The 56,804-nt window shown below is 69.3% G+C and carries 54 protein-coding genes, 1 tRNA gene and 1 pseudogene (1 of these 56 running past the window's edge); 28 read left to right on the forward strand and 28 right to left on the reverse strand.

Annotated elements, in window-relative coordinates:
- Positions 1 to 60: 60 nt before the first annotated feature.
- The 5 genes from D474_RS0119860 to D474_RS0119880 form a co-directional block, all read right to left on the reverse strand.
- Positions 61 to 987 (reverse strand): hypothetical protein, encoded by a 927-nt coding sequence (locus D474_RS0119860; protein WP_017615254.1) that lies wholly within the window; start codon positions 985 to 987, stop codon positions 61 to 63.
- A gap of 13 nt (positions 988 to 1,000) precedes the next feature.
- Positions 1,001 to 2,326: a type VII secretion integral membrane protein EccD gene (gene eccD / locus D474_RS0119865; protein ID WP_017615255.1), complete on the reverse strand. Its 1,326-nt coding sequence runs from the start codon at positions 2,324 to 2,326 to the stop codon at positions 1,001 to 1,003.
- 66 nt (positions 2,327 to 2,392) lie between these two features.
- Positions 2,393 to 3,334 carry a TNT domain-containing protein gene (locus D474_RS0119870; protein WP_017615256.1) on the reverse strand — a complete coding sequence of 314 codons (942 nt, stop codon included), beginning with the start codon at positions 3,332 to 3,334 and terminating at the stop codon, positions 2,393 to 2,395.
- Positions 3,335 to 3,384: 50 nt separating this feature from the next.
- Entirely contained in the window at positions 3,385 to 3,687 is a 303-nt protein-coding gene (locus D474_RS0119875) for a pore-forming ESAT-6 family protein (protein ID WP_017615257.1), read from the reverse strand.
- 70 nt (positions 3,688 to 3,757) lie between these two features.
- Positions 3,758 to 4,087 (reverse strand): hypothetical protein, encoded by a 330-nt coding sequence (locus D474_RS0119880; protein WP_017615258.1) that lies wholly within the window; start codon positions 4,085 to 4,087, stop codon positions 3,758 to 3,760.
- A 456-nt stretch (positions 4,088 to 4,543) separates the two neighbouring features.
- On the opposite strand from D474_RS0119880, the gene D474_RS0119885 reads away from it, so the two are divergent.
- From D474_RS0119885 to D474_RS0119910, 7 genes are all read left to right on the forward strand, one after another.
- Complete coding sequence (locus tag D474_RS0119885) at positions 4,544 to 8,545, forward strand: type VII secretion protein EccC (RefSeq protein WP_017615259.1); 4,002 nt, start codon at positions 4,544 to 4,546, stop codon at positions 8,543 to 8,545.
- Between the two features lie 108 nt (positions 8,546 to 8,653).
- Positions 8,654 to 9,028 carry a DUF6507 family protein gene (locus tag D474_RS30555; protein WP_017615260.1) on the forward strand — a complete coding sequence of 125 codons (375 nt, stop codon included), beginning with the start codon at positions 8,654 to 8,656 and terminating at the stop codon, positions 9,026 to 9,028.
- Between the two features lie 9 nt (positions 9,029 to 9,037).
- On the forward strand, positions 9,038 to 9,928 hold the full coding sequence (locus tag D474_RS0119895) for a hypothetical protein (protein WP_026118648.1): 891 nt from the start codon (positions 9,038 to 9,040) through the stop codon (positions 9,926 to 9,928).
- Between the two features lie 985 nt (positions 9,929 to 10,913).
- Positions 10,914 to 11,786, forward strand: a complete 873-nt coding sequence (locus D474_RS31905) for a hypothetical protein (RefSeq protein ID WP_152476945.1) — start codon at positions 10,914 to 10,916, stop codon at positions 11,784 to 11,786.
- Positions 11,783 to 12,238, forward strand: a complete 456-nt coding sequence (locus D474_RS33550) for a hypothetical protein (protein WP_239647125.1) — start codon at positions 11,783 to 11,785, stop codon at positions 12,236 to 12,238. The genes D474_RS31905 and D474_RS33550 overlap by 4 nt, the downstream gene beginning before the upstream one ends.
- Before the next feature lie 28 nt (positions 12,239 to 12,266).
- The gene (locus D474_RS0119905) at positions 12,267 to 13,622 is read left to right on the forward strand and encodes a DUF6177 family protein (RefSeq protein ID WP_017615262.1); all 1,356 of its coding nucleotides are present in this window, start codon (positions 12,267 to 12,269) and stop codon (positions 13,620 to 13,622) included.
- A gap of 126 nt (positions 13,623 to 13,748) precedes the next feature.
- Positions 13,749 to 14,204 (forward strand): hypothetical protein, encoded by a 456-nt coding sequence (locus D474_RS0119910; RefSeq protein ID WP_017615263.1) that lies wholly within the window; start codon positions 13,749 to 13,751, stop codon positions 14,202 to 14,204.
- Positions 14,205 to 14,233: 29 nt separating this feature from the next.
- Here the strand turns inward: D474_RS0119910 and D474_RS0119915 are convergent, their stop codons facing one another.
- Positions 14,234 to 14,818: a hypothetical protein gene (locus D474_RS0119915; protein ID WP_017615264.1), complete on the reverse strand. Its 585-nt coding sequence runs from the start codon at positions 14,816 to 14,818 to the stop codon at positions 14,234 to 14,236.
- The gene (gene cutA, locus D474_RS0119920; protein ID WP_017615265.1) at positions 14,815 to 15,174 is read right to left on the reverse strand and encodes a divalent-cation tolerance protein CutA; all 360 of its coding nucleotides are present in this window, start codon (positions 15,172 to 15,174) and stop codon (positions 14,815 to 14,817) included. The genes D474_RS0119915 and cutA overlap by 4 nt, the downstream gene beginning before the upstream one ends.
- A 66-nt stretch (positions 15,175 to 15,240) precedes the next feature.
- On the opposite strand from cutA, the gene pyrE reads away from it, so the two are divergent.
- Positions 15,241 to 15,774, forward strand: a complete 534-nt coding sequence (pyrE, locus tag D474_RS0119925; RefSeq protein WP_017615266.1) for an orotate phosphoribosyltransferase — start codon at positions 15,241 to 15,243, stop codon at positions 15,772 to 15,774.
- A gap of 42 nt (positions 15,775 to 15,816) precedes the next feature.
- Here pyrE and D474_RS0119930 read toward each other — a convergent pair whose 3' ends face one another.
- The gene (locus tag D474_RS0119930; protein WP_017615267.1) at positions 15,817 to 16,200 is read right to left on the reverse strand and encodes a RodZ domain-containing protein; all 384 of its coding nucleotides are present in this window, start codon (positions 16,198 to 16,200) and stop codon (positions 15,817 to 15,819) included.
- Between the two features lie 291 nt (positions 16,201 to 16,491).
- Here D474_RS0119930 and fbaA point away from each other — a divergent pair, with 291 nt between their 5' ends.
- The 7 genes and pseudogenes from fbaA to D474_RS0119965 all read left to right on the forward strand — a co-directional run bounded on the left by fbaA (position 16,492) and on the right by D474_RS0119965 (position 24,914).
- A complete protein-coding gene (gene fbaA / locus D474_RS0119935; protein ID WP_017615268.1) occupies positions 16,492 to 17,514 on the forward strand; it encodes a class II fructose-bisphosphate aldolase in 1,023 nt (340 codons plus the stop codon).
- A gap of 96 nt (positions 17,515 to 17,610) precedes the next feature.
- Positions 17,611 to 18,025: pseudogene (locus tag D474_RS29430) on the forward strand (DUF3151 domain-containing protein).
- 191 nt (positions 18,026 to 18,216) lie between these two features.
- Positions 18,217 to 19,500 (forward strand): adenylosuccinate synthase, encoded by a 1,284-nt coding sequence (locus tag D474_RS0119945; RefSeq protein ID WP_017615270.1) that lies wholly within the window; start codon positions 18,217 to 18,219, stop codon positions 19,498 to 19,500.
- A 52-nt stretch (positions 19,501 to 19,552) separates the two neighbouring features.
- Positions 19,553 to 20,812 carry a phosphoribosylamine--glycine ligase gene (purD, locus tag D474_RS0119950; protein WP_017615271.1) on the forward strand — a complete coding sequence of 420 codons (1,260 nt, stop codon included), beginning with the start codon at positions 19,553 to 19,555 and terminating at the stop codon, positions 20,810 to 20,812.
- A 10-nt stretch (positions 20,813 to 20,822) separates the two neighbouring features.
- Positions 20,823 to 21,728: a phosphoribosylaminoimidazolesuccinocarboxamide synthase gene (locus D474_RS0119955; protein WP_017615272.1), complete on the forward strand. Its 906-nt coding sequence runs from the start codon at positions 20,823 to 20,825 to the stop codon at positions 21,726 to 21,728.
- Positions 21,729 to 22,103: 375 nt separating this feature from the next.
- A complete protein-coding gene (gene murA / locus D474_RS0119960; protein ID WP_026118649.1) occupies positions 22,104 to 23,399 on the forward strand; it encodes a UDP-N-acetylglucosamine 1-carboxyvinyltransferase in 1,296 nt (431 codons plus the stop codon).
- Positions 23,400 to 23,648: 249 nt separating this feature from the next.
- Entirely contained in the window at positions 23,649 to 24,914 is a 1,266-nt protein-coding gene (locus D474_RS0119965; protein WP_017615274.1) for a hypothetical protein, read from the forward strand.
- Between the two features lie 85 nt (positions 24,915 to 24,999).
- Here the strand turns inward: D474_RS0119965 and hisC are convergent, their stop codons facing one another.
- Positions 25,000 to 26,079 (reverse strand): histidinol-phosphate transaminase, encoded by a 1,080-nt coding sequence (gene hisC / locus D474_RS0119970; protein WP_026118650.1) that lies wholly within the window; start codon positions 26,077 to 26,079, stop codon positions 25,000 to 25,002.
- Between the two features lie 203 nt (positions 26,080 to 26,282).
- Here hisC and D474_RS0119975 point away from each other — a divergent pair, with 203 nt between their 5' ends.
- Entirely contained in the window at positions 26,283 to 26,942 is a 660-nt protein-coding gene (locus tag D474_RS0119975; protein ID WP_017615276.1) for a hypothetical protein, read from the forward strand.
- Between the two features lie 21 nt (positions 26,943 to 26,963).
- On the opposite strand, the gene D474_RS0119980 is transcribed toward D474_RS0119975, so the two are convergent.
- The gene (locus tag D474_RS0119980) at positions 26,964 to 27,962 is read right to left on the reverse strand and encodes a MauE/DoxX family redox-associated membrane protein (RefSeq protein WP_017615277.1); all 999 of its coding nucleotides are present in this window, start codon (positions 27,960 to 27,962) and stop codon (positions 26,964 to 26,966) included.
- The gene (locus D474_RS0119985; RefSeq protein WP_040704026.1) at positions 27,959 to 28,930 is read right to left on the reverse strand and encodes a hypothetical protein; all 972 of its coding nucleotides are present in this window, start codon (positions 28,928 to 28,930) and stop codon (positions 27,959 to 27,961) included. Before D474_RS0119985 ends, D474_RS0119980 begins: the two co-directional genes overlap by 4 nt.
- A 230-nt stretch (positions 28,931 to 29,160) precedes the next feature.
- Between D474_RS0119985 and D474_RS0119990 the strand changes: the two genes are divergently transcribed.
- Both D474_RS0119990 and D474_RS0119995 read left to right on the forward strand, forming a co-directional pair.
- Positions 29,161 to 29,688 carry a SigE family RNA polymerase sigma factor gene (locus tag D474_RS0119990; RefSeq protein WP_017615279.1) on the forward strand — a complete coding sequence of 176 codons (528 nt, stop codon included), beginning with the start codon at positions 29,161 to 29,163 and terminating at the stop codon, positions 29,686 to 29,688.
- Between the two features lie 327 nt (positions 29,689 to 30,015).
- A tRNA-Ser gene (locus tag D474_RS0119995) sits at positions 30,016 to 30,102 on the forward strand.
- Between the two features lie 723 nt (positions 30,103 to 30,825).
- On the opposite strand, the gene D474_RS0120000 is transcribed toward D474_RS0119995, so the two are convergent.
- Complete coding sequence (locus D474_RS0120000; RefSeq protein WP_083931884.1) at positions 30,826 to 32,136, reverse strand: tyrosine-type recombinase/integrase; 1,311 nt, start codon at positions 32,134 to 32,136, stop codon at positions 30,826 to 30,828.
- Between the two features lie 374 nt (positions 32,137 to 32,510).
- On the opposite strand from D474_RS0120000, the gene D474_RS0120005 reads away from it, so the two are divergent.
- Positions 32,511 to 33,851 carry a tyrosine-type recombinase/integrase gene (locus D474_RS0120005; protein WP_017615281.1) on the forward strand — a complete coding sequence of 447 codons (1,341 nt, stop codon included), beginning with the start codon at positions 32,511 to 32,513 and terminating at the stop codon, positions 33,849 to 33,851.
- Between the two features lie 182 nt (positions 33,852 to 34,033).
- On the opposite strand, the gene D474_RS0120010 is transcribed toward D474_RS0120005, so the two are convergent.
- Genes D474_RS0120010 through D474_RS0120020 form a run of 3 tightly spaced genes read right to left on the reverse strand, consistent with a single transcriptional unit; the run spans position 34,034 to position 36,043 of the window.
- On the reverse strand, positions 34,034 to 34,792 hold the full coding sequence (locus tag D474_RS0120010; protein ID WP_017615282.1) for an SDR family NAD(P)-dependent oxidoreductase: 759 nt from the start codon (positions 34,790 to 34,792) through the stop codon (positions 34,034 to 34,036).
- Complete coding sequence (locus D474_RS0120015; protein WP_026118651.1) at positions 34,789 to 35,778, reverse strand: 3-oxoacyl-ACP synthase III family protein; 990 nt, start codon at positions 35,776 to 35,778, stop codon at positions 34,789 to 34,791. Before D474_RS0120015 ends, D474_RS0120010 begins: the two co-directional genes overlap by 4 nt.
- A gap of 10 nt (positions 35,779 to 35,788) precedes the next feature.
- On the reverse strand, positions 35,789 to 36,043 hold the full coding sequence (locus tag D474_RS0120020) for a hypothetical protein (protein WP_017615284.1): 255 nt from the start codon (positions 36,041 to 36,043) through the stop codon (positions 35,789 to 35,791).
- Positions 36,044 to 36,211: 168 nt separating this feature from the next.
- On the opposite strand from D474_RS0120020, the gene D474_RS0120025 reads away from it, so the two are divergent.
- The 6 genes from D474_RS0120025 (at position 36,212) to D474_RS33935 (ending at position 42,351) form a co-directional block, all read left to right on the forward strand.
- Positions 36,212 to 37,117, forward strand: coding sequence for a class I SAM-dependent methyltransferase (locus tag D474_RS0120025; protein WP_017615285.1), 906 nt, complete (start codon positions 36,212 to 36,214; stop codon positions 37,115 to 37,117).
- Positions 37,118 to 37,127: 10 nt separating this feature from the next.
- Positions 37,128 to 38,702, forward strand: a complete 1,575-nt coding sequence (locus tag D474_RS0120030) for a flavin-containing monooxygenase (RefSeq protein ID WP_017615286.1) — start codon at positions 37,128 to 37,130, stop codon at positions 38,700 to 38,702.
- 16 nt (positions 38,703 to 38,718) lie between these two features.
- Positions 38,719 to 40,197, forward strand: coding sequence for an FAD-binding protein (locus D474_RS0120035; protein WP_017615287.1), 1,479 nt, complete (start codon positions 38,719 to 38,721; stop codon positions 40,195 to 40,197).
- 110 nt (positions 40,198 to 40,307) lie between these two features.
- Positions 40,308 to 40,802, forward strand: a complete 495-nt coding sequence (locus D474_RS0120040) for an SRPBCC family protein (RefSeq protein ID WP_017615288.1) — start codon at positions 40,308 to 40,310, stop codon at positions 40,800 to 40,802.
- On the forward strand, positions 40,799 to 41,680 hold the full coding sequence (locus tag D474_RS0120045; RefSeq protein WP_017615289.1) for an alpha/beta fold hydrolase: 882 nt from the start codon (positions 40,799 to 40,801) through the stop codon (positions 41,678 to 41,680). The genes D474_RS0120040 and D474_RS0120045 overlap by 4 nt, the downstream gene beginning before the upstream one ends.
- A gap of 11 nt (positions 41,681 to 41,691) precedes the next feature.
- Positions 41,692 to 42,351 (forward strand): 4'-phosphopantetheinyl transferase family protein, encoded by a 660-nt coding sequence (locus D474_RS33935; protein WP_275040806.1) that lies wholly within the window; start codon positions 41,692 to 41,694, stop codon positions 42,349 to 42,351.
- Here D474_RS33935 and D474_RS0120055 read toward each other — a convergent pair.
- On the reverse strand, positions 42,341 to 43,339 hold the full coding sequence (locus tag D474_RS0120055; RefSeq protein WP_026118652.1) for an AraC family transcriptional regulator: 999 nt from the start codon (positions 43,337 to 43,339) through the stop codon (positions 42,341 to 42,343). The genes D474_RS33935 and D474_RS0120055 overlap by 11 nt on opposite strands.
- Positions 43,340 to 43,435: 96 nt before the next feature.
- Between D474_RS0120055 and D474_RS0120060 the strand changes: the two genes are divergently transcribed.
- Positions 43,436 to 43,900, forward strand: a complete 465-nt coding sequence (locus D474_RS0120060) for an anthrone oxygenase family protein (RefSeq protein WP_239647126.1) — start codon at positions 43,436 to 43,438, stop codon at positions 43,898 to 43,900.
- Positions 43,901 to 44,163: 263 nt separating this feature from the next.
- Here the strand turns inward: D474_RS0120060 and D474_RS0120065 are convergent, their stop codons facing one another.
- The 12 genes from D474_RS0120065 to D474_RS0120120 all read right to left on the reverse strand — a co-directional run bounded on the left by D474_RS0120065 (position 44,164) and on the right by D474_RS0120120 (position 55,098).
- Entirely contained in the window at positions 44,164 to 45,075 is a 912-nt protein-coding gene (locus D474_RS0120065; protein WP_239647127.1) for an alpha/beta hydrolase, read from the reverse strand.
- 8 nt (positions 45,076 to 45,083) lie between these two features.
- Positions 45,084 to 45,833, reverse strand: coding sequence for an indole-3-glycerol-phosphate synthase (locus D474_RS0120070; RefSeq protein ID WP_239647128.1), 750 nt, complete (start codon positions 45,831 to 45,833; stop codon positions 45,084 to 45,086).
- A complete protein-coding gene (locus D474_RS33565; protein WP_017615295.1) occupies positions 45,800 to 46,528 on the reverse strand; it encodes a phosphoribosylanthranilate isomerase in 729 nt (242 codons plus the stop codon). Before D474_RS33565 ends, D474_RS0120070 begins: the two co-directional genes overlap by 34 nt.
- Positions 46,525 to 47,670 carry an acyl-CoA dehydrogenase family protein gene (locus D474_RS0120080; RefSeq protein ID WP_017615296.1) on the reverse strand — a complete coding sequence of 382 codons (1,146 nt, stop codon included), beginning with the start codon at positions 47,668 to 47,670 and terminating at the stop codon, positions 46,525 to 46,527. Before D474_RS0120080 ends, D474_RS33565 begins: the two co-directional genes overlap by 4 nt.
- 10 nt (positions 47,671 to 47,680) lie before the next feature.
- A complete protein-coding gene (locus D474_RS0120085) occupies positions 47,681 to 48,055 on the reverse strand; it encodes an ectoine synthase (RefSeq protein ID WP_017615297.1) in 375 nt (124 codons plus the stop codon).
- Between the two features lie 53 nt (positions 48,056 to 48,108).
- Positions 48,109 to 48,900 (reverse strand): tryptophan synthase subunit alpha, encoded by a 792-nt coding sequence (trpA, locus tag D474_RS0120090; RefSeq protein WP_017615298.1) that lies wholly within the window; start codon positions 48,898 to 48,900, stop codon positions 48,109 to 48,111.
- Complete coding sequence (locus D474_RS0120095; RefSeq protein WP_017615299.1) at positions 48,893 to 49,945, reverse strand: anthranilate phosphoribosyltransferase; 1,053 nt, start codon at positions 49,943 to 49,945, stop codon at positions 48,893 to 48,895. Before D474_RS0120095 ends, trpA begins: the two co-directional genes overlap by 8 nt.
- Before the next feature lie 4 nt (positions 49,946 to 49,949).
- Positions 49,950 to 50,222 (reverse strand): acyl carrier protein, encoded by a 273-nt coding sequence (locus D474_RS0120100; RefSeq protein ID WP_017615300.1) that lies wholly within the window; start codon positions 50,220 to 50,222, stop codon positions 49,950 to 49,952.
- Between the two features lie 21 nt (positions 50,223 to 50,243).
- Positions 50,244 to 51,542 (reverse strand): AMP-binding protein, encoded by a 1,299-nt coding sequence (locus D474_RS29435; protein WP_017615301.1) that lies wholly within the window; start codon positions 51,540 to 51,542, stop codon positions 50,244 to 50,246.
- Between the two features lie 196 nt (positions 51,543 to 51,738).
- Entirely contained in the window at positions 51,739 to 52,623 is an 885-nt protein-coding gene (locus D474_RS29440) for a MaoC/PaaZ C-terminal domain-containing protein (protein WP_017615303.1), read from the reverse strand.
- Positions 52,620 to 53,849, reverse strand: coding sequence for a beta-ketoacyl-[acyl-carrier-protein] synthase family protein (locus D474_RS0120115; protein ID WP_017615304.1), 1,230 nt, complete (start codon positions 53,847 to 53,849; stop codon positions 52,620 to 52,622). The genes D474_RS29440 and D474_RS0120115 overlap by 4 nt, the downstream gene beginning before the upstream one ends.
- 31 nt (positions 53,850 to 53,880) lie before the next feature.
- Complete coding sequence (locus D474_RS0120120) at positions 53,881 to 55,098, reverse strand: aminotransferase class I/II-fold pyridoxal phosphate-dependent enzyme (RefSeq protein WP_040704030.1); 1,218 nt, start codon at positions 55,096 to 55,098, stop codon at positions 53,881 to 53,883.
- A gap of 272 nt (positions 55,099 to 55,370) precedes the next feature.
- On the opposite strand from D474_RS0120120, the gene D474_RS0120125 reads away from it, so the two are divergent.
- Positions 55,371 to 56,201, forward strand: coding sequence for an NmrA family NAD(P)-binding protein (locus D474_RS0120125; RefSeq protein ID WP_017615306.1), 831 nt, complete (start codon positions 55,371 to 55,373; stop codon positions 56,199 to 56,201).
- Positions 56,202 to 56,254: 53 nt separating this feature from the next.
- Positions 56,255 to 56,804, forward strand: the 5' portion of a protein-coding gene (locus D474_RS0120130; protein ID WP_017615307.1) for an anthrone oxygenase family protein. The gene runs 20 nt beyond the window's last position; only the first 550 of its 570 coding nucleotides appear in the window; the start codon lies at positions 56,255 to 56,257; its stop codon lies beyond the right edge, outside the window.

The raw sequence follows: 56,804 nt of genomic DNA on the forward strand, positions 1-56,804 counted from the left end.
CCACCGCCGGTCTTCCCGTGCCACAACCCTGCCGGGCCGCGCCGACGGGGTGCCTCGTCCTCAGAGGCCATGTTCCTGCCTCCCCTCCCCGTCCTGGCGGGGTCGTCCGTCGATCGCGCGCGCCAGCGCCTGCGCTGCGGCTTCCAGGACGGTGTCCTGAGTCGCTTCCCGGATCCGCCGGGCGCGCACGGCCGACCCCTGGGCCACGTGTCGGTCGTGTGCCAGCCTCAGAACCCCAGCACCGCTCTCGGCGATGAGCCGCTCGGTCCGGGCGGCGTCGAAGCCCGGGTCCTCTCCCTGTTCCTCCTCGGACAGCAGCACGACCGTCCGGGCCAACTCCTCGTCGCGGCCGCCGGCGACGGACAGTCCGGTGCCGTCGACCCCGTCCAGGAAACGGCCCACGGCAAGTGCGCCCACACGGGTGGAGCGGGCGACGAGCACACGCGCATGGGCGTCCGTGCAAGCAGCGGCCACGAACGGTGCCTCCTGCGGCCCCTCCACGAGCGTCACCCCGAAGAAACGGGACAACGGCAGGAGGCCGCGCAGGTGCGCCTCCTCGTCCCCGGGGTCGGTCCCCACGGTCCACAGGCGGTTCCCGACCCTGCCGACGCTCTTCTCCACTGCCTCGAAGGAAGTGGTGTCGAGCCCTGTACCGAGGCTTCCGGGCGCGTCCGTGCCCAGTCGGCGCGCCAGCGTCGGTTCGTGGGGCGACGCGCCCACCGCCAGCACGCGGTCCCACCGGTAGTGGGCCAGCGCCCGGGCCATGAGCGCGGCCGCCCCGGCGCTCTCGGTCCCGTCGAGGTGCTCGACGACGATGCGGCGCCCGGTCGCGGAGGACCGCTGCAGTCCCCGCGCCACGGTGATGGCCTCGGCGACCTCGTCGACCGGGCGGAAGGGCCTGAGCAGGGCACGCCCGGCCCTGCGCCCCCAACTGTCCCCGGAGACGGGGCGGGGGTCGGACGGTGTCGACGTGGGTGTCGCGGTCATCGTCGCTCCCCGGTCAGAAGGTGTCGATCAGTCGCTGGTAGGTGTCGAAGGCGCCCACGGCCAGGGGCACCAACACGATCACGGCCACGACCTCCACACGGCCCGCGATGTTGCGCAGACGGGCGCGCACGTGCTCGGGGGGTTCGGCCGAGAGCACGACGAAGGGGATCGAGGCGACGGCGGCGGCGATCCCGAGGGCCGGCCAGACACCCCAGGTCTCGGCCTCGGCCCAGCTGAACAGGAACGCCGCAAGGACGACGAGGCTCGCAGCGATGAGTGTGGCCTTCTGTGCGATCAGCGGGAACAGGCGTGAGCGACCGGCCACGACCACGGCGAGCACCGCTGAGAGCCCTGCCGTCCACAGGCTGTAGTTCGCGGCCAGGACGACGCCGGCCACGCACGAGGCCACGGCGACGGCGAACGTGGCGATGACCAGGCTGCGATGGGCGCCCGCCACGGAGTCGAGGACGTCGGTGCGGGCGACCTCGTCCCCCTCGGTCCGCTCGTCGTCCAGCACCGACAGGCCGGAGAAGATCAGGGCCAGGCGCAGGAGCACGCTGAGCAGGATCACGCAGGCCACCGACATGATGACGGCGACCTGTTCCTGGGGCAGCCCGAAGGCGGCCCCGGCCACCCAGACGGCGGTGAGCGCGGCCCCCACACCGCCGCCGGTCAGGCCCCCGCGGCCGAGCCCCGAGGTCAGGCCGAGCAGCAGGACGAGGCCGGAGGCGAGCGCGGCCAGAGCACCCCACCGCACCCACTCGGGCCATCCGAAGTGGTCGCAGGCCACCCACAGGGACAGGCCCCCGACCGCGGTCCCGCTCATCGCCAGGGCGGTACCGAGTGCCTCGCGCCAGAGCACGCCGACGGCGGCGCCGGCCGCCACGAGGACCCCCGCGAGTACCGCCGTCCACACCAGGGCCGAGACCCCGCCGAGGTGCCCCTGGGCGAGGTGGCCGATGGCCAGGAACAGCGCGATCAGGGAGACCGTGGCGGTCCAACGCGCGGCGAGCGGGGTCCACCGGGCCCAGTGCTCGTCCAGCGCCCGCGAGACCGCTTCGGGGACCTCGTGCACGACGGGCGCCGGCACCGGTTCCTCGGCACGGACCAGCCGGAGCACGGCGCCGTCGGTGATCTGGCGGTCCTCCAGGCTGACCTCGCCGTCGAGGACGGCCCCCGAGGCGGTGACCAGGTGCCGGAGCCTGGCCGGGTCCGCCGGCTTGTCACCGAGGAGGTCGAGCACCTCGGGCATGAGAGCACCGACGGGTTCGTCGGCGGGCAGGACGGCGTCGACCCTGCGTTCCTCGCCGACGAGCGTCACCCGGCTCCAAGCGGTCATGGTCGATTGCTCCTGCTGTTGCTGTGTCGTGGTCGTGCTGGGCCGTCGGGTTCCCGGCGGCGGGGATCACTGGGGTACGTCGTTGACCGCGACGCGCTCGACGTAGCCGTAGGCCACGAGCCAGCGGAGCGTGGGGGCGGGCGGCACGTCCGGGAAGCCTGCGGTATCGAGCGTGAAGCGGACCCCGCCGCCGGGGTTGTCGCCCTCCGCCGGGGCGATGGCTGCGGTCACCTGGAAGGGGTGCACGACCCGGTACCGGTGGTAGAGCTCCTCGTCGCCTGCGCCGGTGCGCACGTGTTCGGGCAGCCCGCGTTCCTCGTAGGGGGCGCCGTCGGGGTACAAGTGGCGCCCGGCCTCGGGACCGAAGGCGTCGATGTGGTCACCGGGTTCGAGTTCGTGCAGGTAGGAGTCGCCGCTGCGCTCCTCGAGGCCCTCGTGTACCTCTTCCACGAGCTCTTCGGTGCCCTCGACAGCCTCCTCTTCCTCTTCCGGGGTGAGCGCGGCGGGGTCGGCCTCGGTCGTGGCGAGCTCCTGGAAGAGCCAGCGTGCGGCCTCGTCCTCGGTGCCGAACTCCTCGTTGGGCCGGCCCTGGTCGAAGTCCATGACGGAGGCCTCGAGGTGGCCCTCGGGGTCCTGGGTGATGAGGTAGTAGCTGCTGATGCTGCCGGGCTCGGGCCTCGGGTCGCCGGGCAGGACGTACAGGTGCTCCTCGACCCCGGCCGCCTCCAGCTCGTCGCCGAGCATGTCCAGGGTGACCTCTTCGCCGACCCAGTCACCGGGCACGGGCGGGACCGCGTTCTCCGCGGGGCCCGACTCGGCCTGCTCCTGTTCGAGCTGCTGGTCGCTGAGGGTGGTGGTGATGAAGGACCAACCCACGCTTCCGGCGCACCCGACCGCGGCGAGGCAGGCACTGAGGGCGACCTTGCCGATGTTCTCGTCGAGGCGTCGGCGGGGGGGCCNTCGGACCGCGACGGACTCCAACAACTGGTTGTCGTAGTCGCGGCCCACCGGCGCTCCTCGTCTCGGTCTCGTACTGGGGTGGTCGTCCTAGGGGGTGGTCAGATGCTGCTGACGGCAGTGTTGGCCCGGGTGAGGGTGTCCTGGGCCGTGGAGTCGTTCTTCTCCATGGTCTCGCGCAGCAGACGGATGATTGCACGGACCTCGTTGCCGCAGGTGTTCCACTTCTGCTCGACCTCGCGGTAGGCCTCGTCGACCCCGTCGGCCTCGAAGTCGGCCATGGCGCTGTTGACGTCCACATCACGCTCGCCGATGATCTCCTCCAACCGGGAGGCGATCCGTTCGATGTTGCTCTGCACCTCGGACGAGGCACCGTCGTCGTAGGCCTTCTGTCCCGAGCTCATCGCATCTCCTCACTGCACAGGGGCCGGGGGTGTGCCGTCGGCGCGCCGGGGCTGGGCGCGACGGCGGGGGTCACTTGAACTTCGCGGCGTCGAAGTTGGCCTTGCCCATGTCGTTGTTGGCGTCGTCGGCCATGGTCTCGTCACCGGTGCGGAACGCCGTGTCCATCTCCTGCTGGCCCTCGTTGATGCGGCCCAGCCCCGACTTGAGGTCGGCCGCGATCATCTCGGAGTTGGCCTTGAACGAAGCGAAGGCGGCCTTGCCCTCGCCGTCGAACTTGCCCTCCAGGGGTTCGGCCGCGGAGATGAGGTCCTTGATCAGGCCCTCCAGTTCTTCACCGGACGAGCTGGTGTTCTTCTGGAGGACCGGCACGGTCTCTTCGTTGAAGCTCCACCGAGACATGGTTCACCTGCTCAGTTAGGGGGCGGCAGAAGCGGTCTCCGACGACGGTGTGCGGAGAACGGGGTCGTGAGGGGCCTCCGCACCGTTCGTCGACCACAAATCATGTCAGGCGGCGCAGACAGACCGTCGGGCGCCCCGACCTCGCCTCCGGCACCCCGGTCCCTCCCCAGGACCCGGGTTCACCTGTGTGGATCCGGACGAACACGAGCCCTCACCGGCACCTTCTCGGATCACGACCCCCGGAGTGCACCCCCGAAATTTTAATCGAAATGACATAAATGGCCGCGAACAGTGAAGAACTCGGCGGCCATCCTCGCGAACCGGACACGCGCGTCCACCATCCCACCCCTGATCGCCCGTACGCCCGGGCCTCCCACGGTGAGGCCGCGGGCCCGTTTCGGTAGGCTTCCTCCGCGCCTGCCCGGCCCGCCTCCCCCGACCCCGAGAGGAACGCCGATGACGCTGAGGGTCGTGCACCGGCCGACACGCATCGTCTACCCGGCCCCGGCACAGCAGCCGCGCGAGGTGGAGGCGCCACCGACCCTGCCCGACGGCAAGTCGCAGCCCAACCCGCTGATGACCATGCTGCCCATGATCGGGATGATGGCCTCCCTGTCGATCATGATGGTCATGCGCAACCCGGCCTTCATGGCCATCGGCGCCGTCCTCATGTGCGTGGCCCTCGTCGGTGCCGTGGTCATGCTCTTCTCCCGGAGGGGCCAGGTCGGCCGCCAGCGCCGCAACCAGCGCGAGCTGTACCTGGAGTACCTGGAGGAGCTGCGCGAGGAACTCAGCGAATGGGAGAACGGCACCCGGTCCCACGCACGCCTCCTCGATCCCCCGCCCGAGTCGCTGTACGACATCATCCGCGACCCCACCCGGCTCTGGGAGCGCCGCCGCCGCGACCGCGACTTCCTCGACGTGCGGATCGCTACGGGCATGACCTCCGGACGTCCCCTGCAGCTCGCCGAGCAGGGCACCGCCCTCACCCCCACCGACCCCTTCATGCAGTCCGAGGCCCGCGCCCTCATCGACCGCTTCGGGGCCATCCCGGACATGCCGCTCCGGCTCCCGCTGGACATGGTCGGCAACATCAGCGTGGTCGGTGAGCACGAGGACCTGATGCGTCTCGTGCGTGCCCTCGTCGCGCAGTTCGGCGCGTTCCACGCCCCCGAGGACGCCGGCCTGGCCGTTGCCCACCCGGAGGACCGGGCCGAGGCGTGGGCCTGGCTCCCGTGGTTCCCGCAGGCCCTCGACCCGCAGCGCCGCGAGAACGGTGTCGCCACCCGCCTCATCGCACCCGACCCGCGTGAACTGGGCGGCCTGCTCGCCGACGAGCTGCGCGCACGAACCGACTTCGCCTCCGAGGTCCGCCGCGGCATGGGCCGCCGCGAGGCCTACCGCATGCTCCGGCGCCTCGTCGTCGTGCACGACACCCACGGCGAGGTCGCCACCGAACTCGTCCGCCCCGACCACGCCGTCGACCCCGCAGACCTCGGCCTGACCGTGCTCCATCTGGTCGCGCGCCAGGTCGACGAGCCCAGCGACGTCAACCTGCGCGTGACCGTCAACGGCGACGAGGCCGTGGTCGAGGACCTGCGCGGCACCGACCCGGTGGTCTCCAGCGGCACCGTCGACCATGTCACCCCGGCGACCCTCACCGGCCTCGCCCGCATGCTCGCGCCTCTGCGCCTGTCCCCCGAGTCGGTGGAGGAGTCCGCGCAGGAGGGCGGCAGCATCGACTTCCCGTCCATGCTCGGCGTGCACGACCCCGGCGACATGGACGTGCCCCGCATGTGGGCGCCCAGAAGCGAACGTGCGTTCCTGCGTGTGCCCATCGGCGTGGACGACATGGGCAACCCCGTGGTGCTGGACCTGAAGGAGTCCGCACAGCTCGGTATGGGCCCGCACGGCCTCTGCGTGGGCGCCACCGGATCCGGTAAGAGCGAGATGCTGCGCACGCTCGTGCTCGCTCTCGCCGGTTCCCACCCGCCCGACCGGGTGAGCATGGTGCTGGTCGACTACAAGGGCGGCGCGACCTTCGCCCCCTTCGAGGAGATGCCGCACGTGGCCGGCGTCATCACCAACCTCGAGGACGACGCCGCCCTCATCGAGCGTGTGTACGCGAGCCTGTCCGGCGAGGTCCAGCGGCGCCAGCAGGTGCTGCGCGACGCCGGGAACGTGTCCAACATCGGCGACTACCAGTACAAGCGCGAACAGGACCCGAGCCTGCCCCCGCTGCCGCACCTGCTGGTCATCATCGACGAGTTCGGCGAGCTGCTCACCGCACGCCCCGACTTCATCCAGCTGTTCCTGTCGATCGGACGGATCGGGCGCAGCATCGGCGTGCACCTGCTGCTGTCCAGCCAGCGCATCGAGGGCGGCAAGCTGCGCGGCCTCGACACCTACCTGTCCTACCGCTTGGGACTGCGCACCTTCTCCGAGGAGGAGAGCCGCACGGTCCTCAACACCCCGGACGCCTTCCACCTGCCCGCCCTGCCCGGGTTCGGCTACCTCAAGGTCGACACGACCGTCTACCAGCAGTTCAAGGCCGGGTACGTGTCCGGCCCCTACCGCGGCCCGGTGGCCGAGGAGGAAAGCAACGAGGAGCAGCGGCCCGGCGTGCGCCGCTACACTGCGTTCAACCCGGACCCCGAGGAGGAAGAGCGCCAGGAGAAGGCCAAGGACACCGGCCCCTCCATGCCGTCCCGCAGCACCGGCCCCACCCTCCTGGACGTCATGGTCGGCCAGTTCAACCAGCACGGTGACCGCACCCGCGCCATCTGGCTCCCGCCGCTGCCGTCCGCGCTCACCCTCGACCAGGCCGCCGGGGAACCCGAGGCCACCGAGCACGGGCTGCGCCTGCCCGGTGAACGCCCGGCCCTCCGCCTGCCCGTCGGCACGTTCGACGACCCCTCCCGCCAGTGGCAGGACGTCTGGGAGATCGACCTCACCGCATCCGGCGGGCACGTGGCGGTCATCGGCGGACCCCAGAGCGGCAAGACCACCCTGCTGCGCACCCTCGTGACCTCGCTCGCGCTCACCCACACCGCCGAGCAGGCCGTCGTCTACGGCCTCGACCTGGTCGGCGGCGGGCTCCAGGCGCTCAAGAAGCTGCCGCACGTGGGCGGCGTGGCGCTGCGCACCGACACCGAGCGTGTGCGGCGCACCGCCGAGGAGATGCGCGGAATGCTCGAGCACCGCCAGGAGGTCTTCCGCGACCGCGGCATCGACTCCGTGTCCCAGCTGCGGCGCATGCACGCCCGCGGCGACGTTCCCGAGCTCGCCAGCGCCGACGTCATCCTGTGCATCGACGGTTACGGGGCGCTGCGCAACGACTTCTCCGAGATCGAGGGCATCGTCACCGACCTCCTCCAGCGCGGCGGCGGTTACGGCATCCACGTCGTGGCAGGCATGCTGCGCTGGAACGACGTGCGTATCGCCACTCAGTCCAACTTCGGGCAGAAGGTCGAGCTCCACCTCAACGACGCGACGGAGTCGACGATCGACCGCAAGCTCGCCGACACCTTCCCCGAAGGCGTGGCGGGCCGTGCCCTGATCCCCGGAAAGCTGTTCGCCCAGACTGCGCTGCCCCGCTTCGACGGCGAGGCCTCCGACGAGGACCTGGGCACGGTCGTGGAGGCGACAGTGCGCGAGATCGACCGTGCGTGGCCGGGCAAGCGTGCCCCCGAGGTGCGGGTGCTGCCGACATCACTGTCGGTGTCCTCGCTGCCCTCCTGGGAGAGCGAGCCCGAGAACGTCCCGGTGGGTGTGGACGAACGTTCGCTGTCGCCGGTGTCGCTGGACCTGTTCGAGCGGGACCAGAACATGCTGCTGTTCGGCGACGGCGAGTGCGGCAAGACCAACTTCTTGCGCCTGCTCGCCGAGGGCCTCGTGGACAGGTACACGCCGAAGGACGTCGTGTTCGCGGTCATGGACCCCCGGCGCTCGCTCCGCAACCTCGTGCCCAACGAGTACATGGGCGGCTACGCGAGCAGCCCGCGCGTGTGCGGGAGCCTGTCCGCCGGTGTCGCCAAGGAGCTCGAGGAGCGCTTGCCGGACGACGGCGACCCCGACTCCCTGGACGTGCCGACCTTCTCCGGGCCTCGCATCGTGGTGATCGCCGACGACTACGACGTGCTCACGACAGCCGGGCAGAAGCCCCTGGCCCCGTTCGTGCCGTTCGTATCCAGCGGCCGCGACATCGGGCTGCACTTCGTGGTGGCGCGTCGCGTCGCAGGCGCGAGCCGGGGCCAGTTCGAGCCCCTGGTGCAGGCCATGCGGGAGATCGGCACGACGGCGCTGGTGATGTCGGGCGACCGGTCCGAGGGGCAGATCCTGCCGCGCGTGCATGCCTCCCCGCAGCCCTCGGGCCGGGGTCTGTGGGTCTCGCGCACCGGGTCGACGCAGTTGGTGCAGACCGCCGTGCGCGACACCCAGGAGCACCGCCGTCCCTGACCTCCTGTGGCCGCTGGAACACCGAAATGTCCGAACCTTCGGGCACGATGGATCAACCACACACAGTGACCGGCCCTCCATGCGCCTGCCCCCACCGAGGAGTCACCCATGTCCGGATGGAGTATCCAGATCGACGCCGTCTCAGGCGTGCTGACCACGGTCCTCGGCCACCTCGGCGACGAGGACGCCACCGAGGGGCTGTCCGGAAGCATCCAGACCATGGACACCGCCGTGCAGAGCGCGGCCGAGGAGTGCGGCGACAGCTTCCCCGTCGAGACCGCACTCGGACTCTTCATGTCCCACTACGGCCCCCTGTGCGGCCAGATGGTGCGCCGCACGGGGTCGGCCGTCACTGCGTGTTCGGAAGTCGACCTGGAGATGGCCGAGACCGCACAGCGCAACAACCTCGAGGCACCGGTCACCGAGGACGACCTGCCTCCGAACCTCTGGCCCCCACCCGCCCCCGAATCCCCCGCCCCCTGAGAAGGCCGTATGCCCGACAACGCCCTCGAGGACGAGTTCTTCACCGACGCCGACCCCGGCTCGTGCTACGACGACGGGTTCATCAACCCGGCCAATATCCTGATCCCCTACATCGACGCCGACGCGCTCGAGGAGTACGCGGGCGACATCCGGCGCGCCGGATGCGACATCGGGACCGCCGACGAGGACATCGTCACTTCCTGGGGCGGGCTGTCCGGCGTCTACCAGGCCCCGGAATCCGAGGCGCTGCTCGAGGCCGTCGACCCGGTCGAGACCGACGGGGAGTCGGTCGCCACCGGGACCAGCGGCCTGGCGAGCGCCCTGGAGGACTTCGCCGAAACGGTCCGGCACTACAAGACGCGCCTCAGCGGTCTGCGCGACGAGGCCGTGGAGATGCGCAAGGTCATCGACACCGACGAGGACTGGCGCGACGACGAGGACCTCGTCGAGGAACACAACGCGCTCCTCCTGCGTGTGCAGTCCGCCCAGGGCGGCTGGGACAACGCCCAACTGGACGCTGCCAACGAGATCACCGCGCCGTCCCGAGTTCGTCACGGTCGACGAGATGGACGGGGACGGCCACGACGGCAGCCAGATCCCCTACGGCTTCAGCGAGATCCCCGAAGGTCAGCACATGCCCCGGGGCGGCGCGGCCGAGGTCGACGAACCCTGGTACGTCGACGCCTGGCACGCAGGAGCGGACATCGCGACCGGTGTCGTCCAGGACTTCGGAGGCCTCACCGGCATCTGGCACGACGGCACGTGGGCCAATCCGTTCTTCGGAGCCCAGGGCCAGGAGAACCGGACCGCCTACATGTCGGAGACCCTCGAGGGCCTGGCCCTGCTCACCGGGTTCTACGACCCAGCGAAGGACGAGGGCGACCAGTGGGGCGTCAGTAGCTTCGGCGAGTGGGTGGACAACGTCCTCCCACCCCTGCGGGAGGTCGGCCAAGGCATCGTGCCCACCGACGAGTGGGACGACCGCCCCGGTACACCATCACGCAGGGGGCCATCAACATCGGCCTCATCGCCGGCGGGGTGGTCCTGTCCTTCACCGGGGCGGGGGCCGTGGTCGGCGCGCCCATGGCTGGTCTCGGTATGCGCAACCGTATCTCCGCACTCAACGACGCGGGCTCGGGTAGCTACGACGTGCCGGACCTCCGCACGCCCGGTGCGGACGTCTCACGGCTGCCCGGAATACCCAGTTCCGGTTCTGTGCCTGGCGGTGGCGCCGTACCGACCACGGGCGTCGGAGCGTGGTTCTCCGGCTTGATCGGGGATCTGCAGAGTTCGGTCGGGCGCCTGGGCCAGGGACACGGGCCCGCCGACCCGGCTGCCTCCCCTCCGCGGGGGCCGGAGTCCGGCGACGGTACGAACAACGGCACTGACCGGAGCCGCGGCCGAGAGTCCGACGAGATCGACACCGGTGCCACCCCGGACGACGTGAACCGGCTATCGAAGGGGTGGAGGACCACGTGCGCCGTAACGCGCACGACCGCGACGCCGAGTTCCAGGTCCTCAACTGTTCGGCGACCGGAGGGAGCCCGCACTCGCAGGCGTCACGGCCGGGGGTTCCGACAGCCCGGGCTTCACCAATGCCGGCGGGGACCTCGGCGGCGGCACGGGGTCCGGATTCGCGGCCGGTGGTGGCGGTGGCGGAACCTCGAGCGGCGGCGACCTCGGCGGCCCGGGTCAGGGCGCGGCGAGCAGCGGCCCCACACCCGGCGGTGGTTCCGGCGGATCCGCAGGCCCCGTCATCGGTGGTGGGGGTACCAGCAGCACGGGCGGCGACCTCGGCCCGCCGCCTCCCGGCGCCGGCCCTGGCGGAGGCGGCTCGGGCAATGACCCCGCGGCGCCCGTCCACATCGGCCCCGACGACCCGCTCATGCCTGGCCCCAAGGAGCGCTTCGGCGACGGCATCGACCTGGATCCCAACACAAGGTACGAGATCACCGATGCCCAGGGACGATCGAGCACGTACTTCACCAATGGCCATGGCACGATCAACGAGATCCACACCGATGCTCGACCGCAGGGCTCTGATCATCCGGAACTGAAACAGCCCCGACCAGACGCCAAATACGTTGTCCGAGCAAATTCCACAGAATACACCTACTACACCGACTCCAACCGTCGGACAGTCCGAGCCGAAGGCGAACTCACCCCTGGGTCGCACGACCGCAATGAAGGCGAGCAGAAAAAGGTAAACACTGAGGCCAAAGTATACTTCGATGAGCTCAATAAGCGAATCAAAGATGACTTCAAGGCCGACCACGGAAGATACCCACGCCCAGGCGAAGTTCAACTATGGCAGACCGGCAAAGGACTCTGGAACGGCGGCCACCTCTACGGCTCAAGTGAATTCTTCGGACCCGGTGAGCGCCTCAATCAGGTGGCCATGATCAAGGAGGTCAACCAGAGGCGTGCAAAAAACGAAGGGATCGGCGGCAGCTTCAGAAACGCAGAGATGACGTGGGACGCGCTACTCAACGGCGAAGAGCACCGACTCCCCGAGATCCTCGGAAAGGGACACGATAAAGTCATGGAAAAACTCGGACCTGCACTGGAAGCAGGGCCCAGGCCACCAAAAATCGAAACTACAATCAACATGATTGATGACTCAAATCTCAAGCCCATTAAAGTTGACGGGAAGACGATTTACCCACCCCCCACTTCCATCGAAGTCAACTGGACAGTCAACGGCGTAGTCCAGGACCAAATCGATTATCCGAACATCCCGAAGGGACCCAAACCTTGATCCTCGACCCCATCGGAAGAATGACCCCCGAGGAAGAATCAGATGCACTCATCGAATTCGGGCGAGATCTGATGTCTGCAGCACCGAAAGAGTGGACAAAGATCTATTATCGCTTCCACGGACTTGCCCCCTACTCAACCTACGGCATTTTTCTCTATAATTCGGATGACAGAGAAGAGCGATTCGATATCCCCAACTCGGCCAAGTTGACCGTTAAGCGCCTGCGAGCTGGGATGTACAAACAAGGCCGCGGCACCTGGTACTCCATGCACTACACCATCACCCCACCCACCCGATACGACGTCACCTTCAACTACGACAACCCACCCGACTTCCTCATCCCCGCCTCACCCCACGCCTACGTCGACGATCTCCACTACTTCCCCCGCGACCCCGAACACATTCCCACCTGGCTCCAGGAGCAAATCGACCAAGCCAACAACGACACCTGACCCGCGATCCCCACACCGAAGGCCCACCGTGACCTACACCGTGACGGCGCTGACCGAAGAACTCCCCCGGGTCCGCCCGATGATCCGGGCCCTGGCAGCGGCCCACCCGGACCTTACGATCCGGAGCGCGTCCAGGGGCGCGATCGTGCGGCTGCGTGACGCGGACGGTCGCCCGTTCGTGTCCGTGGAACCGCCGCAGGCGATCGACAGCCCGCACGAGGTCGCACGCCTGCTCGGCCACGAGGCAGCCTCCGCACTCACCCACAACGCCTGGTGGACGGACGTGCGCGCCCCTGACGACCACCCGGAAGCCATCGTCGCGGCGCACCGTTTCGCGGACTCCCTGGTCACCGACCACGGCGGTCGCGCCTGGCCGGCCGAACCCCGGCACACCTGGCAAGAACCCCTGCCGCAGGGAACGGCGAACCACCCCTCTGCCCTCGTGGAGACCGACGAGATCCGCCTCATGGCCGTCGACGCCCCGGTCGCCACCTTCTCGGCGGCCGTCGCCGATGCGATGGCTGCTTCGGCACGGGACGGCCTCGGCCTCCACCTGCTCACGCCTGCAACGACCGCGCTCTCCCATCCCCTGCGGCAGATCCTCACCACTCAGAAGTGCCGGTGGGTCGTCGAGGGCCCGGAAGGCGGACACCACGACGGCATCAGCGGCGCTCCGCTCGTGTGGGACGGGGTTTCCGGCTTCGTCGTCGACCGCAGCGGCTCTCTCCCCGCACTCGCTCGCGCCAACAAACCTGCCGGGTTCGTGGTGAATCTGCACACGGTCCGTCCCGCCTCGGCCGACCTCCTCCTGGGGGACGACCTCGCAGTCGTCGTCCACACCCTGTGCGGGGAGGAACCCACCGCTTGGGGCACCGAGGAACCCGTCGTCTCCGCGTGGGACCTGCAGGCCCTCACCGACCTGTGCCGCAAACGCGCGCCGTCACCCACCCACACCCTCGTCTCCGGCCCGTCCTTCAGCGCGAGCCTGCGCGTGACGCGCGCTCAGGAGGGCGTGAAGCAGAGCGTGAGCCTGGCCGTCCCCGGCCACGAGGTCCCCGAGGCGTTCCCCGACCTGATCGCGCAGCTGTCCGAGCACCTGCGCTCGATGACGGTCCGGCGCGTGCCCGAGGCCCACGACACCCTGCACAGGCCGGTCTCCAGCGGCGTCGCACTCCCCACAGAACTCGTCCTGGGCCCGGAGACCGTCGCGGAGATCGGGATCGACCACGCGCTCGCCGCACCAGTGGTCCCCGAGCGCATCGGGGCCCGCTGGTCACCCGCGCTCCGGTACACACTCTCCGGCGAGGAACCCCGACAGCAGTGGGAGACCCACCGCGCTCTCCTCGGCCACCTGGCCCGGGACCATCGGAACGCCGGCGTCTGATGCCGGTACCGCACCCACGCACGCACCACACGCATCCCCAGCCCCAGTAGTCTCCGCACGACCCCGGGCGGCATCCCAGCAGCCCGGCAGCGAACCGACCCCCGTAGGGAAGAAGAGGAGCCCAGCATGTCTCAGGAGCCGATCGGCGGCATGACCCCCATCGACGAAAGCCAGTCCCTCGTCGAGCTCGGCAAGGCCTGCCTGGCCGTGGTCGACCCCGACTGGAGCCAGGTGGTCCTGCGCTACGCGGCCGTCGCGGGCCACGAGTCCGTGGACCTGGTCCGCCGGGGCGACGACGGTTCGGAGCGTTCCCTGGACGCCCCGGGCGAGGCGATCGAGGAGGCCCGCCGCCTGCGCAACGGCATGTACAAGGAGGACACGGGGACCTGGTTCACGATGCGCTACACCATCAACCCGCCCGGGTCCTACGGCGTGGACTTCGAGTACGACCAAGAGCCCGGGTTCGACGCCCCTTTCCCCCCGGCCGCCTTCGTCCAGGACCTGGAGCGCTTCCCCCGCACCGAGGAGCACATCCCCGAGTGGCTCGCCCGTACGCTCGCGCAGGCGCGCGGCGAGGGCTGAGCCCCGCCCCGAGGTCCCGCACGGCAGGGTCAGCGCAGCGCGTCGATCAGCTCGGCGAGGGCCGCGCCGGCGTCCTCGGGGCGGGCCTCGCGCACGGTCCACCCGCGCATCCCGGCGAGCTTGGCCACGTGCGTGAAGGCCGGGTCCACGCACAGGTAACCGCAGGGTGCGTCGGGCCAGTCGGCGACGGTGGGGAGGTGCTCGGTGAGGTAGCCGTCGGGGGCGTCGGGCAGCTCGGGTGCCGCGCCCTCGGGGCTCTGGCGTGCGGCGATATCGGTGCGGGTGGGGCTGCCCGGCTGCGGCAGCCACGCGTCGACGAGCACGTAGGCGTACACGGGGCGGTGTGCGGCGCGTTGGGCGGCGCCCACGGCGCCGAGAAGGGGGCCCGCGCCGCCCTCGGCGACGAGGGCGAGGGGCGCACGGGGGTCGTCTGCCGGCACGGCCCGGCCGGTCTCCAGGCTTGCGCGGGCGACGTAACGCGCGGCGTAGGGGGCACGGTCGTCGTCGGCCACCTCGACCACGGCCGGGTCAAGGCCGCGTTCGGCCAGTTCGGGCGCGAGCGCGGGCAGGCGCCCGGGGGCGCCCAGGGGCGGGGGGAGGCAGATGGCGATCACGCCGTGCCGCCCGCCCGGGTCTCGTCCCGCACCCAGTCGAGGTAGGCGGGATTGCCGCCGACGACGGGGACCGCGACGATCTCGGGGACGTCGTAGGGGTGCACGTCGAGGATGCGGGCGGTGAGCGTCTCCAGGCGGTCGGCGGTGGTCTTGATCACCACGATCCACTCGGGGTCGTTCTGCACCTCGCCCTCCCAGCGGTAGTAGCTGGTGATGGGACCGCTGATCTGTGCACAAGCGCCGACCTGGTGTTCGATCACCGCGCGGGCGACGCGCTGGGCGCCGTCCTCGGTGTCGACGGTGGTCTCGACCCGCACGGTGCCTTCGGCACGGACGGTGTCACCGGCCTTCGTCATGGTCACCCCTTACGACCTGGGATCCCGGCGTCGTTCCGGGATCTCGGTGTTCTAGGCTCACTCATCATGAGCGAACGTGATGAACTCCTGCGTCAGATCAACGATAAGGCGGTCGTACGCGGGAAGGTGACCCTGTCCTCGGGGCAGGAGGCCGACTACTACGTGGACCTGCGCCGGGTGACCCTGGACGGGGAATCGGCGCCCCTGGTGGGTTCGGTGATGCTGGACAATGTCGCCGACCTGGAATTCGACGCGGTCGGCGGCCTCACGCTGGGCGCCGACCCGGTGGCGACAGCCATGATGCACGCGGCACACGCCCGCGGCCGGAAGCTGGACGCCTTCGTGGTGCGCAAGTCCGGCAAGGCGCACGGGTTGCAGCGGCGCATCGAGGGTCCGGACGTGCGGGGCCGCAGAGTCCTGGCGCTGGAGGACACCTCGACGACAGGGGGCTCGGTGATGACCGCGATCGAGGCGCTGCGCGAGGAAGGCGCCGAGGTCGTCGCCGTGGCGCTGATCCTGGACCGGGGCGCACGTGAGGCGGTCGCTGCGCAGGGTCTGGAGTACCGGTCGGTCTACGGGGTCTCCGACCTGGACGTCTGAGGGGCCCGTCACTGGGGTTCGGGGGTGTTCCGTGGCCCGGGGTCAGCCGTCGATGCTGAAGCTGAACTCCGGGTCGCGGTCGGAGATGTCGCGCTGCTCGCCGTGCACGAAGACCTCCACGGCGGCCGGGTCCTCGACGGTGACCTCGAGCCCGCCCTCGGCGCTCGAGTAGTTCACCGACTGGCCCTGTCTGAGTTCGTAGTCGAGGAGGACGTCGCCGCCGGGCTCCCGGACGTGGACGTTGCTGGATTCCCCGGTCACCTGGATGTAGAGGGCTCCCAGGTTCTCGGGCCGTTCTTCCTCGACGGATGCCTCGGAGGCGTTCGCGTTCACACTGGTCTCGGCCGACGGCAGCGACCGGTAGAAGAAGAACACGCCCAGGCCGACCATGCCGACCAACAGCACGACGGCCACGACGATGGCCATCACCTGACCAACGCCTCGAGGATCGTTCCTATGCCTTCCCACGGCGTCGAATGTAGCGTGTATCACGGCAAAAAGCGACAGCAGTCGACCAGTAGCCCCACCGATCACACAATTCGGTCACATCTTCACAGATCATCCCGCCCCCTGCCCCTTCCGAAAGAACCGCAGGGAACGGACACCCCGCACCTCACGTGAACCCGACAAGGCCGGGCACTTTGGTCTAGACCTTTTCAACGGCTCCGCGGATTCGCGATACTTGGACGACACCGCCGAACCCAGGGAGGCAAAGTCATGCCCATCGCCAGCCCCGACGTCTACGCCGAGATGCTCCAGCGCGCCAAGACCGAGGGTTTCGCCTACCCGGCGATCAACGTGACCTCCAGCCAGACGCTGCACGCCGCCCTGCGCGGCTTCGCGGAGGCCGAGAGCGACGGCATCATCCAGATCTCGACCGGGGGCGCGGAGTTCCTGTCCGGCGCTTCGGTCAAGGACATGGTGACCGGCTCCGTCGCGTTCGCCGAGTTCGCACGTGTGGCCGCCGAGAAGTACTCGGTCAACGTCGCCCTGCACACCGACCACTGCCCCAAGGACAAGCTCGACGGGTTCGTGCGCCCCCTCCTCGACATCTCCAAGGAGCGCGTCGCCAAGGGCCAGGAGCCGCTGTTCCAGTCCCACATGTGGGACGGCTCGGCCGTGGAGCTCGAGGAGAACCTGCAGATCGCCGAGGAGCTCCTGGCCGCGTCCAAGGCCGCCAACACGATCCTGGAGATCGAGGTCGGCGTGGTCGGCGGCGAGGAGGACGGCATCGTCGGCGAGATCAACGAGAAGCTCTACACCACGCCCCAGGACGCACTGCGCACCGCCGAGGTGCTCGGCCTGGGCGAGAAGGGCTACTACATGACCGCACTGACCTTCGGGAACGTGCACGGCTCCTACAAGCCCGGCTTCGTGAAGCTGCGCCCCGAGGTCCTCAAGAACGCCCAGGACGCCGTCGCCGAGAAGCACGGCAGGGCCAAGGCGTTCGACTTCGTCTTCCACGGGGGCTCCGGCTCCACCATGGAAGAGATCCACGAGGCCATCGACTACGGCGTCGTGAAGATGAACGTCGACACCGACACCCAGTACGCCTACACGCGTCCGGTCGTCGACCACATCATGAAGAACTACGACGGCGTGCTGAAGATCGACGGCGAGATCGGCAACAAGAAGGCCTACGACCCCCGCGCCTACGGCAAGGTCGCCGAGGCCGGCATGGCCGCCCGCGTCGTCGAGGCCGCCCAGCACCTCAAGTCCGCAGGCACCAAGCTGCGCTAGACCGCCCTGGGCGATCACGTCCTCCCGACGCCCGGCGGCCGCCCGGCCGCCGGGCGTCCGTGTGTGCGGCTCCGGCCCGGTGGCAGGATGGAAGGCATGAACCTGCACCAGAACCTGCTGAACGAGCCGCCCGAGACGCGCCTGCCCGACGACCCGGAGGCGCGCGAGGCCCTCGAGGCCGCCGACGACCCCACGACGGTCGCCGGCCGCTTCCCCGCCTACTCGGCCGCGTGGGCCCGCCTGGCCGAGCTCGCCCTGGCCGACAACCAGCCGGTCACCGCCTACGCCTACGCGCGGACCGGCTAACACCNGGCTCGACCAGCTGCGCGGCTCCGGGTGGAAGGGCCACGGCCCGATCCCGTGGGACCACGAGCCCAACCGCGGTTTCCTGCGCGCCCTGCACGCCCTCGCCCAGGCCTCCGAGCGGATCGGGGACACCGACGAGGCCGACCGCTGCTCCACGTTCCTGCGCGAGTCCAGCGCCGAGGCCGACAAGGCGCTCAACAGCTGAGACCTCCGCGTGAGCGTGCCACATCCCACGTGCCCTGCGGCAAGAGGCGGACAGACCTCCTCTTAACCGGGAACCGCAGGTCGTGTACGCTCAATACGCAACGGCCCCTGTCGCTGCCTTGCGCCAGGGGTTCATCCATGTTCGGGGCCTGTTGCACCCCGGCTCCGGTGTCGAGCGAAGAGGTAGAACCAATGCCGGCGATCACGCTCGTGGGTGCCCAGTGGGGCGACGAGGGTAAGGGCAAGGCGACAGACCTGGTGGGCGACCAGGTCGATTACGTGGTCCGCTACCAGGGCGGCAACAACGCCGGCCACACGGTGGTCATCGGCGACCAGAAGTACGCCCTGCACCTTCTGCCGTCGGGCATCCTGTCCCCGAACGTCGTCCCGGTCATCGCCAACGGCGTGGTCATCGACCCGGGCGTTCTGCTGGAGGAGCTCAACGGCCTCAAGGAGCGCGGGGTCGACACCTCCAACCTGCTCATCTCCGCGAACGCGCACCTGATCATGCCCTACCACCGGGCCCTCGACAAGGTCAGCGAGCGCTTCCTCGGCAAGGGCCGCATCGGCACCACGGGCCGCGGTATCGGCCCCACCTACGCCGACAAGGTCTCGCGCCAGGGCGTGCGCGTGCAGGACATGTTCGACCCGAAGATCCTGCGCAAGAAGATCGAGCTGGCCCTCAACGACAAGAACCAGCTCCTCACGAAGGTCTACAACCGCCGCGGCCTCGACGCCGAGCCCATCATCGAGGAGTACCTGGCCTACGCCGAGGAGCTGCGTCCCCACGTCGCCGACACCTCGCTGATCCTCAACAAGGCGCTGGACGAGGGCAAGACGGTCTACCTGGAGGGCTCCCAGGGCACGCTGCTGGACATCGACCACGGCACGTACCCGTTCGTGACGTCCTCCTCCCCGACCTCGGGAGGTGCCGCCGCCGGTTCCGGCATCGGCCCCACCCGCATCACCAAGGTCGTGGGCATCCTCAAGGCCTACACGACCCGCGTGGGCTCCGGCCCCTTCCCCACCGAGCTGCTCGGCGAGGAGGGCGAGTGGCTGCGCACCCACGGTGGGGAGTACGGCGTGACCACCGGACGCGATCGCCGTTGCGGCTGGTTCGACGCCCCGATCGCCCGCTACGCGACCCGCGTCAACGGCGTCACCGACTTCTTCCTCACCAAGCTCGACGTGCTCACCGGTCTCGACCGCATCCCGGTGTGCGTGGGCTACGAGGTCGACGGGGTGCACCACGACGACATCCCGATGACCCAGACCGACTTCCACCACGCGACCCCGGTGTACGAGTACCTCGACGGATGGACCGAGGACATCACGGGCGCCCGCGAATTCGACGAACTCCCCAAGAACGCGCAGGCGTACGTGCGTACTCTGGAAGAGATGGCGGGGGCGCCCATTTCCGCCATCGGTGTCGGCCCCGGCCGCGACGAGACGCTCCAGCTGCGTCCTCTCGTCTGAGCCCCGGCCGTCCCCAGTCCGCACCAGTCCCTCCAGCACGAAGAGGCCCCCAGTGAAAGCCCTCGTTCTCGGCGGCGGAGGCCGCGAGCACGCACTCGTCCGAGCCCTGTCCCTGGACCCGGGCATCACCGACCTGCACAGTGCCCCCGGCAACCCGGGCATCTCCGAACTGGCCGAGAACCACGTCATCAACGTGACCGACGGCCTCGCCGTGACCGAACTGGCCGCGCGGATCCGCGCCGAGCTGGTCGTCATCGGGCCGGAGGCGCCGCTGGTGTCGGGGGTGGCCGACGCCCTGCGCGACCGCGGTATCCCGGTGTTCGGCCCCGACCGCGACGCTGCCCGCCTGGAGGGTTCCAAAGCCTTCGCCAAGGAGGTCATGGAAGCCGCGGGCGTGCCCACCGCCAGGGCGCGGGTGTGCCGTAACGCCGGCCAGGTCGCCGAGGCTCTCGACGCCTTCGGCCCGCCCTACGTGGTCAAGGACGACGGCCTGGCCGCGGGCAAGGGCGTCGTGGTCACCGAGGACCGCGCGGCCGCCGAGCTGCACGCCCGCGAGTGCGGTGGCCGGGTGGTCGTGGAGGAGTTCCTCGACGGGCCCGAGGTGTCGCTGTTCGTGCTGAGCGACGGCAAGCACGCGCTCCCGCTGCTGCCCGCCCAGGACTTCAAGCGCGCCCACGACGGAGATCTGGGCCCCAACACCGGCGGCATGGGCGCATACGCCCCGGTGCCGTCGGCCCCGCCCGGGCTCACCGACGAGGTGATGGGCTCGGTCGTTCGTCCCACGCTCGTGGAGATGAACCGCCGCGGCGCCCGCTACCAGGGGCTGCTGTACGTGGGGCTGGCCCTGACGTCGAAGGGCCCGCGTGTGGTCGAGTTCAACGCGCGCTTCGGCGACCCGGAGACGCAGGTGATCCTGGACCGCCTGTCCACTCCGGTCGGCGCGGTCCTCCAGGCCACCGACACCGCCGGGCTCGGCGCGATCGGTTCGCTCAACTGGAAGCCGGGTGCGGCCGTGACCGTGGTGGTCGCAGCCGAGAACTATCCGGGCGCCCCGGTCAAGGGCGACCTCGTGCACGGCCTGCACGCCGCCAACGCGCTCGAGGGCGCCTACGTGCTGCACGCGGGCACGTCCTGGGCGCCCGACGGCGGGGTGAAGTCCAACGGCGGCCGCGTCCTGAACGTGGTGGGCACCGGCGCGGACCTGCGCCAGGCCCGCGACCGAGCCTATGAGGCGGCCTCGCGCATCGAGCTGCGCGGGTCGTTCCACCGCACCGACATCGCCGAACGCGCCGCCGCAGAGCTGCAGGACTGAAGGGGGCACCATGAGCGGTTTCGTGGTCAGACCGGAGCCCGTCCGGGTCGAGGGCCTCACACATCTGCACACCGGCAAGGTGCGCGACCTCTATTCCACCTCTGACGGCCTCCTGGTCATGGTGGCCAGTGACCGCATCTCGGCCTACGACTGGGTGCTTCCCACCGAGATCCCCGGCAAGGGGCGCATCCTGACGCAACTGTCACTGTGGTGGTTCGAACGCTTGGGCGACCTGGTTCCGAACCATGTGGTCTCCGACGTCCCTCCCGAGGGTGCACCCGCCGACTGGGCGGGCCGCACCCTGGTGTGCAGACCCCTGGAGATGGTGCCGGTCGAGTGTGTGGCCCGGGGACACCTGGCAGGCTCCGGTCTGGCCGAGTACCGGGACGACGGCACAGTGTGCGGGGTCCCGCTCCCGGACGGACTCACCGACGGGTCCCTGCTGCCCGCACCTGTCTTCACGCCCGCGGTCAAGGCCGAGGTGGGCGAGCACGACGAGAACGTCTCCTTCGACGCCGTGGCGTCCGTGCACGGAACGGCCCTGGCCTCGGAGCTGCGCGACATCACGCTGCGCCTGTACGAACGGGGCCGGGAGATCGCCGCGGACCGCGGTGTGATCCTCGCCGACACCAAGTTCGAGTTCGGCCGCGGCCAGGACGGTTCCCTGGTGCTGGGCGACGAGGTCCTGACCCCCGACTCCTCGCGCTACTGGCCGGCCGACGAGTGGGTGCCGGGCAAGCCGCAGCCCTCCTTCGACAAGCAGGTCCTGCGCGACTGGCTCACCTCGGACGCCTCCGGCTGGGACCGCGCGTCGGAGACCCCGCCGCCCGCGCTGCCCGACCACGTGGTGGAGCGCACTCTGGACCGCTACACCGAGATCCACCGGCGGTTGACCGGCGAAGCACCCTCTCTGTGAGCCGTCTTGGGTCAGTGATTCAGCGCACGAGGGCGCCGTTTCACTTTCGAGACCGCGTATGGTGGTGTGCGTCGTGCGCGCCGACCCCCGGTCGGCAGCCACGCGTTCGGCATCCCTGGTCTTTCCCGTCAGACGAATACCACTTTGAGCGTTTGCCGGGACTCTATCCGCGTTCCGCGGGTATACCACGTTCTGGGTCTGTCACACGCGATCCGTTGCTATAGGGTCATCGTGAGTCACCGGCTCACTGGCCGCGCAGGTCAAGCGCAAGATGGTCGCAACGTTCCAGGGGAAACCCGCGTCTCAACGGACATAGGCGAAACCCGACGAGGGTGGACCTTTCACCACATCTGCCTGACGAAGGAGCACATGAGCATGGGCCAGGAGGTTCGTTACCGCGTCCGCGGCGGGCGCCCCCTCAGCGGAACAGCGTTCATCCAAGGCGCGAAGAACGCCGTCCTGCCGATGATCGGGGCCGCGCTCCTCGCGGCCAAGGGTCGCACCGTGCTGCGGAACGTCCCCGTCATCGAGGACGTCTACCGCGCCCTGGAGCTCGCTGAGCACATCGGCGCCAAGGTGGCTTTCCACGAGGAGGAGCGCACCGTCGTCATCGACGCGTCGCAGCTCAACGATCCCGAGCGCGCTGTCCTTCCGGCGGACATCGCGGCCAAGTTCCGAGGCTCCGTCCTCTTCGTCCCCGCGCTGATGCACCGCACCGGCTCGGCCCGTATCGAGGGTGTGGGCGGCTGCAACCTCGGCAGCCGCAACCTGGACTTCCACTACCGCGGCTTCGCCCGTCTGGGCGCCGAAGTGACCGAGGACGCCGAGCGCAACCACATCAACGTGGAGGCCTCCAACCTCCGCGGTGGCCGCCTCTACCTCGACACCCCGTCGCACACGGGTACCGAGAACCTCCTCATGGCGGCCGTGCTCGCTCCGGGCACCACCGTCATCGAGCACGCGGCCCTGGAGCCCGAGGTCCTCGACGTCATCGACTTCCTCACCGCCATGGGCGCGAAGATCAGCGGCGGCGGCACCGGCCTCATCACCGTCGAGGGTGTCGACGAGCTCACCGCTGTCGAGCACACGATCATGTCCGACCGCATCGACGCCGGTGTGTTCGCCATGACCGTGGCCGCCACCGGTGGCGATGTCAGCCTTGTCGGCGCGCACCTGGACCACCTGGGTGTGGCCCGCTGGAAACTCGAGCAGATGGGCGTGGGCTTCTCCCAGGAGGGCGCGGTCCTGCACGTTCAGCGCGACCCGTCCGTGCCGCTGCGCCCGATCAACGCAGTCACGTCGCCGTTCCCCGGCTTCGCCACGGACCTCCAGTCGCCGCTGATGGCCCTGGCCACGATGGCCGACGGTGAGAGTTACATCCACGAGGCGATCTACGACGGCCGGTTCGCCCTGGCCGACGAGCTCAACAAGATGGGCGCCAAGATCGAGGTCGAGGGCACCCGCGCGATCGTGCACGGCTTGAGCGAGCTGCGCGGTGCCGAGGTCATAGCACACGACCTCCGCACCGGTGCGGCCCTGGTCCTCGCCGGACTGGTCGCCGAAGGTGAGACAATCGTTGCGCCCGGTTATCTGGTGGACCGCGGCCACGCCCAGTTCGCGACACGCCTGGCCGCTCTCGGAGCGGACGTGGAGCGCGTGAACGTCTCCTAGGTCGTAAGCGCAGATCAAGCCGGGGTGGGAGGTCCCCTCCCACCCGGGCTTTCGGCGTTGTTGTGGAAAACGATCTTCCTGGGCCCCGCACAATGGGTACGATCTCGGCAATCATGCCGTGACAGAGATCGGGTCGGGAAAACCAGTGGGCGCACATAGTGAAGAGCGTGGAATGGTAGCGGGGAGCAGCCCGAGGTGAGTGCCCAGCGTACTGGCGATTTGACGATCGGCGTCATAGGACCCCATGAGGTGGTCGAGCGCGTCATGCTCATGGGTCCGGGGTCCACGGGACCCCTCAACGCCAGACTCATCGCCGCCGCGTACCGAGACGAGCAAGAGGCGACGGACAAGGTCGTCAGGCTGGGTTCGGCGATCGACGCGTACCTGTTCGCCAGCCCTGTGCCGTACGAGTTCGCACGGAAGGCCGGCGTCCTGACGATGCCGGCGACCTTCGTGCCGCTCGGCGGAGCCAGCCTGCACGAGGCCCTGCTCCGAGCGACCTTGGACGACCGCTTCGACCCGACCAGAGCCAGCCTCGACGTGCTCGGTCGCGCGGACGTGGTCGAGGCCTACTCCGAGGTCGATCTACCGGTCGACGGCATCCACGTCCACGAGGAACTCACCAACACCGCGCAGCTGACCTCGTTCCACGAGGGGCTGTGGCGCCGTAAGGCCACGAAGATGGCGATCACGTGCGTGCGCGGGGTCGCCGAGCGCCTGGAGGCCATCGGTGTGCCGGTGATCCGTCTGCGTCCCACCAACGCCGGTGTGCGCAGCGCCCTGCAGACCGCTGGTCTGTTGGGAGCGCACCACCGCCTGGAGGAGGCCCAGCTCGGGGTGGTCGTGGTCGACGTGCCCACGCTGCGCGACTCCTCCCGGCGTTCGACCCCGCGTTACTGGCGCGAGGAGCTGCGCCTGTCGCTGCACCGCCTGCTGCTGCAGGAGGCGCACCGCATCAACGCGACCGCACACCGGTTGGACGACCACTCGTTCATGATCACGGCGACCCGTGGTTCCTTGGTGACGGCGACCGAGGGTTTCCGCCAGCCGCCGTTCGTCGAACGCATCAAGGCCGAGCTGGGGATCGCGATCGAGGTCGGTATCGGCATGGGCCGCACCACCCAGGACGCCGAGACCCACGCACGAGCCGCCCTGAACCGCGCTCAGGCGTCGCGTCAGAGCTTCGCAGTGGACCGCGAGGGGCGTTCCCTGGTCCCGGCCCAGCGCGCGCCCGCACGGCAGTCCTCGGAGCCGCTGCGCACAAAGGGCCGCGAAACCCTGATGCGGTTGTCGGAGAAGATCGCCGAGGAGGACGGACCGCTCGTCGTGGATGCCGAGAACGCCGGACGCATGCTCGGGGTCACCTCGCGCACCGCCCGGCGTCTGTTGCGCACGCTGGTGGAGGAGGGCCTCGCCTGGCCCCTGCCGCCCAACCGCACGTTGCAGCCGGGGCGTCCGCGCCAGCTGTACCGGCTGATCATCGAGAAGCTGGACAAGGACGCGGCGGGCAAGTAGCCGGCCGCTCCCGGCCACACACGTAGGGGGTGCCTCCCGAGCGGAGGCACCCCCTCTGTCGTCCGGGACGTCTGCGTCCGGTCCCTCAGCGCCGCTTGGGGTACTGGGTGGCCACGGACAGCAGGATGTCGTTCTCCTCCGGCGTTCCGATGCTGACGCGGGCGCCCTCGCCGTCGAAGGGGCGCACGGAGACGCCGACCTCGGCGCACGCCGCGGCGAAGTCGAGGGTGTCGCCGTCCAGCCGCAGCCAGACGAAGTTGGCCTCGGTCGGAGGCACGGTCCATCCGGCGTCGAGGAGGGCGTCGCGCACTCGGTCGCGTTCCTTGACGGTGGCGGCCACACGCTCCAGGAGCTCGTCCTCGGCAGCGAGAGAGGCCACGCCTGCGGCCTGGGCGAGATGGTTGACCGCGAACGGGACCAGGGTCTTGCCGACGGCGGCGGCGACGTGCGGGTGTGCGACGAGGAAGCCCAGGCGGACCGCGGCCAGGCCGTAGGCCTTGGAGAAGGTGCGCAGGACCGCCACGTTGGGCCGGTCGCGGTAGAGATCGAGACCATCGGGCACGGAGGGGTCGCGGACGTACTCGCGGTAGGCCTCGTCGAGGACGACCAGGACGTGGTCGGGCACGCGGTCGAGGAAGGCGGCGAGCTCTTCCTCGCCCACGGTGGTGCCGGTGGGGTTGTTCGGGTTGCAGACCAGGACCATACGGGTCCGCTCGGTGATCGCCTCGGCCATGGCGTCGAGGTCGTGGGTCTCGCCCCGCAGGGGAACCCTGACGGAGGCCACACCGGAGAGCTCTGCGAGCAGCGGGTAGGCCTCGAAGGAGCGCCAGGCGTAGACGAGTTCCGCGCCGGGTTCGCCGACGGCCTCGAGGAGCTGCTGGAGCAGGCCGACCGATCCGGCGCCCAGCGCAAGGTGGTCCTCGGGGACACCCAGGCGCCCGGCCAGGGCCGAGGTGAGTTCAGCTGCCCCGGGGTCGGGATACCGGTTGAGCTCGGCGGAGGCGCGCGTTATGGCCTCGCGTACCGACGGGAGCGGGCCGTGGGGGCTCTCGTTGGAGGACAGTTTGATCGAGCGCCCGTCAGGACCGACGACCTTCTTCCCGGGCTTGTAAGCCGGGATGCTCTCCAATACGGACCGCAGATATGGCGGTTTCGACTCCGACACCTTCGTCCTTCCTCAATACTTTGTGCTAACCCCGAATCACGCTGAGCGACTGGGGTCGGTCACCGCTCCCAGCGGCAATATTGCACAGACGAGGAGATAACACCATGCGTTCACGTCATCGCCCCCCACACTCCCACCAGGTCGACGCTGGTCACAAGGGACACCGTGTAGACATCCGGTCATCCGCCCAGCAACCGCGAGGGGTGCACGCGGCGGCCGCTGCGGTCCTGGCTCTGGGGCTCACCGCGTGCGGCGGCGGGGGTGCCGAGGAACAGGGTTCCGCCGAAGAACTGCACGAGGCCCAGCTCCTGCAGTTCCAGGACGTCACCCAGGTGGCGGACGGGGGTGAGGCCGGTACCTACTCCGAACTGACCACCGTCCAGTACAGCGCGGAGGTCCGGGACGCCACCGAACTCGACAAACCCGAGTGCGTCGACGCCACCAACCGCTGGTCCGGCCTCGACACGGTCCAGGACGCCCCGACCTCCGTGGCCAACTACGAGTGGGAGGAGGGGGCTGTCTCCAGCATGCTGCTGCAGATGGACCCCGAGCAGGCCTCCGACGCACTGGCGGAAGAGCCTCCGGCGGAGTGCGGGCAGTACACCGCCACCTACGAGGACGGCACGAGCTCCGACTACAGCATCGACGACCTCGACGTGCAGGGCCAGGGAGACGAGTCGCGCGCCCACGCGATCGAGGTCGAGTCCGAGGGCGAGACGAGCACCATGCTCAGCCTGCTGTACCGCAACGGCGACGTGCTCGGCACGACCACCGTGATGGGGGAGGGCGACCTCGCAGGTTACGAAGAGATGCTGGTCGGCTTCACCGAAGCCGCCGTCGAGCGGCAGAACCAGACCCTCTAGCGAGGTGTGCCCTCCCCGTACTCAGACCGGCCGGCCCGTGTCCAGGTCCGTCCAGGGCTCGCCGGACCGGTTCTCCACGGCCTCATGCAGCGTGCGCTCGGCCTTGGCGTCGTCGCGGAGCGCCGCCTCCTCGCGTGCAGCACGGCGTGGGGCCGGGAGTTTGCGGGGCGGGCCGGGCAGGGGCCGTTTCGAGACGGCCCCGTAGGTGGCCACCACGTCCTGGCTCTCGCGGTCCACGACGGATGCGCGCACCGCGGTGCGGCGCTTGCCGCCCGAGCGGACCGCGAAGACGACGTCGACCCTGCGTCCGTACCGCAGGCCGTCGTAGCGCAGGAACCTCCAGCAGCCGTACCGCCACTGGTCCTCCGGCTCCTCGGTCAGGAGCACGTGCCGGGTGGTCCGCCACACCTGGCTCCGGAACAGGCGGCGCCGCGCCCGGCGGCCCGGGTGGCGGCGCAGCTCGCACGGTTCCTTGCGCAGGTACCGCGCGGCCAGGCCGCGCAGCTCGGGGCTGAGCGCGGCGAGCACGAGGAGTTGCAGGCCCAGGACGGCTGCGTGGGTCCAGGTGAACGAGGCCGCCACCTCCCACCCCGCGGGGGCCAGGCCGATCGTGGCCGCGGCTCCCGCGGCGAGCACGCCCGCCCGGGTGAGAGTACGCCACCCGACGGGTTCACGGCTGAGTCCGCCGAGGCACCCGCACCCGGCCTCCGGGTCACGGCGGCGCACGAGCAGGAGCACCGCCACGGCCCCGGCGAACAGGGCCACGGTCAGGGCCCGGGCGGTCTCGCCCAGGACACCGCTGTACAAGACGAGACCGACCGCCAGGACCGCTTCCAGCAGACCGACGGCAGCAGTGGCCGGGGTCCTCAACCTTTCGGGCAGCAGGACGCCGAGTCCGCCCCCTGATCGGCCCGGCACGAGTTTGGCGGCGGCCCCGAGGAACAGCAGCACCGCCAGGAGCGGCAGCTGGACCTCCCTGACGGCCTCGATGATCTGGTTCAGCTCGGCGGGCATGCTCATCCCTCCCCGCTCGCTACGGTCACGGTGGCGTTGAAGCATCCTTCCTCCGGGCGCCCGCCGAGGGCGACGAAGGAAGCCAGCGTGAGGGAGGCGACGCGCCCTGCGCCCTGGCCCCCGCAAGCCGGGCACAGGTCGCACAGCCAGCTGTCGGCCGCGGCGCAACCGAGAATCTCCAGCACGCCCGTCTCGCGGGTGCAATCGTTGCGCAGGGTCATACGCGCACCCACCGACACCTGGGGCAGAGGCACACACGGGGTACGAGCGTCGCACCCCGCTGAATGGCTGTCCCGGTCCAGTGCGGGGTAGGCCGCACCGGTGGCCAGAGCCCGCGGGTCGAGGTGGGTGGCACGGCCCCAAGCCGGGTCGTACCAGGTCGCGATGCCGTTGAGTGTGTCCGTGTGCGTGCGCACCGGCGGTCGGCGCGGCGTGGAGCGCAACGGGTACGGCGGCTGGGTGGTGGCCGGGCGGGCCGCCCAGATGTCCCCGTCGCGCCACACCCCGACGGCGTCGAACACGTAGCCGGGTTCCAGCCGCGGGTGCCGGACGGAGATACGTCCGGAGGTTCGGTAGGGCAGCACCACGTTCCGGTGCGGTTTCCCGTGCCCGGGGTCGATCTCGACCGACTCCCCCTGCCGGGAGACGATCACACCCGTGGCCCGGGCCAACCGGGCCCAGACCCGTTCGGCCACCAGGCGCCCGTCGTGGGAACAGCGCACCACGACGTCGTCACCCACCCTCAGGTCCTCGGGACCGACCTCTCCGCCGCGCCAGAACGTGGTGATGCGTTCGAACAGGAACCGTTCCTCACCGCGTTCGGTGGCCAGGCACAGCATGTAGGAGGTCACGCCGACCACCACACCGCGTGCCACACGGGTCCCGAGCGGCGTGGGCACGGGTGCCGTGTCGGGGCCGAGCACAGCGGCCGTGAACCGCGCCCGGTCCGCTCCGCTCTCGGTCGTCACTGACATGTCGCTTGCGCCCCCCTGTAGCCCGACTCGTCCTCCGTGCCCATTCTGCCGACGTGGCCCGCCGAGCTCCGGTTACACGCCGCTACGCACCGGTTCGTGTCGATGCAGTGGACTGCTCCGACGGCGATTTGCGATCACATGGAGTGCCAATTCCCGAGCTTTTGCTCACCCTGTGTGACAGTGAAGAGAAGAAACAGGACAGAAAGAACATAACGTCACGGAGAGGGTCGGTGAGCGCCGTGGCGGGTACCGCCCAGAGCCCCAGGTTCGAAGACTTCAGCGGATACGTGGCCGAACGCGGGCCGGCACTCCTGCGCATGGCCCGCAACCTCACCAACAGCCACGCGGACGCCGAGGACCTACTGCAGGCGGCCCTGGTCAAGACCTTCTTGTCCTGGGACCGCATCACCAACCCGCGGGCTCTGGACGGCTACGTGCGGCGGGCGATGGTCAACACCCAGATCTCCGAGTGGCGCCGCAGCCGACTGGACGTCTACCCCACCGACGAGATCCCCGAGCAGCGGGTGGACGACCCCACGTGGCGCAGCGACCTCGCCGACGTCGTGGCACGCTCCGTGGACCGCCTCCCCGAGAGACAGCGCGCCACCGTGGTACTGCGCTTCTACGACGACCTCACCGAGGCCCAGATCGCCGAACGCCTCGGCGTCACCCTCGGGACGGTCAAGAGCACACTCTCCCGCGCCACCGAGAAGCTCCGCCACGACGCCGACCTCATCATCGAGCGCACGACCAGTTGAGCCCCCGGACGCAGGGCCCACGCAACCGGGCCGGCGACCACGGCCTTGACGTGACCGACGGGGGCTCACCCAGGGCCAGGCGCGGAGGCACGTTCGCACCCGGAGCTCCCCCGACGCCATTGCGCTGCGCAAACGCAGAAACCGAAGGCCCGCACAGCGGAATTCGCGCGCATTCTCTCCCGACCGCATTGGCCTGACACAACGGGCACGACATCGCGTTACGGACACGAGCGACGACCCGGACCGTGACCCGCACCACAGGGCCGCCCCGACCAGGACAACCGTTTTGCGCGCCCCCTCGGCGACCTGTAGGCTGGTCCGCATCCAGGAGGATTCGCCTAGAGGCCTAGGGCGCCGCACTGCTAATGCGGTTGGGGGGCAACCCCCTCATGGGTTCAAATCCCATATCCTCCGCGCTCTGGCCTGGGGCTTCTCGCATCACGGAAGTGAGAGGAGCCCCAGGCCTCTTCATGTTCAGGACCCTACTGACACAGCATCCGTGTCAGTCCCGCACGCCAGCCAGCTACAGGGCCCACGGCCTGGCCGCTGAGCTGCGCGCGCGGGACCCCCGGAGAGCGCAGACTGGAGAGAGCCGCTAAAGGCATGTGGTGAACTCCCGCGCGCCAGCGCCCTGAACCGGGGGTCAGAGCCTGCCGTGGTTGTACCAAGTGGGCGTGACGCGCATCACATTTTCACGGTTATCTCTCGTGGCTTTCAGCAGTAGCGCCTTCTGAGCCCCGGGTCAGGCGCTACAGAGAGTTACTCCAGCCCCGGCGCCAGCCCGACCCACCGCCTTCGAAGCGGACTCGGGCGTGGACCCGCCTGGCATCCTGCCCCTGCAGGACTATGAGCTGGGACAACGATCTTCGGCCTGAGTGCGTGAGTCCGCGGGTACGCCGAGAGCGTGCGACGGCAAAGGGCATGACTCAGAGCACCTGCGCTAGCGCGGCACAGAAGTGGGTCACCGACGCCTCCGGCCGCCAGGACGTGTCGCTGCAACGGTTGGGCCGGCACTGGGCAGGCCGAGCGCACCAGAGCGCGTGGGCTGGACGCCTCGCCTGCGCATTGAATTGTCGCCCGGACTCGGCAAAGAGGTGAACCTAGGCGTTCCGTGAGGGCACTCCAGGCTTCAGAGCGTCAAGCCGCACGGCGTGGAATCACTCTGGTCACCGCTTCAGCAGCCGCCTCGTCCTGCTTGGGCATCACATGGACGTAGGTGTCGGCGGTGAAATGGTAATTCCGGTGGCCGAGCATCCTCGAGATCACCTTCATGTCCGTCCCGGCGGACAAGGAAAAGCTCGCCGCGCAATGCCGAAGATCGTGCACTCTGATGGGCGGCAAGCCTGCCTCACGGGCCAACTCGCCCAACTTCTCCCACAGTTGGTACCGTGTCATTTTAGTGCCATTCTTATCAGCGAATACATAATCTGACTCCGTCCACTGCTTTCCAGGTTTTTCACACTCACTCCGCTGAGTCCGACGCCAATGACGTAGGAGCGCAACGTTCTTTGTCCCCAAACTGATGGTGCGCTGGCTCCGCGGGGTTTTTGTTCCGTGAATCGTTACCATCCCCGTGCCTTCCAAGCTCAGATCACGCCATTTGAGGTTGAGCATCTCCTGGGCGCGCGGCCCACGGGTGATCGCCAGATGGAACAGGCAGTGATCACGCTCGTCAGTTTCTTGGGACAGGTCGAGGAATCGCCCGGCCTGCTCTTCAGTCCAGGACATGACCGTGGACGGCTTTTCACCGGTACGGCGCCAGCTTTCGGCGCGCTCCGGGGTCCAGACCAGAGCGCGCCGGTAGGGCACCCGCGGCAGGGTCGCGTACCGGGCAGGGTTGTGAATCAGCAGCCCGGCCTTGCAAGCCTGGGTCAGGGCCGACTTGATGGTCGCGTTGACCTTGTGGATACGCCCTGGACTCGATGGCTGCCATGCCTCGCCCGCGGTCTTTCCCCGAGCCTCCTGGAGACGCCGCCTCAGCTTGCGTGCGTAGGTGTCCAGGGCACAGGTGTCCGTGCTGCCCATCGCCGCATACAGGCGGTTCAGGTGCTCACGGGTGAGCTCGCTCAGTCTGACCTTGCCCAGGGCTGGTTCGATGAACCGGCGCCAGATGGTCTCGTAATCCTTGTAGGTGCTCACCGTCCAGCGGGCCTTGTTGCTCTCCACCCATCCCTGGACGTGTTCAGCGACGCTCTGGCGGGGCACCTGAGGCACCAGCCCGATCCTGGTCCGGGCGATGGCGGCACTGACTGCTGCTTGCGCTTGCCGTCGGGTGTCGAAGGGGCCCAGCCTGTCTTGGCAGCGTTCCCCTGCTTCCAGGGGCAGGTCGTAGCGTGCATACCACTTTCCGTGCCCGGGGTCGGCCCACTTCGGGCACTGCCCCAGCCGATAGGCACGCTTTGTCTCAGGGTCTGTACACCAGCATTGGCGGTTGACGCTTCCGCGCATCCCACGCCCTCCGTCCTGGAGTGTGACTGTTGGATTGTGTCGACAGAAATTGATTTTTGCAGACACACGGGCGAGAGTTGCGTTCGGGGCCGGGGGACTGCTGGTGCTCGACTTGTGAAACCCGAACCTTCGACCCTGCCCCCATGGCTTGCTTATCTGCTCCTGGGTTCCGCGCTCCGAAAGATGGAGCCATCGCTCTCAGCCTGCCCTAGGACAGCAGCCGATCAGGGCACATTTTAGGATAACTCCAATAAAAAGGGTTACTCCCGACGGGACCAAAGAAAGACGTTGCACGGCTGGAATATCGGGAACACAAGATACAGAAACCCCCCCCATTCGCCGGAGGTCACGCCATCAACGGGAGCTTCACCCGAATGTGTTTCTGTAAGAACCCGGAGACGAAGAAGCCCTACCGGAAAGGTGCGTGCCCGAAATACAAGAAGCCCGGGCACGCCCAGTGGTACGGACGCTACGACGCGCCCAGCACCGGCGGTAAGCGTCGCCAACCCAGGATCGGGCCCTTCCGCACCCGAGCCGAGGCTGAGGCAGCAGTCCGAGCCGAGATCCTGCGCACCAGCCTCGGCGGCATGCCCTGCGCCTACAAGGTCACCGTGAACGAATACGTCCAGGACTGGCTGGTGCGCAACAAGCCGAGACTGGCCCCGACCTCGTTCGAGGACTACGAACGCATCATCAACAACCTGCTCGTTCCGGCCTTGGGCCACCTCCAACTCGTCAAGTTGCTGCCCCACCACCTGCGTGCCCTGTACCGGGTTCTGGGTTCACAGAGCGTGGTGGCCAACGAGCTAGTCCCCACCGTCACCGAACGCCTCGCCCCCGCCAGGGCCCACCACGGCGCCCGCAAGCTCAAGGGGACCTGGCAGTACCCCCTGAGCGCCAAACGCATCCACAAAGTGCACGCGGTCATCAGCTCAGTACTGACGGAGGCCTGCGACAGGGGACTGCTCGTCAACAACCCCGCTACCCACGCCGGCCTGCCTGCGGTAGTGAAGGAACCCCCGCTGGTATGGACTCAGGCTCGAATCGAAGCCTGGAGGGAAACCGGGGAGAAGCCGGCCAAGGTCATGGTGTGGACACCCGAGCAGTGCGCGAGCTTCCTGCGCCACCTGGCCGCGACCCGTGAACGCTACGTCGCGCTGTACCAACTGGCGATGACCCGCGGCCTTCGATCCGGCGAGCTACTCAACCTGCGGTGGACCGACATCGACCTCACCGCACCGGGTTCCTTCACCATCCGCGGCACGAAAACGCCGCGCAGCCGCCGCACCATCCACCTGGGCCAGGCCAACGTCGTAGCCCTGGGCCACTGGCGCCGCTCCCAGCGGCGCGAACGGGACAACAGCGCCCTGCCGTGGACGCACAGCGGCCTGGTCTTCACCGACCAGTGCGGCCGACAGGTCAGCCGACACACCTTGAGGGAGCGATTCATCCACCTGACAGGCGAGGCCGGCCTGCCGCCGATCCGGTTCCACGACCTTCGCCACTGCGCCGCCAGCCTCGCACTGGCCTCGGGCATAGATTTGAAGATCATCTCCGAGACACTCGGGCACAGCAGCCACTCCTTCACCGCTGACTTCTACACGAACGTGATGCCCCACAACGACCGCCAAGCCGCCGAAGCAGTCTTCGCGCTCCTGGATCACACTCCTGCCGGGCACGATGACGCGCGGCCCCGGCCCTCGGGTCAGCAGTGAAAGCAAGCCAACAGCGGCCGCTCGACCGGGTTCGGCGAATTGTGTGGCAGAGTGGCAGACTAACGAGGACTGGTTCGGCCGAGGGATAGCGCACAGCCCTCCCCCCTCACGGCCCCTACGCGTCGGCGGCCCGGGGCCGACTCACCGCTCGTCCCGGACCGCCGCAGGTCGCAAGGCTCTCCTCATGTGATGGAGACGCCGCTGTCGATACTGATGACCTGGCCCGTCATACATTCCTGATCCAGGAACAGGTTCATGCTGGAGGCCACTTCTGCCGGGGAGACGAAGCGGGGAACGGGTGCCTGGTCCCGGATGCCCTCCACCACGCTCGTCGACAGCTTCTCCGTCATGGACGTGGCCATAAAGCCCGGCGATAGGGCGTTGACGGTCACCCCACGGCGGCCGCACTCCGCGGCCAGGGTGCGGGTGAAACCGATGAGCCCCGCCTTGGACGCAGAGTAGGCCGTCTGCCCGGCTGTGGCGATAATCCCGGAGGGCGACACGACATTGACGACGCGGCCCCAACGCTTCCTGAGCATGGCGGGTACAGCCACGCGCGAAGTGTGGAAGGAGCCGACCAGGTTCGTCCGGACGACCTGGGCCCAGTCGTCCGGTGACTGCATCGCCATTAGTGCGTCTTTGCGGATCGCGCTGTTGTTCACCAGCACATCCACGGGTCCCAGCCGTTCGGTGATCTCCCCGAAGAAGCCGGTGACCGCTTCGTAATGGCCGACGTCGCCGGTCACCACGACCGATTCGTTGTGCAGTTTGCCCTGCACGGCCAGGGCCGCGTCCTCGGAGGAGTTGTAGTGCACGGCCACCCGGCAGCCGAGGGCGTCCAGTTCGATCGCCAGTTCCCGGCCCAGCCCTCCGGACGCCCCGGTCACCAGGGCCACCGGGGACTCCGGACGGGTGCCGGACCGGTCCTTCGCGGCGCTCATGGGGTCCGCCCTTCCCACTCCAGGAGGATCGACCCCCACGTCATCCCCGCGCCGAAGCCTGCGAACAGCACCATGTCGCCCTCCTCGATCCGCCCTTCGTCGAGCGCCTCCGCCAGTGCGATCGGGACCGAGGCCGAGGCCGTGTTCCCGTAGCGCTCCAGGTTCGTCACCAGGGATTCCTGGCGGAGCCCGGTGTGATTGAGGATCGAGTCGATGATCCGGATGTTGGCCTGGTGGGGGATGACGTGTTTGACCTCGGACGGGTCGACCCCGGCCGTCTCCAGGGTCTTGCGGACCGTGCGGACCGTGTAGCGGACCGCGTTCAGGTAGATCTCGTTGCCGTTGATCTGCGCGTTGTGCAGCCCTTGCCGCACGGTTTCCTCGGTCGCGGGCATCCGGCTGCCCCCGGCTGGCACCTTGAGGCTTCCGGTGCACGAACCGTCGGCCCCGAGGTCCCACGCCCGCACACGGCCGCCGTCGGAGGGCGGTGTCAGCACGACCGCGCCGGCCCCGTCACCCACCAGGATGCTCAGATCGCGGTCATCAGGGTCGGTCGTCAGGGTGTGCGTGTCGGACCCGATCAGCAGGACGGGTCGCGGGTCGAGGACCATAAGGGCCATGGCGGAGACGAGCCCGTAGATGAACCCGGCGCACTCAGAGTTGACGTCGTGCGCACTCCCGGCGATGCCCAGTTCGTGGTGAACGAACGCGGACGTCGCCGGGGAAGGCTGCTCCGGTGTGGCCGTGGCGACGATCAGGTGGGCGATGTCAACGCCGTTGAGGCCGGCCCGCTCGAGCGCGGCGCGCCCGGCCTCCACGGCCAGCGACGCCGTCGTCTGCCCGGGGGAGACCGCCCGCCTCTCACGGATGCCGCATCGGCTGGTGATCCAGTCCTCATCGACGTCGAAGCGCCGGGCGAGTTCTTTGCTGGAGACGATGTACTCGGGGACGGACACTCCCCACCCGGTGATGCTAAATCCACTCATGTGAGCCTCTTCAGACCTGGTCCGGCACGAGACCACGGATGCGCTCGTGCACGGCCCGCAGCGTCGTGGTGTCGTCGATGTCGGCGAAGAGCGACTCGTCGGCAGGAATGTGCGGATAGTCGTTCTGGAACCCGTACAACCATTCCATCAGGTCGAGCGAGTCGACGTCCGTGATGTGCTGGATCGGGTGGTCTGGGTCAATTTTCTCCGCTCCCGAAACTGCAGCGAGTTGTCCGGCCAGTTCCTCGACCGTGGGAATCAACATGGATCGGATCCTCTCTCCGGGGGCTTGCGTATTCCGTGAAGCATGGAACCCCCGAGCACGCAAGCGCCGCGCAACAAGGGGTCCGCGATGTCTTGCACCTCTGTTGCGCGCGGGGACTTTGCTCGTTCCGGATGACTTTCTGAGCCTCGAGCGACGAAGGATGCGGGCATGACGACGACTGCCTCGGAAAAGAGCACGGACAGCCCGGGGGCGGCCAACCCGGATGTCGACGCGATTCGGCACCACTACGAGGTCGGCAACGACTTCTACAGCCTCCTACTGGGCACGAGCATGATGTATTCCGGTGGTTACTGGGAACCGGGCGAGGACCTGGTGGAGGCCCTGGACCAGGCCCAGGAGCGCAAGCTCGACGCCTTCGCGCACCTGGGCAGGGCGGCGAACGCCCGCCGTGTCCTGGACATCGGCTGCGGGTGGGGGGCGCTGCTCGACAGGCTCACCACCGTCCACAACGTCCAGCACGGTGTGGGGCTCACCCTGAGCCGGACGCAGGAGGAGTTCATCTCCGCGCTCGGCAACCCGCTGATCGAGACGCGGGTGGAGAGCTGGGCGGACCACACGACGGAGGAGCCCTACGACGCGGCGTTCTGCGTCAACTCGCTGGAGCACTTCGTGCACTCCAGCCTCCCTCCGCGTGAACGCACGAAGCAGTACCGGACCTTCTTCGGCCAGGTGCACTCCCTGCTGCGCCCGGGCGCGGGGTTCGTGCTGCACACCATGACGGCCGAGGCGCTGCCGATGAACCGGGCACTCCTGTCCGACCTGAAGTTCCTCCAGCGTTCGGAGTTCGAGGGCTGCCACATCCCGCACCTGCACGAGCTGGCGCTGGGCATGGAGGGGCTCTTCGACATCGTGGAGATCGTGAACGAGCGGGAGTCCTTCGCCATGGCGTGCCGCGCATGGCTGGAGCGCCTGGCGGCCGACCGCGAGCAGGCGGTCGCAGCCGAGGGCGAGGACGTGGTCGCCCGCTTCGAGCGCTACCTGGACATCTTCGCGTACACGCTCGAGGACCGGTTCTTCAACAACTTCCGCCTCACGCTCACGCGCCGCGCCTGAGGAGACAAACATGACCAGTGCCACCACGCCCGCTCACAGCAGCGGGGCGCACAGCACTTCCCCGCACCCGGGCGGCGACTCGGGCGGGGAACCCCGGCGGGACCTGCGTGTCGCCGTGATCGGCAGCGGGTTCTCCGGGCTCGGCATGGCCATCCGCCTGCTCGGCCAGGGGATCGACGACTTCCTCGTCTTCGAGCGCGAGAACGAGGTGGGGGGCACCTGGCGCGACAACACCTACCCAGGGTGCCAGTGCGATGTCATGTCCCACCTGTACTCCTTCTCGTTCGCGCAGAACCCGGGGTGGAAGAGCACGTTCGGCCGGCAGCAGGAGCTCTTCGACTACCTGCGCGACGTCGCCGACCGGTTCGGTGTCCGGCCCTACGTGCGTTTCGGGCACGAACTGCTCGCGGCGCGTTGGGACGAGGGCATCCGCCGCTGGCACATCGAGACGTCCCAGGGCGAGTACACGGCCCAGGTACTCGTCACCGGCAGCGGGTACCTGAACGAACCGGCGATCCCCGCTCTGCCCGGGCTGGACGGGTTCGAGGGCACCGTCTTCCACTCCTCCCGCTGGAACCACGAGCACGACCTGGAGGGGAGGAACGTCGCCGTCATCGGCACCGGAGCCTCCGCAATCCAGTTCGTCCCGCAGATCCAGCCGAGCGTGGGCCGGCTGGACCTGTACCAGCGCACCCCGCCGTGGATCGGCCCGAAGCCGGACAAGACCACCACCCCGCTGCAGTCGTGGCTCCTACACAACGTGCCCGGTTACCAGTCCTTCCGGCGCAACTTCAACATGTGGGGCCGGGAGATCCTGGCCTTCGTCATGGCCCGCCCGAAGGCCGCGGCAAAGATGCAAAAGATGGCCAGCGACCACCTCGAGAAGAGCGTGCCCGACCCGGAACTGCGCGCACGCCTGACCCCCGACTACGTCATGGCGTGCAAACGGTTGTTGTTCTCCAACAACTACTATCCCGCGATCCAGCAGCCCAACGTGGACCTGTTCACCGACGGCATCGACCACGTGCGGCCCGACTCCATCGTGACCGCGGACGGCCGCGAACGCGAGATCGACACCATCATCCTGGGCACAGGCTTCACGGCCACCGACCAACCAATCGCCCGGCGGATCCACGGCCGCGACGGGGTCCGGCTGCGCGACGCGTGGAAGGACGAGGGCGTGTCCGCGCACCGCGGCACCACGGTCTCCGGGTTCCCCAACCTGTTCATGCTGCTCGGCCCCAACACCACGCTCGGCCACTCCTCCCAGGTGGTAATGATCGAGGCGCAGATCGCCTACGTGCTGGATGCCCTCGCCCACATGGACCAGCGCGACCTGGACAGCGTCGAGGTCCGCCCTGAGGCCCAGGAAGCGTGGAACACCCGGCTGGCGAAGCGCCTCGACGGCACCGTGTGGGACGCCGGCAACTGCAGGAGCTGGTACCTCGACGAGCACGGCCGCAATCCCTCCATCTGGCCCACCTACACGTGGCGGTTCCGCCGCGAGACCAAGCGATTCGACCCCAGCGAATACCGGCTGGCCAGCACTGTGAACATCCCCCAAGCCGTTCACGGCCGTTCCTGAAAGGCAACCACAACCGATGAGCAACACACTGTCACGACGCCAGGCGCTGAGGGGCGCGACCGCCTCCGTGCTCGTCGCCGGGTGGAGCATCTCCACCCAGTCCTGGGCCGTCGCCGGGACCACCGACCCGGACCTCGTCGAGCTTCCGTCGCTGGACGGCACGCTCGAGACCGAGGCGGTGTCCGGCTTCGGGCACGACTTCGGCCGGATGGTGGACAGCGACCCCTGGGCCGTTCTGCGCCCGGGCTCCGTCGACGACATCGTCAAGATGATCGACTACGCGCGCTCTAACGGCCTCCACATCGCCATGAACGGCCGTAGCGGCACGGGCGACGACCTCGAATCGCACTCGAGCTTCGGGCAGGCCCTGGTCCCCGGCGGCATCTCCATCGACGCCCGCGGCCTGTCCAGGATCATCAGCATCGACTCCGATTCCGCGGTGGTCGAACCGGGGGTCACCTGGGCCACGCTCACCGAAGCGGCCCTGGAAGTCGGTGCGACGCCCCCCGCCCTGACCGACTACCTGCACCTGTCGATCGGCGGCACCCTGAGCATCGGCGGCGTCGGGAGCACCGTGCACCGCTACGGCTTCCAGGTCGACACGGTCACCTCGGTCGACGTGGTCACGGGCGAGGGCGAGCTGGTGACAGCATCCCCCACGCAGAGCAGCGACCTGTTCGAGGCCGTACTCAGCGGCGGCGGCCAGTGCGGCGTTATCGTCCGGGCTACAGTCGACCTCGTGCCGGCGCCCGATGAGGTCCTCGTCTGCAGCCTCGTCTACGACGACCTGGACGTCTACATGGCCGACCAGGAGAAAGCCCTGGAGGAGGGCCGGTTCGACGCCCAGGCGGGCGAAGCCGGGCCTTCCCCGGACGGCTCGGGCTGGGTGTACAAGCTCGAAGGCATCGCCTTCCACCCGGCCGGTTCACCGCCCGACCAGGACGAACTCCTGAGCGGCTTCAACGACGACCGCTCCTCCGCCGAGATCGTCGGAATGCCCTACCGCGACTACGCGTTCCGGTTGGACGCCTTCGAGTCGGAGCTGAAGGAGGGCGGTTTCTGGACCCAGCCCAAGCCGTGGCTGAGCATGTTCATGCCAGCCTCCAGCACGAAGCAGTTCCTGGAGGAGGCGCTGGCGGACCTGACCCAGGACGACCTCGGCGCCGGCTTCCTGCTCTGCTACCCGTACCACACCGGCAAGTCCACCCGTCCGCTGGTCATGCAGCCGGGCGAACCGGTGGGCTACCTCTTCGACCTGCTCCGATTCCCCGCGCCCGATGGCCCTGACAGCGGCAGGATGCTCGAGCAGAACCGCCGCTTGCACGACCGTGGTGTCGAACTGGGGGGCAAGCGCTACCTGGTGGGCGCCGTCCCCGAGATGACCGTGGAGGACTGGCAGGAGCACTTCGGCAACCGGTGGACCACCTTCCGTGAGCAGAAGGAGCGCCACGACCCCGACGGGATCCTGACCCCCGGACAGGCCTTCTTCGGCTGAGGCCAGGGGCGCAGCGCCCCGGACGCCCCGACCCCGCGTCCGAGAGACGGCCGGTGCTGCGCCCCTTCTTCCCGTCTCGTTTCCACCGCTGTTGCCCAGGGAGGATCAGTTTGAAGAACTACGACCTCATCGACGAAGCAGTGATCGACGCCGACCACGATACCGTCTGGGACTCGCTCATCGAGGAGCTGCGCGGCGCCGGCCGGTGGTGGGTGCCGCACAACACCTTCGCGCCCCTCTCCGGATCGCCGGACCGGGTGGGCGGCACGGTGCGGGTGACGGTGCACCTGCGCGGCGCGGACCGCACCGGGCCGACACTGAAGTTCGTCTCCCGGACGCTGGTCTGCGAACCCGGCCGGCTGCTCGGTGTGGAGTACGTCCACGGCGTCTTCCGGGGCCCCAGCGAGTTCGTGCTGGACCCGCTGGACGGCGGACGCAGGACTCGGCTCGGTATGCACTTCCGTGCGCGGCCGCACGGCTGGCTGAAGCCGCTGGCGCGGATGGCCCCGATTGACGTCGAACACTCCCGGGCCACGCGTGCGGCCTTCTCCTCGCTGGCACGGATCCTCTCCGAGGATCACGCGCTCCCCGGGGGTGGACGGTGAGCGCACCGACCATAGGGGCCACCGCCGAGACGATCGTCCGGACCGACGACGGTGCCCGGATCGCCGTCACCGACCTCACTCCCCTGGCCCCAGCCCCCGACGGCACGGGTGCGGCCACCGTCGTACTGGCCCACGGCTGGGCGGCGAGCCGCCGTGTGTGGGGGACGGTCGCCGACAGGCTGCTCCGTTCCGGTCACCGGGTGGTGCTCTACGACCAACGCGGCCACGGCTTCTCCGAACCGGGCAGCGATCCGATCGGTGTCGAACGGCTCGGCCGGGACCTGACGGCTGTACTGGAGGCCATGGACGCCGTGGACGCGATCGCCGTCGCGCACTCGGGCGGAGGGTTCGCCGCCCTGGCCCACGCCACGGCCGCCCCGGAGGCCGCCGCGCGGCGCCTGGGCGGATTGGTCCTGGTCAACAGCGCCGCCCACGGCGCGGGCAACGGTGACGGCGAGGTCCGCATGATGGGCAGCCGCCTGTTCTCCCGTGCGCTGGCCGCGCCCCGGCTCGGTCGGCGCCTGCTCCGGCACACCATGGGCCGCCGAGCCGACCCGCGCGCACTGGAGGTCAACCGGCAGATGTTCGCTGCCACCCCGGCCCGGGTGCGGGCCGACTGCTTCGGGTGCTCGGGCGGCATGGACCTGCGGGGTGCCCTGCCTTCGGTGATCCTCCCGACGACGGTCCTGGCCGGTTCCGAAGACCGTGTGATCTCCCCGGACCTGGGCCGGACGATCGCCGAGACACTGCCCCGGGCCCGATTCGAATCGGTGCCCGGTACGGGCCACATGCTGCCCTTGGAGGCGCCGGTCCGGGTTGCTGGCGCTGTGCGCGAACTGGCGTCGGAGGTCTTCGGCCTTAGGGCCCCCGCGAGGTGATCCGGGATCTGTTGCCGGGTTTCGCGGCCTCCGCCGAGGCCTTCGACGACGGCGCGCACGCCCCGTTGTTCCCCGAGGAGGAGACGCTCATGGCGGGGCGGCAGCCCCGGCGGCGGCGCCAGTTCGCGACGTCCCGCGCGTGCGCGCGGCGGGCGCTGTCCGACCTCGGGGTGCAGTCCGCGCCGATCCTCCCCGGCCGCCACGGCGAACCCCGTTGGCCGGCCGGGGTGGTCGGCAGCATCACGCACTGCGACGGTTACCGGGCCGCGGTGGTGGCCCGGTCCGGGGAGGCAGCGGCGGTGGGGATCGACGCCGAGCCCGGGCTCCCTCTTCCGGAGGGCGTCCGGTCCCTTGTCGCCTCGCCCCGGGAAGCTGCGTCCCTCGCCCGCCTCGGGGCGAGGGAGCCCCGCGTCCCCTGGGACCGGCTGCTGTTCTCCGCCAAAGAGGCGGCCTACAAGGCCTGGTTCCCGCAGGCGCGCCGGTGGTGCGCTCTGCGCGACGTCTCCGTGCAGCTCGGCGCCGGAGGTACCTTCACCGCGGTGCCGCCGACCCTCTGCCCGGAGGGTGCCGGGTACGAGGGCCGGTGGCTGCTGCACGCGGGCCTGCTCGTCACGGCGGTCCTGTGTCCGGCCGATGCGCCCGGCCTGCCGCCCGAGACCGTCATTGACTGAGCACCAGGGTGTAGGGGGCGGTGACGGGCGGCAGGGACGGGCGCGTGTCCGCGCCCCCGGTGCGGTACTCCTGCGGGCTCATCCCGTAGAGCCGTTTGAACGCCGTGCTGAACGCAAAAGCACTGCCGTAGCCGACCTTTCGGGACACCGAATTCACGGTGGCGTCCGGTTCCCGCATCAGGTCGGCGGCGAGCGTCAGTCTCCAACTCGTGAGGTAGGCCATCGGCGGTTGTTCCACCAGCGTGTTGAACCGGCGGGCGAGTCCGGCACGGGAGACGCCGACCTCTGCGGCGAGCGTCGCCACCGTCCACGGGCGGGCAGGCTCCTCGTGGATGAGCTCCAGCGCGGGCCCGACCACGTCGTCGGTGCGTGCCCGATACCACGCTGGGGACTCGGGGCCTCCGGAGGCCAACCAGTTCCGCAGCACGTTTACCAGCAAGAGATCGAGGAGCCGGTCGAGCATGAGTTCCTGGCCGAGGTCCTCCTTGTCGATCTCCTCCGTGAGCATCGCGACCAGGGCGTCGCTGCCGCCGGTGCCGACGGGTTGGACCAACAGCTCCGGCATGGAGACCAGGAGGTGGCGTCCGATCTCAAGGGAGGCCTGGTACGTGCCGCTGAGGATCACGGTGGAGCCGTCGCCGATGTCCTCGCCCCAGGTCCGCAGGCCCAGCGACATCTGTTCGGTGACGTCCGCCCCCGCGCTGGTGGTGCAGCGCTGTTCCGGTCCCACGGTGATCTGTTCGGGTGTGTCCGGGGTATCGGCGAGCGTGTACGGCTCCGGGCCCCGGATCGCCGCGACGTCGCCCGGAATGAGGTGTGTGGGGGTGCCATGGGCGGTCATCAACCAGGCCTCCCCGCGCACGACGGTCACCACGGACACCGGAGCTCTGTCCTCGATCCTCAGGGACCACGGTGGATTGAAGACCGAACGGAGAAGAAAGGCACCGCGAGCTTTCGGGCCTTCCAGAAGATCTGTCAGCGCATTCATGCACCCATTATAGACTGCGGGTGCAGATTTTCCACCTTTTCATGAGCAAACAGGACACGGAACGAGAGGGCGGTGGGCATGGAGACACTGCGAATTTTGTCCCTGGCATTGGCGACCACGACGACAGGCCTGGTGGCGGGCCTGTTCTATGCGTATTCCTGCTCGGTGATGCTCGCACTGCGGCAGGTCGGGGACCGGACGTTCATCGACGTGATGCAGCGGATCAACACGGCGATCCTCAACGGGTGGTTCGCGCTGGGGTTCGGCGGTGCCCTGCTGTCGACGGCACTGGCTGCGGGCCTCCACCTGGGTGACGATCGTCCCGTCCTCGTCCGGATCCTGTCCGCACTGGCCCTGTACGTGGCGATGGTGTTCGTGACTAGGGCGTTCAACATCAGGTTGAACAACGAGCTGGCCGAGGCCGGCCCTGCCGACCGGATCGCTCGGCCCGACGCCGTGCGCCGAAGCTTCGAGGGCCCCTGGGTCAGGTGGAACATCGTGCGCACGCTGTTGTCCACCGGGGCACTGATCTGCCTCGTGTACGCGCTGCTGCTGTACTGAGGCGTTCGGGCGCGCCGGCCGAACGTCGGCACGCCCGAAAACCCCGAAAACCCACCGGAGAAGACACTTCTCTCGGCCCGTTTTTCGGCCCGCCCCCGGTCTTGCAAAAAACCGAGGACCGAAAAAACGGATCCCCGGTCATCGGCCCCACCTGAAACGAGAGATCCGCACCCCGAAACCTGGGGCACCGACCGGAATCACCGTCCGTGGTTCCCTTTCGTCCGGGGCCGGACGGGCCGCGCCCGTCTTCCGGCGTCCTGCGTTCAGGAGCACCCGTCCGAGGGCCGGTCAGAACGCACGGGCAAGCACTCGGCGAGGAACTCCAGAACCCGCAGGTGATAGCTGCGCGCGGCCCAGCCGAGGCTGAGGTTGTGGCCTGCCCCAGGCTGCCGGTGCACACCGACTGCGGGGGAAGCAGACAGGTGCCCCACCATGGCGCCGATCGCCGCGTCGTCGACACGCCACCAGGCCTCGTGCTCGGCGAACGTCAACCGCACCGACGTCTCGACCTGCGCGGCGACACCCTGGTAACGGCGCGGCCAGGACGGCCACTCCGATTCCTCCCGCGCGGGGACCGGAGAGAGCAGACCGCGGCTGTGCTTGAAGGTCCCGGGCGGGTACAGCTGCAGATCGCCCCAGTTCAAGCGAGCCGACCCGTGGACGGTGCCGGGCGGGTTCCTCCCGTCGGCGCTGTACTCCATGCCGCAACCGGAGATGTCCAGGCCGATCAGCGCACCGCCGGTGTCGTCCGCCGCCAATTGCAGAGCGACCTTCCCACCGTAGGAGTGAGCGACCACGAAGTACCCCGCACCCGTGTCGTTGTCGCGGGAGAACGCGCGCAGCGCCGCGTGCAGGGTGGCCGACTGCTCCGCCAGGGTCTGCCCCTCAGGCAGGTTGCCCGCCGAGCGGCCGTAGCCGGGCCGGTCCAACGCGAGCACGGTGTGGCCGAGGCAGGATGCCAGGTCCAACAGTGACACGTCGGGATGTGCCTGACCGTGGAAGTATCCGGCCCGCATGGAGCGGCCGTGGAGGGCCACGATCACCGCGGGGGGCACGGCGTTCTCCCACCCGGCCGGTCGGGCGATCAGACCGGAGAGTTCGACGCCGTCGGCGTCCAGCGTGATGTCGCGTACGCTCGCTCCTCCGGGCTCCCTGACCGTACCGTCCGTGTTCACACGCCTCTTCACCATGGGGGGATCCGCTCTTCCTGTTCGGTGTTCCTGGACCGGTCCAGATCGGCGAGCCACCCCTCGGGCGAGCCCTCGCTCAGCAGCGCCGTACCGACCAGCAGCCCCGCGAACCCGGCGTCGAGGAGCCGAGCGGCCGCCTGCGGTGTGTCGATGGCGCTGGCGCTGACCGGGCACGACGTACCGGCCGTGATGAGCGCGGACAGCAGGGCACGGCTGCGGCCGAGGTCGCCCGGGCCACGTTCCCGGTCCCGGATGTCCTTGTTGTTCACCGCGATCACGCACCGGTCGGGCCGCGGCACGCTCCGCACCTCCTCCTCCGTGGTCACCTCCACGAACGGGGTGAGCCCGAGGTTCAGGCAACGGGGGACCAGGGTCTCCAGGACCTCCCCGGGCAGGACCGCGGCGGTGAGCAGTACGGCCGAGGCTCCGTACTCCACGGCCCGGGCCAGCTGGGCGCGTGTGGTGATGAAGTCTTTCTGCAGGACCGGCAGGCCGGTCGCGGCGGCCACCCTCGGCAACAGCTCCGGGGTTCCGCCGAACCACCGGCCGGTGACGACCGACAGGCACGGCGCCCCCGCGGCTTCGTAGGCGGCGGCGATCTCCTCGGGGGAGCGGTCGGCGAACAGGTCCCTGCCGTGGGCGTCGCGCCGCTTGACCTCGGCGATGACGGGCCGGTCGGCTGTCGTCAAGGCCTCGGCGAAACGTCCTGTCATACGTGGGCCTCCTGCGGGTCGTTCCTCCAAGCGCGGACGAGGTCGTCGACGGCGTGCGCGCAGATGCGTCCGTCGGTGTCGCGCGCCGCGGTGTCGACGTCGACGCCGCGGAAGGCGGGCTGCCTGACCACGCGGGGGTAGTCGGCCGTGCTCTGCGGGGTGATCCCTCCGGCCAGGAGGAACGGGACGGTCGTGCGGGACACGACGTCCATGACCGCCCACTCGGCCGAGGAGCGCCCCGTGCTACCGATCCGGCCGCCGTCGGCAACGGTGTCGAGCAGGAACAGGTCGGTCCCCGCCCGGGCGTAGGAGTCGATCAGGGGAAGTTCCGGGCAACTCCCTCCCTGATCGAGGTGCAGCACCTTGACGATCACGGCTTCCGGGAGGGCTGTGCGCAGGGACCGCACCACCGGAGGGGACTGGTAGGCGTGCAGTTGGATCCACCGCATGCCGGCACTGCGGGCGGTGTCCGCGAGTGCTCGGGGGTCGCCCAGGAACGTGACCAGTACCGGTTCGAGCCGTCCGGTCCTCCTGGCCGCCCCGGCCAGGGACACGAGCCAGTCGGCCGTCAGTTCGGCGCGTCCGCCGGGCACGCCGTGCCACAGTCCCACGCAGTCCGCCCCGGACGACGCCAGCACGTCGACGTCCCGGGCGGACGTGGCCCCGCAGACTTTCAGCAACCGGCCCGTCGGCGTCGGCGGCCGGGTACGGGCGGTGGAGGTCACGGGTTCAGCCCCAACGTCGAAGCGATACGGTTGTACTGGATGTCGTTGGTCCCCGAGTAGATGGTCCCGCCCACGGCGTCGCGTACGTCCTTCTCGAGCCCGTACTCGGCCATGTATCCGTAACCACCGAAGATGCTCACGGCGTCGAGGCTGGAGGCCACGTTGCTCTCGCTCGTTACGAGCTTGGCGATCGCCAGGTCGGCCGTCACATCCTCCCCCGCTTCGAGCCGTTCGCCGGTGTCGAAAAGCCATTTGCGGGACGTCTCCAACCGGATCTTCATGTCGACGATCTTGTTGGAGACCGACTGGTACGAACCGATGGGACAGCCGAAGGCCTTCCGGCTCCTGGCGTAGTCCACGCACCGGGCCAGGCGGTGGCTCATCTCCCCCGTGTTGACCACGAAGGACAGCAGGATCTCCCGTTTCATCACGAAGTCGAGCACGAGGAACCCTCCGCCGACCCGCCCGAGCACCTGGTGCGCGGGGACCCGGCAGTCGTCGAGGAAGAGCTCGCCGAGGGGCGAGGAGCGCAGGCCCATCTTCTCCGTCGGTTCCCCGACGCTCAGCCCGGGCGTGGCACGGTCCACCAGGAACGCGGTCACGCCGAGCGCTCCCCCGTCCGGGCGGGTCCGTGCGTAGACCACGAACACGTCCGCGACGGGTCCGTTGGAGACGAAGGCCTTGCTGCCGTTCAGGACGAAATGGTCGCCGTCCCGATCGGCCCGGGTGGCCATGCCCAGTGCGTCGGACCCATTCCCCGGTTCGGTGATGGCGTGCGCGCCGATCATCTCACCCGAGCACACGCGCGGGAGGTACTTCTTCTTCTGGGACTCGGTGCCGAAGTGTTCCAGGGGGATGCCCGTGCTGGCCATGGTCGTGGTCACGGAGAAGTTGAGCCCCGAGTCGCGGCAGTGCTCTCCGAGCCCTTCGAGCGCGTACATGGTGGTGGTCAGGGACTGGCCGAGCCCGCCCCACCGCTGAGGGAAGGGCAGGCTAATCAGGCCGCTCGCACATATCAGACGCCATTTGTCCCAGGAGAACCGGGCGGCGCCATCCCGTTCGAGGTGCCCCTCGCTGAGTTCCTCGCCCCAGCGCGCCAGCCCTTTCCGCAGCTCCGTCTGTTCTGCTGTCCACTCGATCACGTCGGCCCCCTCAATACATCGAGGAGACGTGGTCGTCCAGCCGGTGCCTCTCGTCCCCCTGCAACGCCGGGGAGAAGACGCACACCAGCCGCAGGTCCTCGTGCGGGCTCGCCACCAGGAAGTGTGCGTCGTACTGGTCGAGGGAGTACAGCCGACCGGGGATGATGGGATAGGAGGTTCCGTCCATGTCGATGACCTCCCCCGAGCCCTCGATGCAGTAGCAGGACTCCAAGTGGTTCCTGTACTCGAGCCGGGACTTCGTCCCCGCTCGCACGACGGTGTCGGTGACGCTGTATCCCAGGCCGTCCGACTCGACCAGGAAACGTCGGCTCGTCCCGTTCCCCCAGTCGACGGTCTTCACGCTCTCGAGGTCGCGGATGATCATGCTGGACTCCTGTTCCTTGTGGTTCTCTCTGGTTCTCTGCAGTTCTCGTTCGTTCAGGAAGCGCGGCAAGAACGGACGAGCCCTCGCAGGGCGGCCGTCGCGTCCCCGCCCTCCTCACGGGCCGTCTCTATGCGCGCGACGCCCGCCGATCCGACGATCGCCGCGTCCGCTCCCGCGGCACCCACCGCCGCAACGTCCTCGCCGGTGCGCACCCCGAACCCGATGGCGATGGGGGCCTCGGTGAGAGTGCGCAGGCGTGCCACCGTCGGGGCCAGCTCGGCGTGGCCCCCGCTCGGTCCGGTACCGCTGCGCCCGTACCGGGCGACGAGGTACAGGAAGGCGGTCGCGCGGGCCCCGGCGGCAACCGCGGTCTCCCGCGGGGTCTGCGGGTAGCACGTGGTCACGACCGGCATGCGAGCCTCGTGGACCGCTGCGTAGTACTCCTCGTTCAGCCGGGGCGGCAGAGCGTGGGTGAGCAGAGCGTCGGCGCCCGAAGCGGCCACGTCCCCGACGGCCGTGCTCAGCCGGCGGTGCTTGAGCGAGTGGCTCCAGTCCACGAGCACCGCGATGCGCAGGTGCTGGAGCCCGGGACGGACACGCCCCACGAACCCAAGCACGTCGTCGAGATCTACCCCCCGGTCGAGGGCCCGGCGCGCGGAGCGCCTCACCACCGGGCCGTCGGTGATCGAGTCCGGGAAGGGCACTGCCAGCTCCAGACAGCCGACGCCTTCCTCGTCGAGCATGAGGACGGTCTCCTCGAGCTCGTCCAACGGCGGGTCGCCCGAGTTAAGGAAGAGCACTAGGGCCGGCTCGTGCGAGGACCCCGGTGTGAAGAAGTCAGCCATGGGCCACCGCCGATCTCCTCGGGGAAGCGTGGCCGTCTCCCGTGTCGCTCCGCATCCGCTCGGCGACAGCCCTGGCCGCACCGCTGTCGATCGATTCCCTGGCCGCACGGCAGGCCTCCCTCCAGGAGGGGGTGTGTCCGGAGGCAACCGCAAGAGCCGCAGCGTTGAGGCAGACGGTCCGAACGGCCGTCTCCCCTGCGCCGCCCGACAGCACGCCCAGGAAATGGCGTACGGCCTCCGCGGGGTCCTCAGGGCCGCGCAGATCGTCGATACCGCCTTCCACGGGAACCGGATCGCCCATGTGCAAAACCAGCCGCCCGCCGCTGAGGTCCGATCCGTTGGACTCGATGGTGTTCTCGCTGAAGGGCAGCAGTTCGTCGGCCCCGGAGAGGTTGTGGCACAGCCAGACCTTCCGGCCGGTCGCCCGCGCGGCCAAGCCGCGCAGAGCTTCCAGCGGCATTCTGTCCGAAACCCCCGTGACCTGCGCGGTCACGGGCAGGTTCGCCAAGAACGGGCCGACCGTGTTCAGGAAGCGGCCGAAGGGCCGCATGCTGATCGGTGCCAGGGTCCGGGCCAACCGGGCCAGTTCCACGGGATACACGTACGGGCCGGCGAACGCAATGCCGTGGTGTTCGAGGGTGTCGGCGGTTTGTTGGGAAGACGCGGTAAGCCGCACGCCGAGGTGTTCCAGCAGGTCGTGGGATCCCAGGGCGCTGGCGTAGGCCCGCGACCCGGTCTTGACGACCCGGACACCTGCGCCCGCGGCGACGAACGCCGCGGCCGTGGAGACGTTGAAGGTCGAAGGGCCGCCTCCGGTGCCCACCACGTTGACTGTGCCGGGCCAGTGGCCGTCCGAGCCCGCGGGGTGCCGTCCGAGCGAAGCCAACAGGGCGTCCAGGGTTTCCGGATCAGGTGTCCGGGTCGTCAGGGACGCGAGCAGTGCGGCGGCCTGGCCTTGGTTCAGGCCGCCGTCGCCGAGCAGGTCCCACAACGACCGCCAGATCTCCGGATCGGCCACCGGTCGCCGCCCCAGCAGGCCCGTCACAACCTCATGCACCTCGGGTCCCCGTCTGCTCGCGCCCGCCTATCTCGTTGATGAACGCGCAGATCGAGGCGACGCTCCGGAAGTTGTCCGGGTTCAGCTCCGTGTCGTCGACCTGGACGCCGAACCTGCTCTCGACCCAGGCGATGAGCTTCAGGGTGCCGATGCTGTCGATGACGCTGCCCGACAGCAGGTCGTGGTCGTCCGGGAGCTCGTCGACCGACAGGTCGGGCAGGAACTCCTCGATGATGAACCGCTTGATGGTGTCGGTGTGATCCATGCCGTCCTTCTCTCGGTTGTTCTAGGTGGTTACCGTCTTGTGCGCGCCCGCAGGCGTGGCCCCGAGCGCGGTGCGGTCGATCTTGCCGGTGGACGTGGTGGGCAGTGCGTCGTCGGTGATCCGGAACGATCCGGGGACGGCCGCGCGCGACAGGTACTGGGCGCAGTACGCCCGCAGGGTGAGGCTGTTGAGCCCGGTTCCGGGCGCCCGCCGCACCCCGGCAGCCAGGCGGCGCCCGGCGACCGTGTCGGGCAGGGCGGCGACCCCCGCTTCCAGCACGTCGGGGTGGGCGAGGAGGACACGTTCCACCTCGGCGGTGTTGACCGCGACGCCCCGCACCTTGACCTGGTGGTCGGCGCGTCCGACGAGCCGGAGCCGGCCGTAGGCGTCCCGGCGCACCAGGTCGCCCGTGCGGTACCACCGGCGTTCATCCGACCCCAGCGGATGGCCGGTGAAGACACCCTCCCGGCGGGCCGGGTCCAGGTAGCCCTCCGACTGGAAGGGGGTGGACACGTACAGTTCTCCGCTGCCCGGACCCTCGACGCGCTCGCCCCGGCCGTCCAGGACCATCGCCCCGACCCCGGGCAGAGGGGTGCCGATAGACGGGCCCGCTGGGTCATCCCCGCCTCCCGCACCTTCCTCCGCCGTGTACTCGTGCATGAAGCTGTCGTTGGTCTCCGTGCAGCCGTACACGTTGTACATACGGGCCTCCGGCAGCAGAGCGGACATACCGGAGAGCGTGTGCTCGGGCATTGTGTCGCCGGTGAACACGGCGTGCCGGACTGACCGCAGGACCGTGCCTCGCTCGTGCGCCGCGTCGAGCAGGAGCCGGTAGGCCATCGGCACCGCCTGCACGACGCTCACCTCGTGCTCCAGCACGAGATCGAGCAGGGCCGAGCCCCGGATCGCCTGTTTGGGGCCGACCAGCACGACCCGGGCCCCGTAGGCCAGGGAGGACCAGATGTCGAAGAGGCACAGGTCGAAGTTGAGGGGTGCGTAGTTGAGTACGCCCACCCCGGGGCAGAGACCGAACGCCGGCCCCGCCCAGGCGGCGAAGGCGGCCACGGCGTCCCCGCTCAACGGCACGACCTTCGGTCGGCCCGTGGAACCCGACGTGGTGAGCATGAACGTGGTGCCGGAAGGGAGCGGCTCCGTCGGCACGTCGTCCAAGGGCGGAGCGGCGAGCGGTTCACCTTCGGGATCGAAGACCGCACGACAACCGGCCTGCGCCGCCAGATCCGCCGACTGCGCGTCCGGGAGCCCAGTGGGCAGCAGGAGGAACGGCCGACCGTCCAGCAGGCACGCCAGGATCAGCGCCACGGCGGGCGGCGNTCCGCCAGGACCGCGACAGGCTCCCCGCGTGCCAGGCCGGGGCGCGCCATCCGCTCCTGGTACCGGACCGCCAGAGTGTGAAGGCCGCGATAGGTCGTCACTTCGCCGTCCCCGATCAGCGCGGGCGCGTCCGGCTGCTCCTCGACCCGGGCAAGGATCCGGTCGCACAGGTGCGGCACGCCGTTCACGACCGCCCCCGTCCCTCGCCCCGGCCCTCGGGGCCGATCTGCACCCACCCGCCCTTGATGGCGAGGCCTCGGGAGGTGCGGCAGGTGAAGGAGACGGAACGACCCGAGGTCCGCGGTTTGAGGACGGTGTCGAACGGCTCGTCCACCGGGACCGGGGCGGCAAAGCGCGCACCGACCGACCGGACCCGGGAAGCGTCGCCGTCGGCACAGCGGTCGATCACTTCCTCGCACACCAGGCCGAGCACCCCCATACCGTGCACGATCGCGCCGTCGAAGCCCGCCGCACGCGCCGCACCGTCGTCCAGGTGGATGGGGTTGGGATCGCGGCCGGCCTCGGCGTAGCGGCTCGTCCACTCCCGGGTCAGCGTGTGCCCCACCGTCACCGGGTCCCCTTCGCTCCCCTCCTGGTCGGGGGCTGTGCCCACCGGGATCCTCCCGAAGGGTTCGGCTGTGCCGGCGCCGACCAGGAGCACGCTGGTGATCGACTCGGCGACGTGCTCGCCGTCCTCCCCGGTGAATTCGGTACGTGTGGCGGCGCGAACGCCCCGTTGCTCGCGGCGGACCCCGAGCAGTTCGAGGGATGCGCGGACGCGTTCGTCCGGACGGAAGAGGCGCCGGAGCCGGATCTCCTGGCCCAAGTGGACCGGGGACGGTGTTTCGTCCTCCCGTTCTGTCAGTTCGCGCAGTGCCTGCTCGGCCGACGACTGCGCGAGAACGAACGGGTACACGGGGGAGGCGCACCCGTCGTGGTCAGCGGTCAGGCCGGCGCGGAGCGCAACGCGGTGGGCGCGGGCGCCCTCCCGGGCCGCGACGTGGTGCACGGCGCGTTCGGAGGGGCCGGGCACAGCGCTCCGGGCCGGGGGTACGGGGTGGACGGTCATACGGGTTTCACCACCAGGCTCGTGTTGTGTCCGCCGAAACCGAAGGAGTTCGTAAGCGCGGCCCCCAAGGGGACCGAACGGGACGTGCCGTGGACCACGTCGATTTCCAGGCCGGATTCGGGGCGTTCGTGGTTCGCCGTGGGGGGCACTTCGCACCGGCGCATGCTCTGCACCGCGGCGATGAGTTCGACCGCGCCGGCCGCGCCGATCAGGTGGCCGAGCACCCCCTTGGACCCGGTGACCGGCGGGTGATGCTCTCCGAACACCTTGCGCAGAGCGGCGGCCTCGGCCCGGTCGTTGTGGGGCGTGGAGGTGCCGTGTGCGTTCACGTGGACGATGTCGGACGGGGCCAGTCCCGCGTCCGCAACGGCGCCCTGCATCGCGCCCGCCGCCCCGGCACCGTCCGGTAGCGGCATGGAGAGGTGGTGGGCGTCGGAGGTGGCCGCGTAACCGGCGACCTCCGCGTAGGGCCTCGCCCCTCGTGCCCGTGCGTCGTCGAGCCGTTCCAGCACGACGCACCCGGCGCCCTCGCCCATGACGAAGCCGTCCCTGTCTGCGTCGAAAGGCCGACTGGCCCGCTCGGGCTCGTCCGTGCGCCCGGACATGGCGTTGAGGTTGCCGAACCCGGCGAGCGTCACGGGTGTGAGTGTGGCCTCGCACCCGCCCGCGATCACCACGTCGGCCCGGTGAGACCTGAGCAGGTCCATCCCGTACCCCACGGCGTCCGCGCCGCTGGCGCAGGTCGTGGCGACGGTGTGGGCGGGGCCCTGCCAACCGAGCCGAATGGCGGTCTGCGCGGCCGCAGCGTTGGGCATCGTCATCAGCGGCATCAACGGGTTGACCCGTTTCGGACCGGACTCGGCGAAGTGGACGGACTCCCGGTCGCTGACGTGGCGACCCCCGACGGCGTTCCCCATGACGATCGCGTTGCGTCCGGGGTCGGTGCCGGGGGCGCCGGCGTCCCGGTGGGCAGCAAGCGCCGCCGTGATGCCGTACAGCACGAACGGGTCCATGCGGCGCGCGTCTTTGGCCGAGACCGTGTTGCCGGTGTCGAGCCCGCGCACCCGGCAGCCCAGGTGGGTCCCGGGGAAGTCGGGGCCGGTGAGGAGGGAGGCGACCGACCAGCCCGCCCTCAGGGCGTTCCAGAGGTCGCCGGGCGTACAGCCGGCCGGTGTGACGGCACCCAGGCCGGTGATGGCCACCGCGGCTCTGGAGGAAGTGTGCATGCGACTGCTCCCTTGTCGTCTCGGTCGCCGTTCAAGCGCTGATGACGCGGCAGGCGCGGGCCGCTTCCAGGAACGCCTCGGCCGCGAGGTCGATGTCGGCCTTGGTGTGCTGGGCCGTTACGGCGATGCGCAGGCGCGCCAGACCGTTGGGCACGGCCGGGGTGACCACGGGAAGACCGATGACCCCCGATCGCCGGCAGGCGGTCGCGTAGTCGTAGGTGTCCTCGTCGGATCCGATGATGAGAGGAATGACGGCGGTCCGACTGTCCCCGGTGCGCATACCTGCCTGCGTGAGGATTTCGCGCAGCCGGGCGGACTCTTTCTGGATATGGGTGACCCGTTCGGGTTCGGCATTCAGGATCCGCAACGTCTCCAGGGCCGCCGCACTCTGGGCGGGTGCCAGCGCGGCGGAGAACAGGAAGGGTCTCGCGGCGTACCGCAGGTGCGCGATGAGTTCCGCGGGGCCTGCGACCCATCCGCCCATGGAGGGGACGGCTTTCGACAGGGTGCCGAGTTTTACGTCCGCTCGGACGGCGTGGTCGAAGTGCTCCTCGATCCCGCGGCCGGTGGAACCGATAACGCCAAGCGCGTGTGCCTCGTCGACCATCAGCAGGGCGCCGTGTTCGTCGCACACCCGGCGCAGCTCGGGCAGCGGAGCGATGTCGCCGTCCATCGAGTAGACGCTGTCCACGACGACCAACCGGACCCCGCCGGGGGAGGCCGCGGCCATGCGCCGGTCCAGGTGCCCCGCGTCGTTGTGGCGGAACCGTGTCACAGTGGCACCGCTGAGCTGGCAGCCGTCAACGATGCTAGCGTGGGCGTACTTGTCGATGAAGACGGTGTCGCCCGGGCCGACCAGTCCTCCCACTGTGCCGATGTTGGCCGCGTATCCGGAGCCGAAGGCCATCGCGGCCTCCCTGTCGGCGAACCGGGCGATCTCCTCTTCGAGCTCCTCGTGCAGCGGAATGGACCCGGCCAGCGCCCGAACCCCGTGGTTTCCGGTACCGTAGCGCTCCATCGCTGCCGTGGCCGCGCTGACGACGCGAGGGTCACCGGTCAGCCCGAGGTAGCTGTAGCCGGACATCATCAGATGGCGGGTCCCTTCCAGGTCGGCGTACGCGGAATCGCGTTCCACCGTGTAAGGGACGAAGCTGTTGCGGCGCTCGGGCTCCCACTCGAGCGACTGCACGCGCCGCCTCGTGGCCGCCATCTTTGGTTCCAGGGCCGCCCACGCTTGTACAGGGTTCACGCGCTCTCCTCGTTCGGTTCAGCGGGTTCCTCGCGGACCTCGCTCGCACGACGGGCCCGGTTCGAAGCATGTCTACGGCTCCCCCCCCCAAGGGGGNACATCCCCTCCCTGGCGGGACGAAGCGGACATCGGTCCGGTCGTCCGTCGGGCCCTCTCTGTTCAGAGCGGGAGAGCCACCACACGGATTCAGGGCCTTGTGAGTAGACGCAGACGTATGCAATTGAGCTTCGCAGCTATGGTCCGTCTCCGTTCGTCCGGGCTTGACTGGCCACATGACAAACACGAACGCATCTGAGACGAGCACAACGCTGGTCACCGGAGGCACCGGGAAGACCGGTCGCAGGGTCGCCGAACGCCTCGAGGCGCGCGGTCTCCCGGTACGCATCGGCTCGCGCTCCGGCACGCCCCCGTTCTCCTGGGACGACGAGAGCACCTGGGAGCAGCTGCTGGAGGGCGTCGGCAGTGTGTACATCAGCTACCAGCCCGACCTCGCCTTCCCCGGAGCCGCGGAGTCGGTCGGTCGTCTGTCCAAGCTTGCAGCCGACAAGGGCGCAGAGCGGCTGGTGATCCTTTCCGGACGCGGGGAAGAGGGCGCCCTGGCCGGGGAGCGTGCCGCCCAGGAAGCGGGACTTGACTGGACCGTCGTCCGGTGCAGCTGGTTCAACCAGAACTTCAACGAGAGCTTCTTCTTGGAGCCGGTGCTCGGCGGTGAGCTGGCGCTGCCCACGGGAGACGCGGTGGAACCGTTCGTGGATGCCGACGACATCGCGGACGTCGCCGTGGCCGCTCTCACCGACAGCCGGCACGCCGGCAAGGTCTACGAGCTGACCGGACCCCGTCTGCTGAGCTTCGACGACGCGGTCGCGGAGATCAACCGGGCCACCGGCCGCGACATCCGCTACGTCCGGGTCTCCGACGAGGAGTTCCGGGGGATCCTCAAGGAGAACGACCTGCCCTCGGAGATCGCGGACCTGTTCGGCATGGTCCTCGACGGACGGAACGCCCACCTCATGGACGGCGTACAGCAGGCCCTGGGCCGCGAGCCGAAGGACTTCAGCTCCTTCGCCCGGGAGGCCGCTGCCACCGGCGTCTGGAACCCCTGACCCGACCGGCGCCAGGAGCCCACGTCCCCGCCCGACGCAGGAAAGCAGAACTGATGAGCAATGACACGGATGTCCACGTCCACCACTCCGCCGGGCTCTCCCGGCCGCACGGTCCGGCACCGGGCGTTGTCCTCACGGGTGCCTCGGTCGGGGTCGGGCTCATGGCAGGTCTCTTCTTCGCCTTCGACGTCGGTGTACTGCCAGGTTTGCGTACCAGCGACGATTTGACGTTCGTGACGGTGGTGCAGAACGTCAACCGCGCGATCGAGAACGGCCTGTTCGGGCTGGTCTTCATCGGTGCTTTCCTGGCGACCGGCGCGGCGGCCCTGATGCAGCAACGCATCGGTAACCGCCGCGCCGCACGCTGGGTGTGGGCAGCGCTGGTGTGCTACAGCGCCATGCTCACCATCACGATGAGCGTGAACATCCCACTCAACAACGCGTTGGCTCAGGCGGGGGCGCCGGAGAAGATCCCGGACCTACGTGCTGTGCGTGAGGCATTCGAGGGCCCGTGGTCCGTCGCCAACATCGCTCGGACGCTGACCTGTACGGCCGCCCTCGGCTTCCTGGGCCGAGCGCTAGCCCTGCACAGCAGGGCCCGTG

Source organism: Nocardiopsis salina YIM 90010, from assembly GCF_000341025.1.
GTDB classification, from domain to species: domain Bacteria; phylum Actinomycetota; class Actinomycetes; order Streptosporangiales; family Streptosporangiaceae; genus Nocardiopsis; species Nocardiopsis salina.

What these genes read in the sequence shown, in the direction of transcription:
- D474_RS0119860 (WP_017615254.1), bottom strand. Translation starts at nt 987, where the DNA reads ATGACCGCGACACCCACGTCGACACCGTCCGACCCCCGCCCCGTCTCC.
- eccD (WP_017615255.1), bottom strand. Translation starts at nt 2,326, where the DNA reads ATGACCGCTTGGAGCCGGGTGACGCTCGTCGGCGAGGAACGCAGGGTC.
- D474_RS0119875 (WP_017615257.1), bottom strand. Translation starts at nt 3,687, where the DNA reads ATGAGCTCGGGACAGAAGGCCTACGACGACGGTGCCTCGTCCGAGGTG.
- D474_RS0119880 (WP_017615258.1), bottom strand. Translation starts at nt 4,087, where the DNA reads ATGTCTCGGTGGAGCTTCAACGAAGAGACCGTGCCGGTCCTCCAGAAG.
- D474_RS0119885 (WP_017615259.1), top strand. Translation starts at nt 4,544, where the DNA reads ATGACGCTGAGGGTCGTGCACCGGCCGACACGCATCGTCTACCCGGCC.
- D474_RS30555 (WP_017615260.1), top strand. Translation starts at nt 8,654, where the DNA reads ATGTCCGGATGGAGTATCCAGATCGACGCCGTCTCAGGCGTGCTGACC.
- D474_RS0119895 (WP_026118648.1), top strand. Translation starts at nt 9,038, where the DNA reads ATGCCCGACAACGCCCTCGAGGACGAGTTCTTCACCGACGCCGACCCC.
- D474_RS31905 (WP_152476945.1), top strand. Translation starts at nt 10,914, where the DNA reads ATGCCTGGCCCCAAGGAGCGCTTCGGCGACGGCATCGACCTGGATCCC.
- D474_RS0119910 (WP_017615263.1), top strand. Translation starts at nt 13,749, where the DNA reads ATGTCTCAGGAGCCGATCGGCGGCATGACCCCCATCGACGAAAGCCAG.
- cutA (WP_017615265.1), bottom strand. Translation starts at nt 15,174, where the DNA reads ATGACGAAGGCCGGTGACACCGTCCGTGCCGAAGGCACCGTGCGGGTC.
- pyrE (WP_017615266.1), top strand. Translation starts at nt 15,241, where the DNA reads ATGAGCGAACGTGATGAACTCCTGCGTCAGATCAACGATAAGGCGGTC.
- D474_RS0119930 (WP_017615267.1), bottom strand. Translation starts at nt 16,200, where the DNA reads ATGGCCATCGTCGTGGCCGTCGTGCTGTTGGTCGGCATGGTCGGCCTG.
- fbaA (WP_017615268.1), top strand. Translation starts at nt 16,492, where the DNA reads ATGCCCATCGCCAGCCCCGACGTCTACGCCGAGATGCTCCAGCGCGCC.
- D474_RS0119945 (WP_017615270.1), top strand. Translation starts at nt 18,217, where the DNA reads ATGCCGGCGATCACGCTCGTGGGTGCCCAGTGGGGCGACGAGGGTAAG.
- D474_RS0119955 (WP_017615272.1), top strand. Translation starts at nt 20,823, where the DNA reads ATGAGCGGTTTCGTGGTCAGACCGGAGCCCGTCCGGGTCGAGGGCCTC.
- murA (WP_026118649.1), top strand. Translation starts at nt 22,104, where the DNA reads ATGGGCCAGGAGGTTCGTTACCGCGTCCGCGGCGGGCGCCCCCTCAGC.
- D474_RS0119980 (WP_017615277.1), bottom strand. Translation starts at nt 27,962, where the DNA reads ATGAGCATGCCCGCCGAGCTGAACCAGATCATCGAGGCCGTCAGGGAG.
- D474_RS0119985 (WP_040704026.1), bottom strand. Translation starts at nt 28,930, where the DNA reads ATGTCAGTGACGACCGAGAGCGGAGCGGACCGGGCGCGGTTCACGGCC.
- D474_RS0120000 (WP_083931884.1), bottom strand. Translation starts at nt 32,136, where the DNA reads ATGCGCGGAAGCGTCAACCGCCAATGCTGGTGTACAGACCCTGAGACA.
- D474_RS0120005 (WP_017615281.1), top strand. Translation starts at nt 32,511, where the DNA reads ATGTGTTTCTGTAAGAACCCGGAGACGAAGAAGCCCTACCGGAAAGGT.
- D474_RS0120010 (WP_017615282.1), bottom strand. Translation starts at nt 34,792, where the DNA reads ATGAGCGCCGCGAAGGACCGGTCCGGCACCCGTCCGGAGTCCCCGGTG.
- D474_RS0120015 (WP_026118651.1), bottom strand. Translation starts at nt 35,778, where the DNA reads ATGAGTGGATTTAGCATCACCGGGTGGGGAGTGTCCGTCCCCGAGTAC.
- D474_RS0120020 (WP_017615284.1), bottom strand. Translation starts at nt 36,043, where the DNA reads ATGTTGATTCCCACGGTCGAGGAACTGGCCGGACAACTCGCTGCAGTT.
- D474_RS0120025 (WP_017615285.1), top strand. Translation starts at nt 36,212, where the DNA reads ATGACGACGACTGCCTCGGAAAAGAGCACGGACAGCCCGGGGGCGGCC.
- D474_RS0120030 (WP_017615286.1), top strand. Translation starts at nt 37,128, where the DNA reads ATGACCAGTGCCACCACGCCCGCTCACAGCAGCGGGGCGCACAGCACT.
- D474_RS0120035 (WP_017615287.1), top strand. Translation starts at nt 38,719, where the DNA reads ATGAGCAACACACTGTCACGACGCCAGGCGCTGAGGGGCGCGACCGCC.
- D474_RS0120055 (WP_026118652.1), bottom strand. Translation starts at nt 43,339, where the DNA reads ATGAATGCGCTGACAGATCTTCTGGAAGGCCCGAAAGCTCGCGGTGCC.
- D474_RS0120085 (WP_017615297.1), bottom strand. Translation starts at nt 48,055, where the DNA reads ATGATCATCCGCGACCTCGAGAGCGTGAAGACCGTCGACTGGGGGAAC.
- trpA (WP_017615298.1), bottom strand. Translation starts at nt 48,900, where the DNA reads ATGGCTGACTTCTTCACACCGGGGTCCTCGCACGAGCCGGCCCTAGTG.
- D474_RS0120100 (WP_017615300.1), bottom strand. Translation starts at nt 50,222, where the DNA reads ATGGATCACACCGACACCATCAAGCGGTTCATCATCGAGGAGTTCCTG.
- D474_RS29440 (WP_017615303.1), bottom strand. Translation starts at nt 52,623, where the DNA reads ATGACCGTCCACCCCGTACCCCCGGCCCGGAGCGCTGTGCCCGGCCCC.
- D474_RS0120115 (WP_017615304.1), bottom strand. Translation starts at nt 53,849, where the DNA reads ATGCACACTTCCTCCAGAGCCGCGGTGGCCATCACCGGCCTGGGTGCC.
- D474_RS0120125 (WP_017615306.1), top strand. Translation starts at nt 55,371, where the DNA reads ATGACAAACACGAACGCATCTGAGACGAGCACAACGCTGGTCACCGGA.